General features: G+C 36.9%; 45 protein-coding genes, 1 pseudogene and 2 riboswitches. Of the genes and pseudogenes, 35 read left to right on the forward strand and 11 right to left on the reverse strand.

What is annotated here, in order from left to right; all coding sequences use genetic code 11:
- Positions 1-638: 638 nt before the first annotated feature.
- Entirely contained in the window at positions 639-1142 is a 504-nt protein-coding gene (locus ACFSUL_RS02740; protein WP_377932472.1) for a hypothetical protein, read from the reverse strand.
- Positions 1143-2226: 1084 nt separating this feature from the next.
- Between ACFSUL_RS02740 and ACFSUL_RS02745 the strand changes: the two genes are divergently transcribed.
- The 9 genes from ACFSUL_RS02745 (at position 2227) to ACFSUL_RS02785 (ending at position 13302) form a co-directional block, all read left to right on the forward strand.
- Positions 2227-2355 (forward strand): hypothetical protein, encoded by a 129-nt coding sequence (locus tag ACFSUL_RS02745; protein WP_377932474.1) that lies wholly within the window; start codon positions 2227-2229, stop codon positions 2353-2355.
- Positions 2356-2537: 182 nt separating this feature from the next.
- Positions 2538-3140, forward strand: coding sequence for a transporter (locus ACFSUL_RS02750; protein ID WP_377932476.1), 603 nt, complete (start codon positions 2538-2540; stop codon positions 3138-3140).
- 432 nt (positions 3141-3572) lie between these two features.
- A complete protein-coding gene (locus ACFSUL_RS02755) occupies positions 3573-4292 on the forward strand; it encodes a FadR/GntR family transcriptional regulator (RefSeq protein ID WP_377932478.1) in 720 nt (239 codons plus the stop codon).
- A gap of 200 nt (positions 4293-4492) precedes the next feature.
- Positions 4493-6277, forward strand: coding sequence for an L-lactate permease (locus tag ACFSUL_RS02760; RefSeq protein ID WP_377932480.1), 1785 nt, complete (start codon positions 4493-4495; stop codon positions 6275-6277).
- 323 nt (positions 6278-6600) lie between these two features.
- Positions 6601-7317 carry a (Fe-S)-binding protein gene (locus ACFSUL_RS02765; protein ID WP_377932482.1) on the forward strand — a complete coding sequence of 239 codons (717 nt, stop codon included), beginning with the start codon at positions 6601-6603 and terminating at the stop codon, positions 7315-7317.
- A gap of 21 nt (positions 7318-7338) precedes the next feature.
- Positions 7339-8769, forward strand: a complete 1431-nt coding sequence (locus tag ACFSUL_RS02770) for a LutB/LldF family L-lactate oxidation iron-sulfur protein (RefSeq protein ID WP_377932484.1) — start codon at positions 7339-7341, stop codon at positions 8767-8769.
- Positions 8766-9482, forward strand: a complete 717-nt coding sequence (locus ACFSUL_RS02775) for a LutC/YkgG family protein (RefSeq protein ID WP_377932486.1) — start codon at positions 8766-8768, stop codon at positions 9480-9482. Before ACFSUL_RS02770 ends, ACFSUL_RS02775 begins: the two co-directional genes overlap by 4 nt.
- A gap of 474 nt (positions 9483-9956) precedes the next feature.
- Positions 9957-10856, forward strand: coding sequence for a formyltetrahydrofolate deformylase (gene purU / locus ACFSUL_RS02780; RefSeq protein ID WP_377932488.1), 900 nt, complete (start codon positions 9957-9959; stop codon positions 10854-10856).
- A gap of 370 nt (positions 10857-11226) precedes the next feature.
- Positions 11227-13302 (forward strand): methyl-accepting chemotaxis protein, encoded by a 2076-nt coding sequence (locus ACFSUL_RS02785; RefSeq protein ID WP_377932490.1) that lies wholly within the window; start codon positions 11227-11229, stop codon positions 13300-13302.
- A gap of 155 nt (positions 13303-13457) precedes the next feature.
- Here the strand turns inward: ACFSUL_RS02785 and ACFSUL_RS02790 are convergent, their stop codons facing one another.
- Positions 13458-14150: a DUF421 domain-containing protein gene (locus ACFSUL_RS02790; protein WP_377932491.1), complete on the reverse strand. Its 693-nt coding sequence runs from the start codon at positions 14148-14150 to the stop codon at positions 13458-13460.
- Positions 14151-14957: 807 nt separating this feature from the next.
- Between ACFSUL_RS02790 and ACFSUL_RS21360 the strand changes: the two are divergent.
- Positions 14958-15530 (forward strand): annotated as a pseudogene (locus ACFSUL_RS21360) (methyl-accepting chemotaxis protein); the annotation flags it as partial.
- A gap of 380 nt (positions 15531-15910) precedes the next feature.
- On the opposite strand, the gene ACFSUL_RS02800 reads toward ACFSUL_RS21360, so the two are convergent.
- Complete coding sequence (locus tag ACFSUL_RS02800; RefSeq protein WP_377932494.1) at positions 15911-16354, reverse strand: hypothetical protein; 444 nt, start codon at positions 16352-16354, stop codon at positions 15911-15913.
- 12 nt (positions 16355-16366) lie between these two features.
- Complete coding sequence (locus tag ACFSUL_RS02805; protein ID WP_071414223.1) at positions 16367-16717, reverse strand: ASCH domain-containing protein; 351 nt, start codon at positions 16715-16717, stop codon at positions 16367-16369.
- A 350-nt stretch (positions 16718-17067) separates the two neighbouring features.
- Here ACFSUL_RS02805 and ACFSUL_RS02810 point away from each other — a divergent pair, with 350 nt between their 5' ends.
- From ACFSUL_RS02810 to ACFSUL_RS02865, 12 genes are all read left to right on the forward strand, one after another.
- Entirely contained in the window at positions 17068-17412 is a 345-nt protein-coding gene (locus ACFSUL_RS02810) for a YbaN family protein (protein WP_377932552.1), read from the forward strand.
- 53 nt (positions 17413-17465) lie between these two features.
- A complete protein-coding gene (locus ACFSUL_RS02815) occupies positions 17466-18110 on the forward strand; it encodes a LytTR family DNA-binding domain-containing protein (protein WP_377932496.1) in 645 nt (214 codons plus the stop codon).
- A 179-nt stretch (positions 18111-18289) separates the two neighbouring features.
- Entirely contained in the window at positions 18290-19804 is a 1515-nt protein-coding gene (locus ACFSUL_RS02820) for an acetyl-CoA hydrolase/transferase family protein (RefSeq protein WP_377932498.1), read from the forward strand.
- A gap of 583 nt (positions 19805-20387) precedes the next feature.
- Positions 20388-21680: an ABC transporter substrate-binding protein gene (locus ACFSUL_RS02825; protein ID WP_377932500.1), complete on the forward strand. Its 1293-nt coding sequence runs from the start codon at positions 20388-20390 to the stop codon at positions 21678-21680.
- Between the two features lie 158 nt (positions 21681-21838).
- Positions 21839-22699 (forward strand): carbohydrate ABC transporter permease, encoded by an 861-nt coding sequence (locus ACFSUL_RS02830; protein ID WP_377932502.1) that lies wholly within the window; start codon positions 21839-21841, stop codon positions 22697-22699.
- The gene (locus tag ACFSUL_RS02835) at positions 22699-23520 is read left to right on the forward strand and encodes a carbohydrate ABC transporter permease (RefSeq protein ID WP_071414229.1); all 822 of its coding nucleotides are present in this window, start codon (positions 22699-22701) and stop codon (positions 23518-23520) included. The genes ACFSUL_RS02830 and ACFSUL_RS02835 overlap by 1 nt, the downstream gene beginning before the upstream one ends.
- Positions 23521-23597: 77 nt before the next feature.
- Positions 23598-24632: a LacI family DNA-binding transcriptional regulator gene (locus ACFSUL_RS02840; protein ID WP_377932505.1), complete on the forward strand. Its 1035-nt coding sequence runs from the start codon at positions 23598-23600 to the stop codon at positions 24630-24632.
- A 79-nt stretch (positions 24633-24711) separates the two neighbouring features.
- A complete protein-coding gene (locus tag ACFSUL_RS02845; RefSeq protein ID WP_377932507.1) occupies positions 24712-25440 on the forward strand; it encodes a ThuA domain-containing protein in 729 nt (242 codons plus the stop codon).
- Between the two features lie 204 nt (positions 25441-25644).
- Positions 25645-26673, forward strand: a complete 1029-nt coding sequence (locus tag ACFSUL_RS02850) for a Gfo/Idh/MocA family protein (RefSeq protein ID WP_377932509.1) — start codon at positions 25645-25647, stop codon at positions 26671-26673.
- 9 nt (positions 26674-26682) lie between these two features.
- Positions 26683-27726: a Gfo/Idh/MocA family protein gene (locus ACFSUL_RS02855; protein ID WP_377932511.1), complete on the forward strand. Its 1044-nt coding sequence runs from the start codon at positions 26683-26685 to the stop codon at positions 27724-27726.
- A 17-nt stretch (positions 27727-27743) separates the two neighbouring features.
- On the forward strand, positions 27744-28712 hold the full coding sequence (locus ACFSUL_RS02860) for a sugar phosphate isomerase/epimerase family protein (protein ID WP_377932554.1): 969 nt from the start codon (positions 27744-27746) through the stop codon (positions 28710-28712).
- Between the two features lie 200 nt (positions 28713-28912).
- Positions 28913-29596: a YesL family protein gene (locus ACFSUL_RS02865; RefSeq protein WP_377932513.1), complete on the forward strand. Its 684-nt coding sequence runs from the start codon at positions 28913-28915 to the stop codon at positions 29594-29596.
- Positions 29597-29698: 102 nt separating this feature from the next.
- Here the strand turns inward: ACFSUL_RS02865 and ACFSUL_RS02870 are convergent, their stop codons facing one another.
- Positions 29699-30934, reverse strand: a complete 1236-nt coding sequence (locus ACFSUL_RS02870) for an MFS transporter (protein WP_377932515.1) — start codon at positions 30932-30934, stop codon at positions 29699-29701.
- A 228-nt stretch (positions 30935-31162) separates the two neighbouring features.
- Positions 31163-31247, forward strand: a riboswitch (cyclic di-GMP riboswitch).
- Between the two features lie 587 nt (positions 31248-31834).
- On the opposite strand from ACFSUL_RS02870, the gene ACFSUL_RS02875 reads away from it, so the two are divergent.
- The 5 genes from ACFSUL_RS02875 to ACFSUL_RS02895 all read left to right on the forward strand — a co-directional run bounded on the left by ACFSUL_RS02875 (position 31835) and on the right by ACFSUL_RS02895 (position 37125).
- Positions 31835-32893 carry a methyl-accepting chemotaxis protein gene (locus ACFSUL_RS02875; RefSeq protein WP_377932556.1) on the forward strand — a complete coding sequence of 353 codons (1059 nt, stop codon included), beginning with the start codon at positions 31835-31837 and terminating at the stop codon, positions 32891-32893.
- A 181-nt stretch (positions 32894-33074) separates the two neighbouring features.
- A complete protein-coding gene (locus ACFSUL_RS02880) occupies positions 33075-33350 on the forward strand; it encodes a GNAT family N-acetyltransferase (protein ID WP_377932517.1) in 276 nt (91 codons plus the stop codon).
- A gap of 200 nt (positions 33351-33550) precedes the next feature.
- Entirely contained in the window at positions 33551-34993 is a 1443-nt protein-coding gene (locus ACFSUL_RS02885) for a DEAD/DEAH box helicase (RefSeq protein ID WP_377932519.1), read from the forward strand.
- A 228-nt stretch (positions 34994-35221) separates the two neighbouring features.
- Complete coding sequence (adh, locus tag ACFSUL_RS02890) at positions 35222-36742, forward strand: aldehyde dehydrogenase (RefSeq protein ID WP_377932521.1); 1521 nt, start codon at positions 35222-35224, stop codon at positions 36740-36742.
- A 26-nt stretch (positions 36743-36768) separates the two neighbouring features.
- Entirely contained in the window at positions 36769-37125 is a 357-nt protein-coding gene (locus tag ACFSUL_RS02895) for a DUF779 domain-containing protein (protein WP_071414239.1), read from the forward strand.
- A gap of 375 nt (positions 37126-37500) precedes the next feature.
- Here the strand turns inward: ACFSUL_RS02895 and ACFSUL_RS02900 are convergent, their stop codons facing one another.
- Together ACFSUL_RS02900 and ACFSUL_RS02905 are read right to left on the reverse strand one after the other, a co-directional pair.
- Positions 37501-38877 (reverse strand): class II fumarate hydratase, encoded by a 1377-nt coding sequence (locus ACFSUL_RS02900; protein ID WP_377932524.1) that lies wholly within the window; start codon positions 38875-38877, stop codon positions 37501-37503.
- Positions 38878-39119: 242 nt separating this feature from the next.
- On the reverse strand, positions 39120-39254 hold the full coding sequence (locus tag ACFSUL_RS02905) for a hypothetical protein (RefSeq protein ID WP_377932526.1): 135 nt from the start codon (positions 39252-39254) through the stop codon (positions 39120-39122).
- 466 nt (positions 39255-39720) lie between these two features.
- Between ACFSUL_RS02905 and ACFSUL_RS02910 the strand changes: the two genes are divergently transcribed.
- From ACFSUL_RS02910 to thiT, 6 genes are all read left to right on the forward strand, one after another.
- Positions 39721-40749, forward strand: coding sequence for a fatty acid desaturase (locus ACFSUL_RS02910; protein ID WP_377932528.1), 1029 nt, complete (start codon positions 39721-39723; stop codon positions 40747-40749).
- 202 nt (positions 40750-40951) lie between these two features.
- Entirely contained in the window at positions 40952-42082 is a 1131-nt protein-coding gene (locus ACFSUL_RS02915) for a sensor histidine kinase (RefSeq protein WP_377932530.1), read from the forward strand.
- A gap of 2 nt (positions 42083-42084) precedes the next feature.
- Complete coding sequence (locus ACFSUL_RS02920; protein ID WP_377932532.1) at positions 42085-42684, forward strand: response regulator transcription factor; 600 nt, start codon at positions 42085-42087, stop codon at positions 42682-42684.
- A 405-nt stretch (positions 42685-43089) separates the two neighbouring features.
- The gene (locus tag ACFSUL_RS02925; RefSeq protein WP_377932534.1) at positions 43090-44208 is read left to right on the forward strand and encodes an NAD(P)/FAD-dependent oxidoreductase; all 1119 of its coding nucleotides are present in this window, start codon (positions 43090-43092) and stop codon (positions 44206-44208) included.
- 274 nt (positions 44209-44482) lie between these two features.
- A complete protein-coding gene (locus ACFSUL_RS02930; RefSeq protein WP_377932536.1) occupies positions 44483-45109 on the forward strand; it encodes a metal-dependent hydrolase in 627 nt (208 codons plus the stop codon).
- A 126-nt stretch (positions 45110-45235) separates the two neighbouring features.
- Positions 45236-45343, forward strand: a riboswitch (TPP riboswitch).
- A 62-nt stretch (positions 45344-45405) separates the two neighbouring features.
- Positions 45406-46002: an energy-coupled thiamine transporter ThiT gene (gene thiT, locus ACFSUL_RS02935; RefSeq protein WP_377932538.1), complete on the forward strand. Its 597-nt coding sequence runs from the start codon at positions 45406-45408 to the stop codon at positions 46000-46002.
- Between the two features lie 80 nt (positions 46003-46082).
- On the opposite strand, the gene ACFSUL_RS02940 is transcribed toward thiT, so the two are convergent.
- The gene (locus ACFSUL_RS02940; RefSeq protein ID WP_377932540.1) at positions 46083-46769 is read right to left on the reverse strand and encodes a LuxR C-terminal-related transcriptional regulator; all 687 of its coding nucleotides are present in this window, start codon (positions 46767-46769) and stop codon (positions 46083-46085) included.
- Positions 46770-46911: 142 nt separating this feature from the next.
- Between ACFSUL_RS02940 and ACFSUL_RS02945 the strand changes: the two genes are divergently transcribed.
- Positions 46912-48438 (forward strand): aldehyde dehydrogenase family protein, encoded by a 1527-nt coding sequence (locus ACFSUL_RS02945; protein WP_377932542.1) that lies wholly within the window; start codon positions 46912-46914, stop codon positions 48436-48438.
- Positions 48439-48597: 159 nt separating this feature from the next.
- Entirely contained in the window at positions 48598-49809 is a 1212-nt protein-coding gene (locus tag ACFSUL_RS02950; protein WP_377932544.1) for an iron-containing alcohol dehydrogenase, read from the forward strand.
- Positions 49810-49921: 112 nt separating this feature from the next.
- Here the strand turns inward: ACFSUL_RS02950 and ACFSUL_RS02955 are convergent, their stop codons facing one another.
- The 3 genes from ACFSUL_RS02955 to ACFSUL_RS02965 form a co-directional block, all read right to left on the reverse strand.
- The gene (locus ACFSUL_RS02955; RefSeq protein WP_377932546.1) at positions 49922-50149 is read right to left on the reverse strand and encodes a hypothetical protein; all 228 of its coding nucleotides are present in this window, start codon (positions 50147-50149) and stop codon (positions 49922-49924) included.
- A gap of 232 nt (positions 50150-50381) precedes the next feature.
- Positions 50382-52475 (reverse strand): hypothetical protein, encoded by a 2094-nt coding sequence (locus ACFSUL_RS02960; RefSeq protein WP_377932548.1) that lies wholly within the window; start codon positions 52473-52475, stop codon positions 50382-50384.
- Positions 52476-52781: 306 nt separating this feature from the next.
- Entirely contained in the window at positions 52782-53084 is a 303-nt protein-coding gene (locus ACFSUL_RS02965; RefSeq protein WP_377932550.1) for a DUF5634 family protein, read from the reverse strand.
- Between the last annotated feature and the right edge of the window lie 542 nt (positions 53085-53626).

Consider the following 53626-nt stretch of genomic DNA (forward strand, 5'->3'; position numbering starts at 1 on the left):
TCTATCTAACGAAAGAATCCATTCTGGAACTTCCTCTCTGTTCATTTTTACATCCACCTCCTACACAAATAATATTAAAACATTTTTTAATTTAATTCAAATAAAAATAAACTTTATTTAAAATAAATCAATTATTCCTTTGTTAGATGTTAACATTTAAAAAGATTACTCAATTTGAATTACTTATTTCCGCTATTTGTGAAACTAAAATAAGGCGTAACCTGAAAGGGATTACGCCTTTTATAAATCTCTTCTTATTCCATAAACCTGCCCGATTGCTTAATACCAATTATTTCAAAAGCAGACAACTAACTCAATCCTAAGTTTCATTAATAAAGGCGCTTTCCTTATTACGGAAAAGCGCCCTTTAACAGAAGACTTGATTTCAAGATAATTGTAAAAGACAATAATAACGATCTTCTGCTATTACCCACGTTTGTTTAACAAAAATCTTCTAAGTATTTTATTTTAATAGCCAATGCATCCGACTATTTCTCTTGTTCCAGCCATAAGGAGAAGAAAATGCCGATCGGCATATGTGCATAAGAATCATATGTTTCTAAACAAAAGGATGGAGGGATGCTTTCTAAATCTCTGTTAATATATAGGGAAAGATATCATTAATTGCTTTTCGTACTTCATAACTTACCTCCACTCGCGGAAGATATAATATCTTTAAATTCTTTTATATTATTGATTCTCTGGAATGTTTTCGGTTGTATTGAAATAACTTGATTGACATCTTTATTTCCAACATATAAGAAAGGAGTCTTTATGGCTGATTTAGCTGGTTCATTATCAAAATAAGCAATATCTATATCTGCAACTTTTACCTCCATGTTTTTTAAGTATAGTATTAATTGGACAATTTTTTCCTTGTCTTCTTTGGAATTGTATTCACCTTTTAAGAACAAAACGTAATTATGTTCAAGTTCTGGTTTTACTGAAAGAAGTTGATCTATACTAATACTTTCTGGGTCTGTTACTATCTCATCGAAAAATACAAGATTTCCGTAAAACGAGTGAAACTTATTTGGAAATAGACTATTTATCTTGGATTTGTCTCTTTCTTGGAATTCAAGTTCGATGAGGGATTTTAAATAGCTGTCTCTGAATTCACGTTCCCTTTCATATACAGACACACTAAATTTATGACTTAATTCATCCTTTGGGGATACATCGAATGTATATAATCCTGAACTTTCATTCTTTTCACTGTTATTAATAACAAATTCCTTGTTATATTTTTCTTTTAGATAATTTAACGCTTCTGTTTTAATAGCTGACTCTTCCTCATTGTCTGAGAATGCAAAGCAACCTGTTAGTAATAGTAGGGGTATGAATGAAAATAATATTTTGTTTATGAAACTCCACCTTCAATCTTTTTAATAGTATGTGTTTTTTCATTATATTACGACAAAGATAATAATTGGGTTTAATTATATATATTTACAAATATACCACATTTTTTGAAGGGCTTTTTCACTGATTAAATTCATTAAAAAAAAGAAAAACTGAAGTATATATATGGATAACAAACAATTGAAAGACGATTAAAAACTAACGAATATTATTATCAATTTGAAATGTACAGAATCTAATTAGCAAAAATTAGAATATAAGACTCCTTGCTGCTTTAAAATCAACAAAGTTTAAGAAGAAATATCCTGTAATAAACAATACCCCTAATAGAGGATAAAAATGAAAAAGGCTGACTCACCATCGCAATAGTCAATGTATGAGTCAGCCTCATTATTTTTATACCGGTTTATTTAATGTACTCATCTTGAACAACAGCGGTCTTCCACTAAATGGCCCTTTAACAGAACAATTGCTTTAATTACATACCAACATAAATTCCCATAAGAATTTCGTTTTAAAGGATATTAAAAAGAGCAGCAGGTGTTTCGGAACCCACTGCTCTTTTGTTATTTCCATTGGTGATACTATTGCTATTTTGACTCTAAATGGGACGACGAATAAGCATTTTCTATTCGAAAACCGAACCCGTTAGCATTTTTGCTGGCTTTTTTTATGTGTTATATAAGGAAGTATTCAAGTGCCTTCTAATACGGAAAGGACTTCTACTAGCTAACGTTTGGGGCTCTCTTTTATAAGTAGGTGTACTATAAATTATTATCTTTTTATAACCATTTTCACTGCGGTTAAGGGGATAAAAATTATAAGGCTGTATAAAATAATCATGTTCATAAGGAGGTGTGTTTTATGCCGAACTTAAACGATAACAAATTTAGAAAGATTCAATCGGAGAGCCAAAAGCAAGGAAAAACTCAAGAGGAATATGCTGAAGAGCTTGCAATGAATAAGGCCAAGAGTCAAAAGAAGAAAAAGTAATGAAAGAGAGGGTAGGCATTATTTAGCTTACCTTCTTTTTATATGCAGGAGTAACCTTTAATTTGAACAAACGTTTGATTAAAAGATTAATAGGACAGTCCTGTTTTTGTAAAAGCGAGGGGTAGGAATTCCTATAGGTTTCTTCATATAATAGGAATAGAGGTACAAAGAAGAGGGGAAGTATGATGCAACAAATAATGAAAACAGTGTACGAGGTAATCATGATTCTACTCGTCATGCTTACAATCATTACGCTTTGGACCGAGAACACCTATAATTCAGCCATTAATTGGATTGTGTGGGGTGTGTTTTTTATTGATTTTATCATCCGGTTCGTAATGTCTAAGGAAAAGTGGACGTTTATTAAACAAAATCCATTTCTTTTAATCGCGGTTATTCCGTTTGATCAGTTTTTTCAAGTTGCCAGAATTGTGCGGGTAATTTATTTATTTCGCATTAAGCAAATTACAAAATATTACATTACACCTTCTGTCGAGAAGTTAACCTATCAGTCTAGAACATTGATTGTATTGATACTCCTTTCCCTATTATTAGCTGAGTCCTTTGTTATCTGGAATCTCGAAAGTTCTGTTAGTACTTATTACGATGCATTGTACGTTATATTTGGGCATTTATTATTTTTTGGTCACCAAATATTTGTAATCGAGAACTCAGTTGCCATATGGGCTTTGACATGTACATCGATTGTAGGGATTATGATTCAAGGGTTAGCGTTGCAGTGGGTGTTTACGAAGGTAGAAACGTATTTTAAAAGTGTTAAATAAAAGCGCCTAATCCATAACAATTGAATGGATTAGGCCTATTTTGGTTGCCCGATTATTATAGTAATAATGTTTTTTTCTATTAGTATATCGTTAAAAAACTGCCTAGCACTTCATGATTGGGGCAGTTCTAGATGATGTAGAAATGTATGGTCGGCTCAAAGCTATTTACCTTCTTTGATTGCTTATATATTATTATAGATAAAGTAACAATACATAATGGAAGGCTCTTTTCCTAAAGGTTGTTGTTTTTAACGCAAAGCAAGTGCCCGTAGCGGAAATCAATGGGCAGAATATATAAGTAAAAAACAATCTACGAGAAAAGAGTCTAATTGATAGACACTGTCTTTTTACATCAAACATATTTGTTTAGTTATGGTGAAAGAGACCTGTTTTCGGTCAGAACAAGATAGATAAGTGATGAGGTGAAGCCTGTTGAATTATAAACGGATTAAAACGAGAAAAATATATGAAGAAGTAGCCGAGGCTTTAATTAGCATGATTAAATCGGGACAATTAAAGTCAGGAGACAAGCTTGATTCAGTTCAACAGCTTGCAGAAAATTTTCAAGTTGGTCGTTCAGCGGTTCGGGAGGCACTAAGTGCGTTACGGGCAATGGGGTTAGTGGAAATGCACCAGGGAGAAGGAACGTATATCCGAGAATTTGATTCCAAAATGCTTTCTTTACCTGTGTATATTGCCGCTTTAATGAAAAAGGACGATGTGAAAAATCTGTTGGAAGTTCGTAGAATATTAGAAGTTGGAGCCGTTGAGGCTGCAGCGTTAAGAAGGACGGATGAACAACTAATAGAAATCAAAGAAGCGTTAGTCCAAATGGAAGATGCGAGTGACGAAGAACTCGGAGAAGAGGCTGACCTTCGCTTCCATATGGCGATTGCTAAAGCATCACAAAATGAATTATTAATCGGCCTTATGAACAATGTTTCGGAAATGATGGTCACCACAATGAGGGAAACACGTCGACTTTGGCTTTATTCTAAAAAGTCTACTTTAGACCGTTTATTTCAAGAACATCAAAGTATTTATGAGGCAATAGAAGAGAAAGACGGACGGAAAGCACAGCAATTAACACTAAATCACCTCCGTAGCGTAGAAGAGGTGTTAATGAAATATTTTAGTGATATAGAAAAATAATCTTGGAAAGAGGGGCTAATTAATAAGTGATTAACGCTTATTAATTAGCCCCTTCTTTAATAAAATTTAGAAAATTCCGTTGTTATATGAAAACGTTTTAATTATAATATTGTATATACTATTAGTCATCTGATGACCTGTTAATATGATTAGTTTGATGGGAGAAAGGAATTTTTAATTATGAAGGGGGAAGTAACTAAATGAGCATTGGTGTATTAGCTTTACTAGCGGTAGTCCCAATTCTTTCAGTTTTCTTGTTTTTAGTCGTTTTAAGGTGGCCAGCCAAAAGGGCTATGCCTATATCGTTAGTCGTAACAGTATTAATGGCGATGTTTGTTTGGCAAGTACCAGGAAACCAAGTAGCTGCAGCTAGTGTAAAAGGTGTTGTTACGGCATTAGAAGTCGCCGTCATTGTTTTTGGGGCAATTCTTTTATTAAATACGTTAAAAGAAAGCGGTGCTGTTTTCACGATACGTAAAGGATTTACAAGTATCTCTCCAGACCGACGTGTTCAAACGATTATTGTTTGTTGGTTATTCGGTTCATTTCTTGAAGGAGCAGCAGGCTGGGGGGCACCTGCTACAATAGTTGGGCCACTTTTAGTTGCAATTGGTTTCCCTGCTATGGGAGCCGTTATGGTAGCACTTATATTACAATCCACACCAGTTTCATATGGTGCTGTCGGTACACCAATTTTAATCGGTGTTAATTCGGGGTTAAAGGATTCACCGTTAGTACAAAAGTATATAACGGAACAAGGAACTACAATGGAAGCATATATTAATGGAATTGGTGGACAAGTTGCCATTATTCATGGAATTATTGGCATTTTTATACCATTATTTATGGTGACGATGCTTACATTCTTCTTTGGTAAAAATAAATCTATTAAAGAGGGACTAGCTGTTTGGAAATTTGCTATTTTTGCAGGGTTATCGTTTACAGTCCCATATGCACTTGTAGCAAACCTTCTTGGACCAGAATTTCCATCTTTGATTGGCGGTTTAGTTGGTCTTGCGATTGTAGTCCCTGCTGCAAAAAAAGGACTATTTGTACCAAAGCGAACATGGGATTTTGATAAAGCATCTAATTGGGATCCTGCTTGGACTGGTTCACTTCAAGTTGACGAGTCGGAAAAGCCAAAGAGAAACATATCACCTCTTGTAGCATGGATGCCGTATTTGTTAGTAGCGGTACTATTAGTTGTTACCCGTTTAGAATATTTACCATTTGCATCATGGGTTCAATCATGGGTGTTATCACTGGAAAATGTCTTTGGTACGTCTATTTCCGTTGAAAGTAAACCACTAAACATACCAGGGACAATTTTTATCCTTGTTTCTCTCCTATCTATTTTCTTGTACAAAATGAATATGAAGGAGTATGGACGAGCTGTTAAAGATTCTTTTAAAACGATTGTAAGTGCAATGGCAGCACTTATCTTTGCTGTTCCAATGGTGCAAGTGTTTATTAACTCCGGAATTAATGCAGCGGAGTATGCGAGTATGCCACTTGCGTTGGCAGAAGGTATTTCCAATGTGTTTGGTAGCTATTGGCCGCTTGCGGCACCTACGATTGGAGCAATTGGAGCATTTGCAGCTGGAAGTAATACGATTAGTAACATGATGTTTTCCTTATTTCAATTCGGTGTAGCGGATAATATCCTTGCTGCTCCAGCAACAATTGTCGCTCTGCAAGCAGTTGGTGGTGCAGCTGGAAATATGATATGTGTCCACAATGTTGTAGCGGCTTCTGCTGCTGCAGGGTTAATAGGTAAAGAGGGGAATTTAATAAGGAAAACCTTAATTCCAATGACGTTTTATGTGATCTTTGCTGGTGGGATTGGATATGTAGCAATCAATGGGTTCGGCTTAAATATTGGGACATTTATCCTTGCAGCAGTAGCTGTATTTATTGTCACGTTCATTGTAAAAGGGCAAAGACAAAGTAGGGTGGATATAAAACAAATGAGAGAAACAGCATAAAGCAGTTTGGAATTTAGCAAGCTCTGTATGTCGGGGGAGCTTGCTCCATTTTTATTTTGAAAAGGTTGTTGTTTTTTTACGGAAAACTAAGTTTGACCCACTGAGTTGGTTGGAGCAGTGGACATTCCTCCCTGCACCGTATCGGAAATCAACGGGCAGAATTTATGAGAAAAGAGCCTTTTAAAAAAAGAAGTAATTAATTAGGCATGGAGTCTAAGGAAAAAATATAGTCATCTGATGACCTGTTGACTAGATAGGGAGATAGATTTACACTTTAATAAAAGTTAATTGATTTATTTTCTAGAAAGAAAAGGTGATAGTCTATGAAAGTATCATTATTTGTCACATGTTTAATAGATATTTTTCAGACCGATGTTGGGAAGGATACGGTTGAATTACTTGAAAGACTAGGGTGTGATGTTGATTTTCCAGAGAAGCAAACATGTTGTGGACAGCCGGCATATAACAGTGGATATGTAGATAAAGCCAAAGAATCAATGAAACATATGATGACAGTATTTGAGAAATCTGATTATGTTATTACACCATCTGGTTCTTGCGGAACAATGTTTAAAGAATATCCTCATATATTTAAAGATGATCCAAAATGGGAAAGGCGTGCTAAAGAATTAGCTAATAAAACATATGAACTTACACAATTTATTGTTGATGTTTTAGGAATTGAAAATGTTGGTGCAAAACTTAAAGGAAAAGCAACTTTTCATACGTCTTGTCATATGACTAGACTACTTGGTGTAAAGGAAGCACCAATGAAGCTATTAAATCATGTGGAGGGCTTGGAGATGAGCCCACTTCCGCATAATTATGATTGTTGCGGGTTTGGTGGAACATTCTCTGTTAAAATGACACCGATTTCTGAACAAATGGTAGATGAAAAAGTTCAGCACGTAGAGGAGACAGAGGCAGAAATTTTAATTGGTGCAGATTGCGGCTGTTTAATGAATATTGGGGGGCGAATTGAGCGCAAAGGAAAACCGATTAAAGTAATGCATATCGCTTCTGTATTAAATAGTAGATAGTGGGAAAAGGGGGATTGACATATGGCTATGAAAATAGGTAATAAACCCTTTAAAGAACGTGTGTCAAAAGGTATTGGTGACTCGTTCATGCGAGGGGCTGTTTCCTCTGCTCAAGGACGCTTTCGAAGTGGCCGTTTACAAGCTGGGGAGGAATTGGGAAATTGGGAAGAGTGGCGTAAGCTTGGGGAAGAAATACGAACACATACGATAGAAAACTTAGATTACTATTTAGAGCTTTTAAGTAAAAATGTAGAAAAACGCGGCGGACATGTCTTTTTTGCTGAAACTGCGGAAGAGGCAAATGACTACATTACAAATGTAGTAAAAAAGAAAAACGGCAAAAAGGTCGTTAAATCAAAATCGATGGTTACAGAAGAAATTAACATGAACGAAGCGTTAGAGCGTGCTGGCTGTGATGTAGTAGAGAGTGATTTAGGAGAATGGATTTTGCAAGTAGATGATCATGACCCACCGTCACATATTGTTACACCTGCTCTACATAAAAACAAAGAACAAATTCGTGACGTTTTTAAAAATAAACTTGGGTACGATAAGACAGAAAAACCTGAGGAATTGGCATTGTTTGCAAGAGAAAAATTGAGAGAAGAATTTTTACAGGCAGACATCGGAATAACTGGGTGTAATTTTGCTATTGCAGAATCTGGGACGATTTCCCTTGTAACAAACGAAGGAAATGCACGTATGGCTACAACGGTTCCAAAAACACAAATTACCGTTATGGGCATGGAGCGGATTGTTCCTACATGGGAGGAGATGGAAGTACTAGTAAGTCTTCTAACTCGTGCTGCAGTCGGCCAAAAGTTGACAAGTTATATTACAGCATTAACTGGCCCTAAACAAGAAGGGGAAGTTGATGGACCAGACGATTTTCATCTTGTCATAGTAGACAATGGTCGCTCAAAAATTTTAGGAACAGCTTTTCAATCGATTCTCCATTGCATTCGTTGTGCTGCATGTATTAATGTTTGCCCTGTTTATCGTCATGTTGGTGGTCATTCGTATGGATCCATTTATCCGGGGCCAGTAGGTGCTGTATTATCCCCACTTCTCGGTGGTTATGAAGAATATAAAGAACTTCCCTATGCATCAACACTATGTGGAGCTTGTACAGAAGCATGTCCCGTGAAAATTCCTTTGCATGAGCATTTACTCCGTCATCGTCAGGAAATTGTGGAAAAAGAGGGGAAAGCACCCGTTTTTGAAAATCTATCGATGAAGGCGTTTAGTATGGGAACCGCTTCACCAGTTATGTATAATATTGGCTCCAAGCTAGCACCTACATCATTAGCTGCTTTTACAAAGGATGATAAAATATCGAACGGACCTGGACCATTGAAAAACTGGACGGATATTCGTGAGTTCCCAGCACCCAAGAAGGAACGGTTTAGGGATTGGTATAAAAAGCGGAAGAAAGAAGGGGAAGGCCGATGACAACAGGAAAGGTTCATAATCGTGATCGTTTCTTAAATAACCTTGCCACTAATCTTGGTAGAGAGCGACGGTACAATGTTGATAAGCCTAAATGGAATCAAAATCCACAATGGGAAGTGTTCAAAGGCTATTCTCAAGACCAATTGGTAGAGGTGTTAAAAAAGCAATGTGAACACATTCATACAGATGTACATGAAACAGTTACTGCCGAATTACCTACTCTTATTACACATCTGATTAAAAGCTATGGTGGTAAATCTGTTGTTACATGGGATGATCCCCGGTTTCGTGATTATAGATTATCTAATCTTAGTAGAGACTTAAACGATGAAAATATTGATGTACATGTGTGGGATAGTAACGGTAATGAAGACAATCTAGCAATTTCAGCGACTGCAGATATTGGAATTACGTTTAGTGATGCAACACTGGCAGAATCTGGAACAGTGGTTTTGTTTAGTGATAAAGGAAAGGGGCGTGCTGTTAGCTTGCTCCCTGCTGTATACATTGCCATCATACCTAAAAGCACGATTGTTCCGAGAATGACTCAAGTAGCAAAAGACATCCACGAGAAAATAGAAAAAGGGGAGCTTGTTGCTTCCTGTGTAAATTTCATTTCAGGACCAAGTAATAGTGCTGATATTGAAATGAATTTAATTGTAGGTGTACATGGCCCAATTAAGGCTACCTATATTATTGTAGATGATAAATGAGGGAAGATTGCCTCATAATGCTTCGGCATTATGGGGCAATCTTTTTTAGTGGGGCCTTTTTATTTAGCGTGAATTTTACGAAATGTGTTAGGTACAAAGGCTCGAAAACTCATCAAGGAGATCATAATGGAGAGATAGCACTGAAATAAGTGTTAATTTTACAGAAAAAGGCAGTTTGTCCAGGAGACCAGGAAGATTGTCCATAAGAAGGCCAAAAGTGTCCGAAAAATGCATGGAATTGTCCTGAAAATAAGCGGAGTTGTCTAGAAAACCATAAGAATTGTCCAATAAATTTAGGAGAGGGTAAAAATTCCCTGTTTAGGAAGAGAAATTAGCTAAAAAAAGCCAGTCTATACTAGCTAACAGTACAATTTTTAACAGAAAAGAATAAAAGATAAATATTTAGTCCATTTTATTTGAATTATCAACGGTCTGCAGTATAATGTGTAGCATTATAGTGGAAGAGGGGTAGAAATGAAAAAACTTATTCAAGAACAAATACAATCATTTCAAGAGAGCAATGAGAATAAAGGGCGGTTATTAATAAGTTGTCCTGACCAACCTGGAATTGTTTCTCATGTTTCAGATTTTTTGTTTAAACATGGTGCGAATATAATTGAGTCAAGTCAATACTCTACTAATCCAGAGGGTGGAATGTTTTTTATTCGGATTGAATTTGACTGTCCAAAGTTACGGTCAAAAGAAGTAGAATTGAGAGAACAATTCCACATGATTGCAGAAAAATTCTCTATGGACTGGAAATTTACATTTGGATATGAAGTAAAGAAGACAGCGATCTTTGTATCGAAAGAGCTTTATTGTTTAAGAGAATTGTTATGGGAATGGCAAAATGGAGACCTAATGACAGATATCGCTTTAGTTGTTAGTAATCATGAGGATTCTAGAAATATCGTGGAGTCATTGGGGATTCCCTTCTACCATATTCCTGCAAGCAAAGAAAATCGTGCGGAAGTAGAAGAAAGACAATTGCAGCTTTTAAAAGAGTATAATGTAGATGTTATTGTGTTGGCTCGCTACATGCAAATATTGACACCTACGTTTGTGGAAGCACATCCATTCAAAATTATTAATATCCACCATTCATTCTTACCAGCATTTGTCGGTGCGAGACCATACGAACGTGCCTATGACCGTGGAGTAAAGTTAATTGGGGCTACATCTCATTATGTAACCAACGATTTAGACGAAGGACCAATCATTGAACAGGATATTATGCGCGTAGACCATCGTGATAATGTAAAGGATATGAAAAAAATCGGTCGCTCCGTTGAACGAAGTGTCTTAGCTCGTGCTGTCAAATGGCATTTAGAAGATCGGGTTATTGTCCATGAGAATAAGACGATTGTTTTTTAAAATTTAATTTGAACAAACGTTTGATTAAAAAGGTAGTTAAAGCTTCCCTTTTATAAAACCATTCTACACAGATAGAGCACTTTCATTGTGATTGTGCTCTTTATTTATGCCTCTCTTTTTTTCCTAAAAATGTACATAGGAAAGGAGAACATAAATTAATATAAATGGAAAGACCTAATGATGAAAAAGATTCATTCATAAATTAACGGAATAGTAGCAAAAAAGAGACATTCACTTTTGGGTTAAAGTCATCGTTTTTTATCCGATATAATTAGGTGAGGCTTTTTCTACATAATGGACTGTCTTGTTAACAGTTTGTGGGAATTTAATGAGACAAAACTAGCCTAGAAAATAGAAAGGGTGTTCGGATATGGGAAAGAAGAGTTTGAAGAGTAGGAAAGACAAAGGGCTTTCTATTGGAGTAAAGTGGGTACTCTTTATTTGTATATCGATGATGTTAGCGATTGGTGCTACTGTTCTCTTCAATCATTTTACAGTTAGTAAAATATTGAAAGAGGATAATGTTACATCAGGTAAAAATAATGCAAATAATGCTGCTAAACAAGTTACCCTTAGCCTTCAGAATTATGAAGATTCTATAGAGCAATTAGCTAGTTTAGTTTCTACAGATATTAAGGAGAAAGATTCTATTGCACGTATTGAAAAATCTGTTCAAGCAGTAGAAAAAGAAAGTGATAGATTACTTGCTGTATACTATATGGATTTTACTACAGGAAAAATACATATTTCTCCGCATGCTGAATTAGACATAGATGTTCGTGATACACGGACATATGACCAATTAAAAGAAAATACAGAAACACAATGGATGGATGTTTATCAAGATAAGCTTTCTGATAAAATTATGACATCCGTCGTGACTCCGATAGTATCCGACGGAAAAATGGTAGGTGCTTTAGGATATGATATTGATCTCTCTACTATTGGTGCTATGAGAGAAGCGATTGAAAAGGAAACAAACACGAATCTTGTCATTCTTGATGCCCAAGGATTTATCATTAGCTCTTTTATGAAAGACGCGGATGGTAAAAACATAAATCCAGCAAAAAGTGGATCTGTTGAGGGAGTAGAAGATCTAATAACAAATAAGAAAGATTTCAATTCTACATTTGATTGGATAGAAGAAATCTACACTAATTCGGAGGACGTCTCTCATGATTTAACATGGGAAGGAAAAGATTATTCCGGTCAAATTACCACTATCCCTGAGTTAAATTGGAAAGTGTTATCTTTCACACCGGATGAAATTTTCACAACAAAGATGGATCAATTCAAAACAACGGGTTGGTTATCTATTCTTCTCGGATTAGTGATAGGTATCCTTTGTGCTGTTTATCTTGCTAGAAAACTAAAAAAATTGATTGCAAAATTCCAAGAGGTTATTGGGAAAACAGCAGAAGGTGATTTAACTACCGAGTTGATCATTGATTCTAAAGATGAAATCGGAGAACTTGCGAATAGATATAATGAAATGCTTCAAAATATGAGAAGTTTAGTAGAGAAAGTACTTGGAAATGCCCATTCCATCAATCGATCTACAAGTGGATTAACAATTATTGCAAAAGAGAATAGTTCTGCAGTCTCTGAAGTTTCTCGTTCTATTGAAGAAATTGCGGTTGGTGCAAATAACCAATCGGAGGAGATTGAAAAAGGTTCCGAAGCTGCTCATGAGTTAAGTAGCGAAATAGAAAAGTTATTAATACAATCCACTGGAATTGAATCAGAAGTGGGAGAAGCTTCTGAGAAATTAAAAACTGGGAATCGTCAAGTAGAGAATTTAGAAGAATCTTATCTCAATTTAGAAAAGTCCTTTGAAAAAGTAACCGAAATGATTTCAAAGCTTGATGAAAAATCAAAGTCTGTTTCCGATGTAACGAACACCATTGCTCAAATAGCGGAACAAACCAATCTACTTTCTCTTAATGCTTCCATTGAAGCTGCTAGAGCTGGTGAGCATGGAAAAGGTTTTTCTGTTGTAGCAAATGAAGTAAGAAATTTAGCGGAAGAATCTAAACAGGCTACAAATGATATTCAACAAATTATCATTAGTGTGCTGAACGATACGAAAGAGTTAGTAAAAGTTATGGCAGAAACGAATCAAATTAGTGTTGAGCAAAAAGGAGCAGTTACAAAGGTTAGCTCTTCTATCGACCAGTTAAATGCTTCTTTAACAAAAATGATGTCATCATTAAAAGAGGAAACAACTAGTATCAATAGCGTTCAAAGGCAAAAGGATATTGTGGTAAAAATGATAGAAGAAATATCAGCAGTTTCCCAACAAACAACCGCTTCCTCTGAAGAAATTGCATCCGCAATGGAGGAGCAAGCAGCATCAACAAATGAAGTAGCGCAGCATACTACTCAATTATCGAATCTTATCGAGGATCTTAATAAAGCAATCGAGAAATTTCAGATTAATAAATAATGACTGATGGAAGTAGTAAAGCTTCGATAGGTAGTGATTTCCATTAATAGTATGTAAAACGGGCGTTATCCGGTGATCGGATAACGCCCGTTTTTTAGGGAATAACCATTGGATTGTCTACAAGGGAGATTATTCATTACAATGAAGTAGCGTGTTTATCCTGATTGACTTTCATACTCCATTGTAAATAGTGGTTGATTTTCCATCCACTCTGCATAAAGGACTTCTTTATAATCTGTAATCCCCTTTGTTGATAATTGCTCCTTCAGCCACTGTTCATTTAAGCCAATTTCCTCCAAATTATCATGTACAACCTCACCATCAAGGATTAAAGTTACCGGTAAATTTACACTTTTGTTTGGTAATTGTAAATCACTCATTTTTGGAGTATCATATTGAGATTTCGGTAAAACACTGACGACTCCATTTGTTTCTAGTATGGCAAACTCGATTTCCTGAATGGAAAAATAACCTTGTTGTCTAATAAGGCTTTTTAATTGGTTTATATCTAATTTACTTTTCTTTAAAGCATCAAATTTAATTATACCGTTATGAATGACGATGTTAGGTTCGCCTTCTAGATGCTTCCTTGATCCGTTGAATTTTTGCGTTATTTGTTCTAAAACATACATAAGGACTCCCCAAATGAACGTAGTAAATAGGATTTCTATTATCCTCACTTCATGATCATAGATGGCGTTCCCAACCAATTCCCCTAAAATTAATGCGGATATAAAATCAAACGGCGTAATCTGAGAGAATTGTGTCTTTCCTAATGATTTCGTAATAACAAATAAAAAAAACATCCCAATAACTAACTCTGTTGCTATAGTTACATAATGATTCATAATAGGACAGCACCTTCTACTTTGATTTCTCTATCCATTATGACTTTTTAAACATTTTAATATACGTGAAGAGCTTTTTATATGAAATTTTATAGGGGGAGACGAGGGATAAGGAATTAGGATGACAAGCAATTTTCATAGTGATAAAGTAATAGATAGTGTTGCCTAATAAATTAATAAGGTAAAGAAATTTAAACTATTGAACTATTACCTTTTGTACATGTAGATACCGGTATGTTAAAAATTCTTAAAATTCAATTTACAAAACAGTGAAAGTCATCAAACGTTTTTTAAGGATATTCTCACTAGGATATAGGAAAGAGCAACCAATTAAAGCAAAAAGTGTTAAGTATAGAAATTTAGTAAGTGGAGGGGTTATTTGTGTTTACTAAAAAAAGAGGTACTTCAAAGCTACAAGAGGAAAATGTGGAATTAAAAAGTCGTTTGCGAAACAATCTTGCGGAATCTCAGCAAAAAGAAGAATATATTAATGAGTTTGTTGATAAGTTTTACAACGAACTGGTTACAACGATGGAGCAGCATGAAATGGTAAATGATCAACACGAAATTCTCGGTGGTTTAGTTCGGAAAATAAAAGAGCGGTTTGATAATGTAAATACACTTAGTGAGGAGTCTTATAATAAATCAATAGGCCTGCATGAGAAAGGACAACTATTAATTGAATCAACAGAAGAGATGGTTACAAACTCTGTTGAGGGAAGAGAGTTAGTTAGTAAAGTGGAGGCACTTATAAGTCGCCTTGGGGAACAATTGGCTGAAACATCTAAAAAGATGAATCAGTTAAATGAGAGATCACAAGAGATAGAAATGATTGTAAAGGTGATAAAAGAAATAGCGGATCAAACCAATTTACTAGCATTAAACGCCTCTATAGAAGCAGCTAGAGCAGGAGAACACGGAAAGGGTTTTGCGGTAGTGGCGGATGAGGTACGCAAACTGGCAGAGAATACAGCTGAAAGCACGAATAATATTAGTGTGTTAACTAAAAATATTCAACAAGACATTTCTGATTCCTTGCAATCAACTAAAATGAGTACTGGTTTAATAGAGGATGGAATGCAATTAAGTACAGGCACTTCTAATAAATTAGACGATATTTTAACAATTATCAACAATGTAAAATCAGAAGTAAATACCGTTATTAATACTATTAAGGAACAAAAGGACTCTTCTAGTAATGTAATGAGTGAAATAAGCAGTACCAAATCAATTTTTGATGAGGCGAATGAATTGATTTTAAAACATATCGGTGATGCAAGTATCGTCGATGAAAAATTAGAAGAGGGAATAAGACGCATTGCGGAATTAAATAGTAGAGGAAAAGAAGCGAGAAGTGAAGCAGCGGGTGCTAAAGAATAATGATGGAATCAAAAAAATGCCTAACACTACCCACTTGTGGTGGTGCTAGGCATTTTTTATTAGTGTTTGCTGACTATCGTGCGGTGTCAGTCCCCTGCTGTTGTGATTACTTTGTTTGAAGAAAATGTACATCATTCCTTTTAGGAATAGGTCGGGGGACAGACCCCCTTGCCTCTTCAAAGAGTAAGTAAATCGGGGCTAATCAAGCCCCTTCCGCTTTTCTTTGTCTAGCTCCAGTGGCTAGCCCCTTTCGCTTTTCTCTGTCTAGCTTCAGCGGCTAGCTCGCTGTGAAAAAGATGATTATCCTCTAAAGGCAAAAGGCGCCTTTTGAGGATAATCCCTATTTTCTTCACGAGCTGATCAAGCCCCTTTCGCTTTTCTTACCATAGCGTCGGTTTAACGACCATAAACCAAAGCATTGCCAGTAGTAGTGCGATGTAGATCCAAATGGTTCGTTTTAGCTTGGCTATTAGTTCATCTTTGTTATGGCCTTCTTCCTTAAATTTCCGGAGTGTTGGTGAAAATGCACGGGCAAGAAAGAATAGGGAGCAAAACATGATGAAGAGGGTCATTAAAAGCCATGGTGTACTCCATGTCCATGGACCAGAAAAAACGAGTACTATCCCGGAAAAAACAAGCACGTGACCTGCATGCTTCGTTAATCGGACGGTAAAACGAAATGTGCCTAAGTAGGCATCCAATTCGGTATCTTGTGCCGCATGCAATTTTTTTACAAGTGGCAAGAGAATAAAGAAAGGGCCTATTGATACGATGGCACTAAGAGCATGGATATAAATTATTGTTCGATAAACTAAATAATCCATTTCGTTTACCTATTACTCACTAACTGGACGGAACTCATGCACCCATACGCGCATTTGTGGAAGCCATGGCATGTTCGGGTGATACGATAGAATGGATTGTTTATAATCTTCTACCGTTTCAAAGCCTTCTTGGCGAGCATGTTCATCTGTTAGCTCACCTAGTGATTGTGAGTATACTCGTTCAACTACAAATTTTTTATCTTTTAATTCCATGATTTCTCCTACGTCAGCATATCTTCCGTTTCGACGTGTTGCCGTTTTTTTGCCTTCGATTACTTTGTCGATATCGGCAGGCATTGTTACAAGTTGCTCAATGGATCCATTTTTTTCTGGTAGTTCATTTTGTGATTCATGGTTAGTCATTGAAAAAAACTCCCTTCATCTCTAATATCCTATCTACTGTACCATATTTCGAATAAGACTAGTAGCTATAACAGGAAAGTGTGTGTGTGAGAAAAATGGTATGATGAGTATAGTAGATTTTAGGTTAGTGTTAGTACTATTAGGCTCTTTTCTCATAGATTGTTGTTTTTACTTATAAATTCAGCTCGTTGGTCAAACTTAGTTTGTAGTTGAAAAGCAACAAGCTTTACGAAAACAGCTTACTATTAGAATCATATCTTGAGAGAACCTCCTATTTCTGTTTATCTACTAATAATTAACGTTTTCGCAAGGAGTGTAGAACTATAAATAGCGTAAAGAAATTCATTTATATATTCTTTGGGTTTATCTTTATGGGGCTAGGGATTTTGGGAGTTATTTTACCGTTATTACCCACGACCCCTTTATTGCTGTTAGCTTCTGTATGTTTTGTCAGAGGATCGAAGAAATTTGAAATTTGGTTCAAAGGTACAAAACTATATAAGCGACATTTAGAGGAATTTGTAAAAAATAGAGCAATGACGTTAAAACAGAAGATTACGATCCTGCTAACTGCTGATTGTATGATTGCCATTCCATTTATCCTATTAGACAACTTAATTATTAGGTTAGTCTTGATTTGCATCGTAGGATATAAATATTATTATTTTATCTATAAAATAAAAACGATAAGATAGGTGTCTGTCCTCGATACTTTAGGGACAGGCACCTTTTAGAGAGGTGTATACAGATGGAAAGATTGACAGTTGTTTCGCTATTAGATGTCATTGGTGAATTGTTTTCGGATGAGGTATCAATTGCGGTATCGAATACGAATGAGTATATCTATTATCGTCCAAGTAAACGAATTGACTTAAAGATAAGTCCAGGAGATTTGGTAACGGAAGGAACGATTGCACATAAGGCGCTAATCACGAAACAAAAAGTATCCGAATTTAATAATCGTAATGTGTTTGGTGTCCCTTATCATGGAATGGCTGTTCCGTTTTTGCATAAAGGAAAGCTTGAAGGCTGTGTTACAGCGATTTATCCTGCTTTTACAGATGGAAAATCAGTTGTAACCGTAAAAACACAAGACGGTTGGATTCCGATTCCCTTTGCTGATGTGAAGTATTTAGAAGTAAAAGACCGAAAGACAAATGTCGTTACAGAGGGATTTTCTGGCACACATAAAAACTCACTCCAAGAATTTGAATATATTTTGCCGCGAGAGTCTTTCATCCGTTGTCACAGATCTTTTATCGTAAATGTACATCATATAAAAGAAATCTATCCTGATACCCATTCAACATTTGTTTTGGCAATGGATAATGGCATAAAGATTCCTGTAAGCCAATCGTATTCAAGTTATTTTCGAAAGCTACTTGGTTTTTAAAATATCTAATCTGTGTTGCGTTAACACATTTGAGTAACAAGTTGGCAGTGCTGAAAATTTCTGTTTCAAACACTGAATTTTCTGTCTTGTACGATAATTCTCTATCCTCCTCTAAATATCTCCATTTTCATAGTGAATAAGTTAAAATTATTCTAAAAGTTAGGAAAGAGGGATGAACGATGGAAAATCATTACGACAGAATAAAGGCCCCTCAAATGCAGAATTATGTAGTTTCACCAGAGGAGGCTGCATCGTGGATTCAAGACGGTATGACATTGGGGTTAAGTGGATTTACTCGTGCAGGTGATGTGAAAGCGGTACCATTTGCGTTGGTAAAACGTGCAGAAAAAGAATCGTTTAAGGTAAATGTTTTCACGGGTGCCTCTTTAGGGTCAGATATTGATAAAATGTTTGCAGAAGCCGGGATTATTAATAAACGTCTACCATTCCAAGCAGATGCTACAATGCGAAAAAAGATAAATAAGGGGGATCACTTATTTGTCGATCATCATTTATCTCACACAGCTGAGTTAGTGAGGGCTAATGTAATAGAGCCTATTGATTATGCAATTTTGGAAGCGGTTTCTATAACGGAAGACGGTATGGTTATTCCGACTACATCGATTGGAAACTCCTATACATTTGCTAAGCATGCGAAGTCTATTATTATCGAGATTAACATGGCGCAGTCACCGCTATTAGAAGGTTTGCATGATTTATATGATCCTGGAAAACAGGGGGAGAGATCGCCGATTCCGTTAACGAAAGCGGATGATCGAATTGGTACAGTTGGCATTCCAGTTGATATGGAGAAAGTAAAAGGAGTTGTCTTTACAAACCAGCTCGATTCTCCGTCAACGATTGTGCAGCCTGATGAAGAAACAGAAGTGATGGCAGGACATTTAATGTCCTTCTTACGTACAGAAATTGAAGCAGGTAGACTAACCAAAAAGCTTGCTCCGTTACAATCGGGAATTGGGTCTGTTGCGAATGCGGTTCTTCATGGAATGATTGATTCTGAATTTGAAGATTTAGAAGTATATTCAGAAGTATTGCAGGATGCGGTGTTTGATTTAATTGATGCAGGAAAAGTTAAATTTGCTTCCTGCTGTTCCATCACGTTATCAGAAGAGAAAATGAATCAGGTCTTTAATAATTTTGAAAAATACCGTGATAATTTGATTATGAGACCACAGGAAATTTCCAACCATCCAGAAATCATTCGCCGTCTCGGCTTGATTTCCATTAACACAGCATTAGAATTTGATATTTATGGAAATGTCAATTCTACTCATGTTTCTGGTACGAAAATGATGAACGGAATCGGTGGCTCTGGTGATTTTGCTCGTAATGCTCGATTAGCTATTTTCGTAACAAAGTCAATTGCCAAGGATGGAAAAATATCCAGTATCGTTCCATTTGCTTCCCATATTGACCATACAGAACATGACGTTGATGTCGTTGTAACCGAACAAGGATATGCAGACCTACGTGGATTGGCCCCAAGAGAACGCGTCGAGTTAATCATTGAACGCTGTGCTCATCCAATGTATCGTAAGCAACTATGGGAATATTATCAAGAAGCTCTTACAAGAGGTGGACAGACGCCACATGTATTAGAAAAAGCGTTATCCTGGCACAGTAATTTTGCCAAGAAGGGTACGATGCTAGAACAAGTTGAACTGCATGTTTGAGGAAAATCTCTCTCCTGTTACAGTGAGTCGTTAATGCAAGAAGGCTCAGAACGGCAGTGAAAGTAGTATTGAAACATAATTTGTAACTGAATGAAAGCGCTAGGGTTTTTTTAGTATAAAGCCCTAGCGTTTTCTTATGTTTGTAGCCACTGTTTTTTCATCTTACCTACGATTGTAGCTAACTTTTGGTTTAATAGATTTTTTACAAGGCTGTTTTTAAGGTTATTTGGACAAATCATCAGCACAAACCTTATTGTGCAGTTTTCTAGATTCAAAGATCTAGCTTTTCCCAATCAGCTCAACCGTTTATATTCAATGGGAAAAATTAGTCTATCAATATAAAGGTAGGAAACTATAAAAATATATTGTTCTTCTCGTAATGCTGTGATAATATAAAAACAACAACATAATGCAAACGTTTTCTTAAGGGGTTTTAAAGTAATTTCATAGTGATTTTTCTTTAAAAACCTTATTTTCATAATTATATTGAAAGCGTTTACCTATGTAGATTTTTACATGAATTTATGCAAACGAATTCATTGTGAAAATAAGTAAAAAACACTTAATATGGGGAGTGAAAGAAATGAAGGGTAAAAAGTTTTATACAGGGGTTCTTTCAGCTTTATTAGCATCTAGTGTTGCATTAGCAGGATGTGGAAACTCTGGTGAGGAAGAAGGAGCATCAGGAGATAAAGTAACGGTTGATGTTTTCCAATTTAAAGTAGAGTTTAAAGAGCAGTTTGAAAGTCTTGTAGAACAGTATGAAAAAGAAAACCCAGATGTAGACATAAATGTTAAAACAGTCGGCGGTGGAAATGACTATGGTGCTTCAGTAAAATCAGCATTCTCTTCAGGTGAGGAACCAGACATTTTTAATGTCGGCGGACCGTCTGATGTAGAAGATTACAGAGATTATTTAGTTGATTTGTCTGATACAGAAGCAGCAGGTAAAGCGCTTGAAGGCACGCTTACAAGTGTTAAAGATGGAGAAGAAGTACTAGGGCTTCCATTTAACCAAGAAGGCTACGGCTATATCTATAACAAAAGCGTTTTTAAAGAAGCAGGCGTAAACGCTGATGAAATCAAAACATATGAAGATTTAGAAAAAGCTGTTAAAAAAATAGACAAGCAGAAAAAAGATCTAGGAATTGAAGCAGTATTCGCCCTTGCTGCGAAAGAAACATGGGTTATCGGTAACCATTTAGCAAATGCATTTATTGCGCCAGAATTTGACCATGATGTTTTAAAAGCATACAACGCAGACACAATTCCATTTGAAAAAGGCGACGAATTGAAGAGAATGCTAGACCTACAAAACAAGTATTCTGTTCAACCAGTACTAAGCCTTGATTATTCTCAACAAGTTGAACAATTATTCTCATTAGGGAAAGTTGCAATTATTAAACAAGGTAACTGGGTATACAACACAATCCATTCAATGGATCCGGAATTTGCTGAAAACAATATTGGAATTATCCCGATTCCTGTTGAAGGATATGAAGGAAAACTTCCTGTAGGTGTTCCAATGTATTGGGCTGTAAATAAAAACGGTGGTGAAGAGGTTGTACAAGCTTCCAAGGACTTCTTAGACTGGATGTACACTTCAGAAGCTGGTAAAGAAGCGGTAATCAATGACTTCAAATTTATCCCTGCATACGAAGGATATGAAGATGCGGAAATTGCAGATCCTCTTTCACAAGAAATTTACAATTATGCTTCCGAAGGTAATACTTTAGGTTGGGTATTCTTAGGATCTCCAATTGGTTGGCAAGAAGAAGTTTTAGCAGTGAATATGCAACAGTATTTAAGTGGTGACATTTCTTGGGACGAAGCATTAGAAAATGCACGTGCGTCATGGGAAAAGTCAAGAAAATAAACGAGTAACAGTTTAACAAAGGTAGCTAACGAAACAATGCAATATGTTTCGTTAGCTATTTTAGAAAAATGATCTTTCAGGTGCGTTACAGAATAGATCAGACTTTATTATAAATTTTCGGCAGTTTTTGTCGGAAAATGTATTGGGGGGAGTTTCTAATGAGAAATAAAGATGTTTCATTTTGGTTGTTTTTAACACCGGTTCTTTTAGGGTTAGGTCTTGTCGTCATTATTCCGTTACTCTATGGCTTTATTTATTCCTTTACAAACTGGAATGGTCTTGCTGCTACAGAGTTTCTCGGTCTTACTAACTATATTGATTTGTTCAAGGAAGCTGAGTTTAGGGATTCCATATGGTTTACGATTAAATTCTCCGTCGTTTCAGTTATCATCATCAACTTCCTAGGTTTAGGGTTGGCCATACTTGTAACAAGAGGCATGAAAACGAGTAACTTTTTAAGAACCATTTTCTTTATGCCTAACTTAATTGGAGGACTTATTCTAGGTTTCATTTGGCAGTTCATTTTTGTAAGCGCTTTTGATGGTATTGGGAACTTGCTAGGAATTGAAGCCTTACAAGGTTGGTTATCGACAACTGAAACTGGTTTCTGGGGACTTGTTATTTTAACATCTTGGCAATGGGCTGGATATATTATGATCATCTATATTGCCTATTTAGAGAATATTCCAAAAGACTTGCTAGAAGCAGCGGAAATTGATGGAGCAAGTAGCTTCCAACGTTTCAAAAATATCATTTTCCCACTTGTTGCACCGGCATTTACGGTTAGTATGTTCTTGACAATTTCTCACTGTTTTAAAATTTACGATCAAAACTTGTCATTAACAGCTGGTGGACCATTTAACTCTACACAAATGGTAGCAATGGAAATTTATAAAACAGCCTTTAATGAAAACCAAATGGCTTTAGCACAATCAAAGGGGATTATTTTCCTAGCTCTGGTAGCGATTATCTCCTTAACAAATGTTTATTACAATAAAAAACGGGAGGTCGACATGTAATGGAAAAAAAGAAAAAGAATAAGTTATTACTTGAAATTTTCGGCCTTATCCTTGCGTTAGTATGGCTATCCCCGTTTTATTTAATGATTGTCAATGCCTTTAAAACAAAGAGAGGGATCTTCTCGGATGTCCTCGGGTTACCAGAAGAAATGACGTTTGATAACTTTACAGAAGCGTTTATTGAGTTAGACTTTTTACAATCACTTTTTAACTCCTTGCTGATTTCGATTCTAAGTGTAGGGGTCATCATCCTATTTTCTTCGATGGCCGGTTATGCGTTAGCTCGAAATAAAAGTAAGCTAAGTGGATTTGTGTTTTTCCTCTTTGTTGGTGCGATGTTAATTCCGTTCCAATCTGTTATGATTCCACTCGTTTCGCTTTTCGGGAACTTTGAAATGTTGAATCGTGTAGGACTAGTCTTTATGTACTTAGGGTTTGGAAGCAGTCTTTCCATCTTCTTATACCATGGTGCGATGACTGGAATTTCAAAATCACTAGATGAAGCGGCGATTATCGATGGTGCAAATAAGTTCCAAGTATTCTGGCATATTATTTTCCCGCTGTTAAAGCCAATTTCTGTTACAGTTGGGATTCTAAATGTTATTTGGATTTGGAATGACTTCCTATTACCTTCCCTTGTATTAGGAGACGAAAGCGCTGCGACAATTCCATTGAAAATGTTCTTTTTCTTTGGACAGTTTACAAAGCAATGGCATTTAGCATTAGCTGGATTAACGATCGCTATTATTCCGGTAATTATCGCTTACTTCTTTGCTCAAAAGCAAATTATTAAAGGGGTTTCGGAAGGTGCTGTTAAATAATACGATTAACTGAGAATTAGAGGGAAAAGAAAGAAAATGGGAACCCCTAATTTCATTGAATAAGGAAGAGGATGCGAATGGCAATCACAATTAAAGATGTTGCAAAACAGGCAGGTGTAGCTCCTTCTACGGTTTCCCGTGTCATATCGGATAGTCCACATATAAGTGAAAAAACGAAGCGGAAAGTTCGTAAAATCATGGAGGACATGGGCTACCATCTTAATCTGAATGCTCGAACCCTTGTCCAGCAGTCGACGCAGACAATTGGAATTGTCATGAAAAACTCGACAAGCCAATCGATGCTTAATCCTTTTTTTCCTGAAGTATTAAGTGGAATTAGTGCCTTATGCCATAAACAAGATTACAGCATTTGTCTGACAACGGGAGAAACAGAGGAAGAGATTTTTCAAGATACAGTAAAAATGGTACAAGGAAAAAAAGTGGATGGCATTATTGTTATGTACTCTAAAAAAGATGATAAAGTCGTTCCATTCTTGCAAAAGCAGGGAATTCCTTTTGTCGTAATCGGCAAACCGGTATTCGAATCAAATAAAATGATGTATGTAGATAATGATAATTTTCAAGCAGCAAAAGAAGCGACTGATTATATTATAAATCTAGGTCATCAAAAAATTGGATTTATCGGTGGAGATCCAAGGTTCGAAGTTACCCAAGCACGATTAAGCGGTTTTCATCAATCGGTAAGAGAAAATGACTTACTCGTGACAGATGATTATATAAAGCATTTTCAATTTGATAGGGAGCAAGGCGAACGAGTGGTTAGCGAACTATTGACTACACTAGAACGCCCAACGGCACTGGTCGTTACAGATGATTACAATGCATTTATTGTGCTGTCAGCTTTAAAAGAGAGGAACATTCATGTTCCAGAAGATATCAGTATTATTACTTTTAATAACACGGTGATGTCTAGGTTGTCGACGCCACCATTAACATCGGTTAATATCCAAAGTTTTCAGTTGGGATATGAATCAGCTCAATGTGTAATAGAGTTCATCAAAGATCCGAGTATGATGAAAAAAAGTGTCATCATTCCAACGATTATTGAAGAAAGAGATTCTTGTTCTGAGGCAGATAAAACGAGTGTTTAATAGAAAATGGGGAAATATTTTTTTAAATGTTTGTGCAAACGTTTTCGTTAAATTAAAACAATAAAAGGAGAATATCAAAATGAATGTACTAGTATGGAATGAAAACCGTCATGAAAAAACAAATCCAGTGGTAGCAGAAAATTATCCAAAAGGGATTCATGGAGCAATTGCAGAATTTTTACAAGAAGATGAAATTAATGTGAAAACAGCAACATTAGATGAGGCAGACCATGGTTTAACAGACGAAGTTTTAGCAGAAACAGATGTATTAGTTTGGTGGGGACATAAAGCACACGGTGAAGTGAGAGATGAAATCGTTGAAAAGGTACAAAAACGTGTTCTAGAAGGTATGGGATTAGTTGTCTTGCATTCAGGACATTTCTCTAAAATTTTCAAAAAGTTAATGGGTACAACATGCGATTTAAAATGGCGTGAAGCGGATGAAAAAGAACGTCTTTGGGTGGTAGATCCAACGCATCCGATTGCAGAAGGACTTGGACAGTATATTGAATTAGAGAAGGAAGAAATGTATGGGGAACATTTTGATATTCCAACACCAGACGAACTAATTTTCATTAGTTGGTTCGAAGGTGGGGAAGTATTCCGCAGTGGTTGTACGTACAAACGTGGGAAAGGGAAAATTTTCTACTTCCGACCAGGACATGAAACGTATAAAACGTATTACAACCCAGAAATCCAACGTGTTATTAAAAATGGTGTGAACTGGGCAAAACCTACGAACAGTGCAACACCTGTATATGGGAATGCACAACCATTAGAAAAAATCTCAGAAAAAGCGAATGTTTAAAGATAAAGGCTGTTCTCTAGAAGAGTATTGTTTTTAACAATAAAAATATAGAGTGGATTGGAGCGGAGTCTAGTGCCCGCAGCGGAAAGGAACGACCCGTCCATTTACCACAACAACAAACTTTACGAAAATAGCCAAGATAAATGATAAAAGAGGGGGCGCGTTACCCTCTCTTTACCCTACTTATAAAAGGAGAGATAAATTATGTCAACATTAAAAGTAGCTGTTATTGGGTGCGGAAGCATTGCAAGGCACCGTCATTTGGTAGAATATAATGCTCATGCTGGAGTCGAAATTACAGCAGTATGTGATATTGTCGGCGAACGTGCTAATGAAATGGCCGAAAAATACAATTCAAGAAGCTATACAAGTTATGAAGAATTATTAGCAAATGAAAGTGTAGATGCTGTAAGTGTTTGTCTTCCTAATGCACTTCACGCACCAGTTTCAATTGCTGCATTAAATGCTGGGTGTCATGTACTATGTGAAAAGCCAATGGCAACGTCAAGAGAAGAAGCGAAAGAAATGATTGAAGCAGCAGAGAAAAATAACAAGAAATTAATGATTGCGCACAATCAACGATTCGTTTCTTCACATGTTAAAGCGAGAAAGCTAATTGAGTCTGGAGAGGTCGGGAAGATTTATAGCTTTAGAACAGCATTTGGACACGGTGGACCAGAGGGTTGGAGTGTTGATGGAAAAGAAAGCTGGTTCTTTAAAAAAGATGAAGCGTTTATTGGTGCAATGGGGGATTTAGGCGTACATAAAGCCGATCTGCTTCGTTATTTATTAGGCGAGGAATTTGTGGAAGTTGCTGGCTTTGTGGAAACAAGCGCAAAAGAAGGCACAGATGTTGATGATAATGCTGTTTGTGTATTAAAAACGGAAAGTGGCACAATTGGCACATTAGCTGCTAGCTGGTCTTACACAGCAAAAGAGGACAATTCAACGATTATTTATGGAGAAAATGCAATCTTACGCTTAGAAGATGATCCTGATTATTCTTTAGTTGTTCAATATAAAAATGGTGAAATCGTGAAATATGAATTAGGACAAATCCAGTCTAATGATGATGGGGGACAAAAAAATACACATGTCATTGAAAACTTTGTTCAATCGATTGTTGATGATACAGTGCCTCCTATTAGTGGGGAAGAAGGAAAGAAATCATTAGAAGTTATTTTAGCGGCATTAGAATCTAGTGAATCGAAACAAATTACATCAGTGAAGTAAGGTGATTTCATGAGTAAATTACGAATGGGAATTATCGGGGTAGGTGGGATTGCTCAAGGTAGACATATCCCAGTATTTTTAGAACTAAAAGACAAAGTAACGATTAACGCGGTTAGTGATTTGAATCAAGAACGAGCGCAAGAAGTAGCGGAAAAGTATGAAATTAAACATGTTTTTTCTGACTATAAACATATGTTTAAGGAAGTCGATGCTGTTACCATTTGTACGCCAAACAAGTTTCATACGGAAATAGCTGTTGCTGCGTTAGAAGCTGGTGTTCACGTTTTATGTGAAAAGCCAATGGCAATTACAACCGAAGAATGTGAAGCAATGATTGCAGCATCTAAAAAGGCAAATAAAGTTTTATCGATTGCTTATCATTATCGTCATATGAAACAATCTCGAGCGGCGAAGCAAGCAATATTAGATGGAGAAGTAGGCGATCCGTTAGTAACAAGAGTACAAGCGCTAAGACGTCGGAAAGTTCCTGGTTGGGGTGTATTCACAAACAAAGAACTGCAAGGTGGGGGCAGTTTAATTGATTATGGATGCCACCTACTTGACTTATCACTATGGTTATTAGGTGACCCAGAGCCTGTAGAGGTCGTTGGGAAGGCGTATAATCGTTTGAGCAAAATCCCAAATCAGGTAAATGAATGGGGATCTTTTGATCATGAGTCGTTCGAGGTAGATGATCATGTAACAAGCTATATTACGTTTGATAATGGTGTATCTCTTTTATTCGAATGCTCTTGGTCTGCTAATATAAAAGAAGATAAAGAACATTTAAGTATTTCTGGAGTAAACGGAGGAATTAATGTATTTCCTTTTGAACTTTACCAAGCAAAGAATGGAATGCTTCTGAATACAGACGCTCCATCTATTGTAGGAGAAGACAATCCAGGAATTCCGCAAGCGGAGAACTTTATTAATGCTTGTCTTGGTAAGGATGAATTAGTCGTAAAACCAGAGGAAGCATTAAAAGTTACTAAAATTATAGAGGCAATTTACAAAAGTAGCGAATCAGGAAAGAAAGTGCAGTTAACAAATTAGGATGGAGGGCGATGACTTTGAAACTAGGAGTATTTACTGTTTTATTTTCAGGAAAAACATTGGAAGAGATGCTTGATCACGTACAAGCTTCTGGATTGAAAGCAGTGGAAATTGGTACAGGAGGATATCCTGGTAATGCCCACTGTAATGTAGATGAATTACTAGAGAGCGAAGAAAAGCGAAAAGAGTTTATGAAAAAAGTAGATTCCCGTGGTTTAACGATTAGTGCGTTCAGTTGCCATGGAAACCCACTTTCACCTGACGAACAATTCGCGAAAGAGTCTCATGATATCTTTGTGAAAACAGTGAAGCTTGCTGGACTACTAGATGTACCGGTAGTGAATACTTTTTCCGGAATTCCTGGTGACCAGGAAGGAGCGAAATATCCTAACTGGCCTGTAACACCTTGGCCAAATGAGTATTCCGACCTTGTAAAATGGCAATGGGAAGAAAAACTTATCCCTTATTGGAAAGAACAAGGACAATTAGCGAAGGATCATGGCGTGAAAATAGGGCTAGAACTTCATGCAGGTTTCCTTGTTCATACTCCGTATACGATGCTCAAGTTACGCGAAGCGACTTGTGATGCAATTGGTGCTAATCTTGACCCTAGTCACTTGTGGTGGCAAGGAATTGACCCTGTTGCAGCTATTAAAATTCTAGGTAAGGAAAATGCAATTCATCATTTCCATGCAAAAGATACGTATATCGATCAAGAAAATGTTAATATGTATGGCCTAACAGATATGCAGCCATATTCTAATGTACAAACTCGTGCTTGGACATTCCGTTCTGTAGGGTACGGTCATGGTGTTCAAGAATGGTCGAATATCGTTAGTGCTTTGCGAACATATGGATACGATCATGTAATAAGCATTGAACATGAAGATCCAATTATGTCGATTGACGAAGGTTTCAGTCGTGCCGTTAAAAACTTACAAAGTGTGATTATCGAAGAAGCTCCATCTGATATGTGGTGGGCGTAAGTAACGATGTAAAAGTAATAATTCCCCTTCAGGCAACTTGTGTTAAAGTGATTAGACACATATACTTGAAGGGGTTTTCTATTATTAAAATGTTCTATTCCTATCTATAGATAAAAACAAAGGAAGGAAAAACTTTTTAAAACGATTAGAACTACAATGAAGAAAGAGTTCCTTGTACTAGTTTAAAGGAGGAGAATAGCTTGAAAGGAAAGACCGATATGATGGGTGGCTTGTATCGCATATGCGAATGGATTATGAGGTTTTCAGTAATCAATTTATTATGGTTTGCCTTCAATATTCCAATTGCCTACATCGTGCTTAATATATTTTTTATAAACGAAATAGAAAACATGGTCCTTTTCCTTATTCCGCTCACCATTTTGCTACCAGTGCTGTTTTTCCCTGCAACGACTGCTATGTTTGCTTCTGCAAGGGATTGGGTGATGAAGGAAGAGAACACTTCTATTAGGGAATATTGGAAGTATTATAAAGAAAACTACAAAAAGAGCCTCTTTGGTGGACTGATCTTAACAGGGATATGGGCAATTTGGGCAGTAGACTACTATTATTTTAGTAGAGAAAATATCATCATTATGTTTGCGTTTCTTATAATGGGAATTATTTTATTTGTTTTTACAATCAACTTCTTTTCTGTTATATCTCATTATCACTTAAAACTACTAGCTGCATTAAAAAATACGCTCATTATTACCATCGGAAGCCCTGTATTATTTTTTACAATCCTCATAAGTAGTGGAATAATTCTATACATGACCTTAAACGTATTTCCACTTTTATTTCCATTTTTCACCGGATCACTTGTAGCCTATTTATCATTCTCTGCGTTTTATCGCTTCTATTTAAAGCTAACTGCAAGTTCCTGACTTTGCATACGTTAACACGTTAGAGTGATGAGGGACGGACCTCTAAAAAAGACGAAAGCATGTAGAACACCATGCTTTCGTCTTTTTTATTAACCAATTAATTCACAACGCATTTTCCGAACTTTTAAATGATTGTGGAGCTCGTTCTGGATGACGGTGCATCGATATATACAATACAATTCCACTGATAAGTAATAAACCGCTAGTAACATAAAATACGGAAGAAAATCCGTAGTATCCGGCTACCATACCACCCATTACCGGCCCAATGATATTTCCTAAAAATCGTAGACTAGTATTGTATCCAAGTACTTCTCCTTGTATGGAAACAGGTGCTTCCTGGCGAATATACGCGATTCTGACTGGGATAATTCCACCGATAGAAATCCCAAGAAGGAAGCGGATAATAACAAGCTGCCAAATATTTGTTACAAACGCACCAGGGAGGTAGACGATTGCAGCCATAAATAAAAGAAACACAAGAATCTTTACATAACCGAAGCGATCGGCAATTTTTCCCCATTGCCTTGCCATTAGTAAATTCCCAAGACCTGCAGCAGAAAAAGCAACTCCAGAGAAAAAGGCAAGACTTTCAGCACCGTGTAGTTCACTAACATATAAAGACAAAATCGGCTGAATGCTAAAGTGTGCCATCTGAATAAGTGTGGAAATAAGAAGTACTGTAAGTAGCACTGGATTTCGAACAATAAGTTTTATCACATCCATACTGGAATAGTTTGTATTCTCATCCTTTTTTGTATCCACTTTGTATTCTTTCGTTGCAATAACGAGTAAAGCAGAAATGAGAATAGCAATGGAAGTCCATTTAAAGGTGGTTGAATAACCTAGAGAATCTGCTAAAAGTCCCCCAAGTAACGGTCCCATTAGTGAACCAGTGATACTACCTGTTTGCAACGTTCCAAGGACGCGTCCAGCTATCTCCTTTGGTGTTTGTGTCGAAATAAATGCTTGAGACATAGAAATAAACCCTGTAAAAACTCCCATAAATAATCTCAGCATAAATAATTCCCAAACAGAGTGAACAACACCCATTAAGAAAATGGAAACACCCAAACCGATTCCGGAAAAAATAAGAATTTTCTTCCTACCGATTCGGTCCCCAATTCTTCCCCAAATAGGAGAGAAAAGGAAAGCTGTTACAAAGGTAATGGCAAATGTCCATCCTGACCATTGCTGTACATATTGCTCTGAAAAATTCCCCAATGTTTCAATGTATAAAGAAATAAACGGAAGTACCATTGTCATGCTTCCGCCAACGAAGAAGTTGGCAAACCACATAATAACTAAGTTGCGCTTCGCGACTTGTTGCTGATTCATAAATAAAACACTTCTTTCTCCGAAAAAGTATTTCGGTTCCCTAAATAAGAGTATAGCGAATTTTTTAAGGGATATGAACTAAAATTAATTTATTTAGGAAAAAAGAGGTGTTATGTATTTGAAGTAAGTTTTTTAAAGAGGAATGCATTCCTGATTTAACACTAGTATTAGTAAACTCACAATTTACTAACACTTCGTAAAATGGTAAAATAATCCTAGTGAAATTGATGAAGATAAAGGCAAACCCGGTCGAAAGTTGGGGACGCAAAGCCATGGGTCTAAGGTCGACGACTAGGACAGCCAGGCTACCGAAAAAATACTGGTTAGTTCTTCGGCTACGCTTTTTTAAGTGTGGCCTTTTCTGCTTTAAAGTGAAAAGGAGGAATTCAAAATTATATAAAATTTAAATAAGGGGTGACGGTAATGATTAATAGAAAAAACAAATTAATGCTTGTAACTTCATTAGGAGTAGTCATTTTATCAATTGTTTTTCATGTATTAGGTCGGGTATTTCACTTGTTTGACCGCGATGGACATATGGAGGGGATGGTGACATCGAAGCAAATAGAAATGGAATTTGGTATTTGGTTAAATCTACTATTATTGATACCAATTGTTCTACTTTTAGTAAGTTCTTTTATTTACAGAAAAAAACAAGATCATCCAATCATACCATTGTTACTTACGTTGGTTCTAACGTTCGGAAGTATTTCGCTTATTTCAGGTGGAAGTGGACGTATTGCACTTCATTTTTCAATTTTTATGGTGGTAGCGGCCCTTGCCTATTATGAAAATAGGAAATTAGTATACGTTATGGCTAGTATTTTTGCTGTCCAGCATTTGGTAGGATTCTTTTGGTTACCAGAAATAGTCTATGGTGCCGAAAGTATCGCACTAAGTATGTTAATCATTCACGCTCTTTTTCTTGTTCTGACTTCAGCGGCCACTAGCTGGCAAATTCATTCCAGCCAAAAAATTAAAGCAGCATTAGAAGCTACCAAGTTGGAGCAGAGAAAAACAATAATAGAAGATATTACATATAAAATTTCCGATATTTCTAGTCAAATAATTAATACAGTACAATTGATTAACGATAAGGCAAATGACACTTCAAAACTAAACAATCAGCTTGACGTGACCTTTAAGCAAGTGGCTGCAGGTGCTGAAACGCAATTGAAAAGTGTGGAAAGTAATGCACAGGTTATCCAAGAAATTTCAAAAGGTATTGAAGCTTCGACAAAGGCATCTTTTGATGTTTCGACAGAATCGGAAAAGTCAGCCCGTAACGCAGAAAAAGGGAATGAATATGTTAATAAACTGTTGAAGAACATGGAAGAAGTGAATGGAACAGCGGAAGAATCTCATCAAACAGTAAAACTTCTACAAAAACAAAGTCAGGAAATAACAAAAATTTTAGAGGTCATTACCAATATTTCTGATCAAACAAATCTGTTAGCTCTTAATGCGGCTATTGAAGCTGCTCGTGCAGGGGAGCATGGAAAAGGGTTCGCAGTAGTTGCGGATGAGGTACGAAATTTAGCGGAACAATCTTCTGAATCAGCGAAACAAATTAGGGAAATCATAGACCAAATTTTAGATAACACAACGAATTCGGTAGTAAGTATGGAACAGGTTAGAGATGGCGTTGGAACGGGACTCAATATCGCAAAAGAAACAAGCGAGATTTTCAGCCGAATTAAGGAACAGGCAAACGTGTCAGCTAGACAAATTTCCGAAATATCAGTATCTAACAAACAATTGTCTTCAAGTTTCCTAAAAGTAAATGAATCGGTAAATGAGGTGGAAAAAATTGCGAATGAATCTGTTGGAAGCATTAATCAGATGAACCAGTCTTCCGAAAAACAACTTGATGCTGTGTTAGAAATAAAAGAGGTTGCAGAATTACTAGAAAAATCTGCAGGGGAACTGGAGAGTATTATGAAGGTGATGGTGGAGTAGCGTCTTTCTCTTGAATAGTATATTTATTTTGATGGAAGAGGTAAAAATCTTCTAATATGAACGTTTTGAATAAAGGACTGAAAATTCATAACATATATTGTTATAATAAAATTACATATAGTATTACTGTAGCGAACTTACAGCAAGCATTAATATTTTATAATAGGAGAGGAGAAAAGAAATGGTGGAAATAAAAAAAGGCAACGACAAGTTTTACGTAGGCGATAACCAAGAGAATCCACTGGCTGAAATTCATTTTATAAAAAACGGAGAGACATTAACGGTAGACCACACATTTGTTTCAGACGAACTTCGTGGTCAAGGGGTTGCAGGGAAGTTGGTAAAAAGAATTGCCGATTTTGCTCGTGAAGAAAACATGAAAATCAATCCTGAGTGTACATATGCTAAGAAGAAGCTAGAAGGCAGTGAGGACTATCAAGATATTCTTTCTAAATAGTAATTTGTGGCAGTAGGACTTCTCTTTTGGAGAGGTCCTTTTTTAGGCTTTATTACATTTATTGAAGTAGATTCTAAGGTGAAAAAGTACAAGCATTGAAATCTGTTAATAAGGATTCAAGACTTTTCGACGTATAATGTAGAAGGTATATTGGAAAAACAGTATTGAGCAAGGCAAATAAAAACAAAAGAGGGAACAAAATGAGTGAAAATAGTTTCAGTGATTATAGATTAAGTAAAGAAATTGTAAGAGCATTGGAGATTCTCGAGTATAAAAATCCTACGAAGGTACAGCAGGAAGTCATACCAGTGGCATTGGAAAAAAAGGACATAGTAGTAAAATCTCAGACGGGAAGCGGAAAAACGGCAGCATTTGCTATCCCAATTTGTGAAAGTATTGAATGGGAAGAAAATAAACCACAAGCGTTAGTATTAACACCAACACGCGAGCTTGCAGTTCAAGTGAAAGAAGACTTTACAAATATTGGAAGGTTCAAGCGGATAAAAGCAACAGCTATTTACGGAAAATCACCTTTTGCCAGACAAAAGGCGGAATTAAAGCAAAAGAGCCACGTAGTTGTCGGAACACCTGGACGCGTGTTAGATCATATGGAAAAAGGGACATTCCGTTTAGAACGGTTAGAGTATCTTATTATTGACGAAGCGGATGAGATGTTAAATATGGGGTTTATCGAACAAGTTGAGGCAATTATTAAGCATCTCCCAACAGATCGGGTTACAATGCTATTTTCAGCTACCTTACCTAAAGATATCAAGAATCTTAGTGGCAACTATATGAAGAATCCCGTAAATCTTGAGATTAAAGCTGCTGGAATTACAACGGATAGAATTCAGCATGCTCTAATAGAAGTGCAAGAGGGCAATAAATTTTCTCTATTGAAAGATGTTTTGGTCGTAGAGAATCCAGATAGTTGCATTATTTTTTGCCGAACACAAGAGAATGTCAACGAGGTCCTCGATAAATTAGATGACCTTGATTATCCTTGTGACAAAATTCATGGTGGCATGGTACAAGAGGATCGCTTTGAGGTTATGGATGATTTTAGAAGAGGAGAATTCCGTTATCTAGTTGCGACAGATGTTGCGGCAAGAGGAATTGACATTGAGAATATTACTCATGTTATCAATTATGATCTTCCGCTTGAAAAAGAGAGCTATGTTCATCGTACGGGAAGAACAGGAAGAGCCGGAAATAGTGGCAAGGCTATCACGTTTATCTCTCCATATGAAAAGAAATACTTAACGGACATTGAAGAGTATCTAGGCTTTGAAATCCCACAAATCGATGCCCCTTCACAAGAGGAAGTATCAAAGGGGAGAGCTGAGTTTGAAGAAAAAGTTAACGAGCAACCACGCTTAAAAAAAGATAAGAGTGAACACTTGAACAAGGATATTATGAAGTTGTATTTTAATGGCGGTAAGAAAAAGAAAATTCGAGCGGTTGATTTTGTCGGAACGATTGCCAAAATTGATGGGGTAACAGCTGGTGATATTGGGATCATTACAATACAAGAAAATGTATCATATGTAGAAATACTAAACGGCAAAGGTCCACTCGTTTTACAGGTAATGAAAAATACAACGATAAAAGGAAAGCAATTGAAGGTTCATAAAGCGAAATAATTTTAAGTACTTGTTCCCTATCGTATTAATTTTTTAATGTGATAGGGACAGGCACTTAAATATTTTGACTTTTTTAATTTATTTGATAATATTAATCTATAAGACAATCATGAAGTTTTATGCATATTTAGCAAAATGAAAACGTATACATGTTATGTAGTCCTCATGGCTTTAGACATCATAAGAAATCTATTTTTTATATCTAATGAATAAGAGGAGGAATTTGGAGTGGCATACGCATTTCCGAACACAGAAGGATCAAAGGTACAATTTAAGGAGCGTTATGAGAATTTTATCAATGGGGAGTGGACAGCACCTGTTAAGGGTGAGTATTTTGATAATGTAACGCCTGTAACAGGGAAACCTTTCTGCCAGGTTGCACGTTCTACGAAGGAAGATATTGAACTTGCACTTGATGCTGCACATGCAGCGAAAGCTTCGTGGGGGAAAACATCCGTTACAGAGCGCGCAAATATTTTAAATAAAATTGCCGATCGTATTGAAGAAAACTTAGAGATGCTTGCTGTTGCCGAAACATGGGAAAATGGGAAGGCAGTTCGGGAAACGTTAAATGCGGATTTACCGCTTGCTATCGATCATTTCCGCTATTTTGCTGGAGCGATTCGTGCCCAAGAAGGTTCTATCGGACAAATTGATAACGATACCGTTGCCTATCATTTTCATGAGCCGATCGGAGTTGTTGGTCAAATTATTCCATGGAACTTCCCAATTTTAATGGGGGTATGGAAGTTAGCACCAGCTCTTGCAGCAGGAAACTGTGTTGTATTAAAACCAGCAGAACAAACACCCGCGAGTATTCTCGTTTTGGTAGAATTGATCCAAGATTTATTGCCAAAAGGTGTTCTGAATGTTGTAAATGGATTTGGAGTAGAAGCAGGAAAACCACTTGCATCTAATCCACGAGTAAATAAAGTGGCATTTACAGGGGAGACAACAACAGGGCGTCTTATCATGCAATATGCTTCACAAAATCTCATTCCAGTAACACTAGAATTAGGTGGAAAATCACCAAATATTTTCTTTGAAGATGTAATGGATGAAGACGATGAATTTTTAGATAAAGCAATTGAAGGTTTTGTTATGTTTGCTCTTAACCAAGGGGAAGTATGTACATGTCCGTCAAGAGCTCTCGTTCACGAATCGATTTACGACCGCTTCATTGAAAAAGCAATCGAGCGAATTAAAGCAATTAAAGTAGGTAATCCATTAGATCCAAACGTGATGATGGGGGCACAAGCATCTAATGAGCAAATGGAAAAAATTCTTTCCTATCTTGATATTGGAAAACAAGAAGGGGCAGAATGCCTAGTTGGAGGAGCACGTAATACACTTGAAGGTGAGTTAGCAGGTGGTTACTATGTCCAACCAACTGTCTTCAAGGGAGATAACAAAATGCGTATTTTCCAAGAAGAGATTTTCGGACCTGTTCTATCCGTTACAACGTTTAAAACAGAAGAAGAAGCGCTTGAAATTGCTAATGATACGCTATACGGATTAGGTGCTGGTGTGTGGTCTCGTAATATGAACACAGCGTATCGCTTCGGACGTGAAATTGAAGCAGGACGTGTCTGGACAAATTGTTATCACCAATATCCTGCACACGCAGCATTTGGAGGCTACAAAATGTCTGGTGTCGGACGTGAGAACCATAAAATGATGCTTGATCATTATCAGCAGACAAAGAATTTGCTTGTAAGCTACAGTCCTCAAAAATTAGGATTCTTTTAAAATTATAGTAGAAAGGTAGATGTAAAATGGTAGAACGCGTCACAGCGACAGAAGCGACATTATCGATGATTGAGTTTTTAAAAGACAAACATGGTCCCATCATGTTTCATCAATCAGGTGGCTGCTGTGATGGCAGTTCACCAATGTGCTACGAAGATGGTGACTTACTGATTGGTGATCAAGATGTATTGCTTGGAGAGATTGGTGGATGTCCTTTCTATATACACCAAAAACAGTATGACTACTGGAAGCATACACAACTGATCATTGACGTTGTAGAAGGACGAGGCGGAATGTTTTCATTAGAAGGTGTAGAAGGAAAAAGATTTCTCACTCGTTCCCGTGCTTTTACAGAAGCGGAAAGAAAAGAGTTGCAGCAATAAAGTGAAACTTTAATCAGTGGAGGTTTTTTCATCTCCACTGATTATTAGTTGAACCAATTGTGCTTTTACGGGCACCTACTCTTTTTCGGTTCTCTCAAATCCTTAAGGTGGAAGACAGTCCATTAACGAGGGGTACAATGAATAATTTATTAATGGCTGCTCTCTATTGCTAGGTACTTAGAGCAGCCCACTTTTGTTCGCGAAAATTTAGAAGTACGCCCTTATCATTTGCCTTAAGCTTATAAAGGCTTATTCAATGAGTAAACTAACTTCAGGTTGGTCACAAGCCTTCTTGTAATCCGGTCTTCCGCAAACGAGCAACATCTGTGGAAGGGTTAGTGCTTGTTTTTAACATGGAGAGATGATCAATAATAGTTAAACCATTCCTCTCGGGTCAATGGCTTTATTAATTTCTTCTGTTAGTAACCCTTTTTCTAGAAGTACTTGCTTTAAGGTTTTATTTTCTTCATCTGCTTTCATCCCGATCTGTGAAGCAATGTCGTACCCCATTTTTGAACTTAAACCGGTAACTAAAGAGAGACTCTCTTCCATCCACTTTTTGCATATTTCATCATTTGATTGAATCCCACTAATACACTTTGTTACAAGAGTTTGAATCGCATTTGTCAGCAAGTCAATAGAATGAAGAAATGTATGAGCAATTACTGGCATCATCACATTAATTTCTAATTGACTCGCCATCCCGGCAGTCGCGATTGCTGTTTCATAGCCGATAATTTGGCAGCAGACCATATGCGTCATTTCTAAAATAGCGGGATTTACCTTCCCAGGCATAATCGTCGAACCAGGTTGAACAGAGGGAAGCGTGATTTCCGCTAACCCTGTTCTCGGACCAGAGCTAAGTAGACGCAAATCACTAGTGATTTTGATTAGGTGAATTGCAAGTTCTTTTAGTGTTAGCATACAGCGTATGGGCTCACTCATATTTTGCATAAACGCAAAGATATTCCCAGGCTGACGAAAAGGTAAGTTTGTACGGTTACAAACCTCTTGAATGACTTTTGGTGTATAGTCAGGTTGTAAATCGACTTTCGTTCCGATTGCATTTCCCCCTAAACCGATTTCATACAATGCATCTAGTTTCGCTTCCATTTGCTGATAGACAGTATGGATAGTTTCAGCAAAACCTGAAAATTCTTGTCCCAACCGAATCGGAACGGCGTCGTGTAAATGAGTACGTCCTGATTTTAATACAGGCATAAACTGATCTGCTTTTTTTTGAAGCTCTTGTTGTAATTGTGATAGGGCGGGAAGTAGCCTTTGACTAATAGTTTCTACAGCGGCAATATTTAGAGCTGACGGAAATGTATCATTTGTTGATTGTGACATGTTTACATGATCATTCGGATGGATTCGCTGAGAACCACCTATTATTTCTGAAGCACGATTCGCAATAACCTCATTGGCATTCATATTTTGTGATGTACCGGCTCCTGCTTGGTATACATCAACAACAAAATGCTCATCCCAAATTCCTTCCGTTACTTCTTCAGACGCTTTTATGATAGCCTTTCCCATTTCAGGGGAAAGTGTACCTAATTCCATATTCGCAGTTGCGGCTGAGGCTTTAATAATCCCTTGGGCTTTAATAAACGACCGGGGTAGTCGTATTCCACTTATTTGAAAATTTTCCACAGCCCGTTGAGTTTGAGAACCGTAATAGGCTGATGAAGGAATCATTATGTTACCTAACGGGTCATTTTCCATTCGATAGTTGTTGGAAGAATTCATTTTTCTCTCCTTCTAATTAGTGACGTAGATCTATGTATGAAATCCTGTTTGCTAGTGTTTCCATTGTGGCTTGTAATAAACAAGGTTTAGATAGTAAGAGTGGTTTAGATACATAGAGGGGAAAAGGATATATACCAAAATGGAACTTAATTATGAGATAATCCTGTTTTTATAATGGATAGATAGTGAGGATATACAAAAATTCGAGCAAGCTAACACCACTCTTGCTCGAATTAATAATATTATTTCTCGCTACCTTCCTGTGCCATGGATTTTATGGTGTTATTTTGAGAAATAATAACGCTACTAAAAACGGTAGTAATAATAATATTAAGAATGGAAAAGAAAATAAGTGAAGCAAAAGTTTCTGGACGCATATGAGACCTCCCATCAATTGTTAAGTATAGTATTTGATGGATAAAAAAGTTTATTCAATAAAAGTTTTAATGGTTCGGTAGGACGTTCTTTCTAAAAGCAACGTTATATTTTAATATTCTGGACCATTAAAATCATCTTTTTTATAAGGTTTCCTTATGAAATTGCCTCATAGTAAACAACTAGTAACGTGAACTTCTAATTGAAAAAGTTTAAATAAAATTGCCTATTCTTAATATAAATTCGCAAATAAGAGAATAATAAAAGAGTCAATATTGCATAAATACCTGTGCAATATTGACTCTTTTATTATTGTAGATAGAGTTATTTGATTATAAGCTCTTACTCTTTGCGGAAACATGATATTTATCATGTTTTGTACATGACATGTATGTCTGCAAGGATTAATTCTTCTTTTTTATAATTAGTGTAACAGATAGATATACGAGGAAAGGATATGGATAATAAATGACTAAGCAAAAGCAAAATACACTGAGAAAGCAAATTTCCCCCTATGAAAAATCTAATACACGAGATAGTATCATTCAGCTAATCACTACTTTTGTGCCTTTTATTATATCGTGGGTTCTTGCTTACCAAAGCCTTTCGATTTCGTATTTGCTTACATTAGCATTTACGATTGTAGGAGCGGGACTTTTAACAAGGATATTCATTATATTCCATGATTGCTGCCATTATTCTTTCTTTAAAAATCGCAAAGCGAATAAAATTCTTGGAACCATTACAGGAATATTAACGTTATTCCCTTATAATCAATGGCAGTATAGCCATTCTGTCCATCACGCAACTAGTAGTAACTTGGATAAGCGTGGTACAGGAGATATATGGATGATGACAGTACGGGAATACATGGAGGCATCATTTTGGTTGCGATTATCCTATCGACTATACCGAAATCCTTTTGTAATGCTTGTTTTAGGCCCAATCTACGCGTTTCTTATTATGAATCGTTTTAATAGGAAAGGTGCTAAAAAGAAAGAACGTATTAATACATATATTACGAATATATCGATAGCTGGTTTGGTAACGTTACTTTGTTATACGATTGGATGGGAAGCATTTCTTTTAGTACAAGGTCCAATTTTTCTAATTTCAGGCTCTGTTGGTGTATGGTTATTTTACGTGCAACATACATTTGAGGATTCTTACTTTGAGGAAAATAAAGACTGGGAATATGTGAAGGCTGCGGTAGAGGGAAGCTCCTTCTATAAGCTGCCAAAACTCCTTCAATGGTTTACAGGAAACATCGGTTTTCACCACGTACACCATTTAAGCCCAAGAGTACCTAACTACAAATTAGAGGAAGCCCATAATCAAACTGATCCATTGCAACATGTACCAACTATCACATTAGCAACAAGCTTACGTTCACTAAAGTTCCGCCTTTGGGATGAAAAAGGAAAAAAATTTGTAGGGTTTAACCATATTCGATCATTATCTAAAACAAAGAATGTTACCGCCGAGACAAAATTTTAATTTGCATTTGCCTCTCCTACTTGCCAATTTAAAACTAATTTAGTTTCTGGTAAGTAAGAGGGGAATAAAAATGATACTATAATAATAAGAATTTTGATAAGGTGAAACGTCAATCAGTGGGGGCTTCCATCCCCCGTTAATGCGCGATAAAATGAAAGCATTCTTTATATTAACTATTTCAGGTGAAAAAGAGGTTCTTTTTATGTTAAAAAGGTACATGGAATTTCAAAGGAATACGGGAATCTCTCCATATATTTGGATAATTCTTTACATCCTTCCGTTTTATTTTATTTTCAAGTCTTCCTCTATGGTTGTCATTATAGTTGGAATACTCCTTACAATCCTCTTTTTTGTTTTCTATCAAATTGCCTTTATTTCTAAGGGGTGGCCAGTTTACTTATGGACCTTCATACTGATAGGCATTTCTATTACATCTACAAGTCTTTTTAGCTATGTTTATTTTGCGTTTTTTCTAGCCCACTTTATAGGTAATATACGAGATAGAAAGACTTTTCTTATACTATACTTTGTTCATTTAATAAGTACTTCTATATCCATTAATATTACGATTGTCCTACAGGAAGCGTTTTTCTTAAAGCAGTTTCCATTTGTCATTATAGTTTGGATTAGTGTTATCCTTCTTCCATTCAACATTCATAACCGAAATGAGAGAGGGCAGCTAGAAGAGAAGTTAGAAGATGCGAATAAGAGAATTTCAGAGCTTAGTAAACTAGAAGAACGCCAAAGGATTGCTCGTGATCTTCATGATACGCTTGGACAAAAGCTATCTCTTATTGGTCTAAAGAGTGATTTAGCAAGGAAATTAATAAATAAAAACCCCGAGCAAGCAAGGGATGAATTGAAGGATGTGCAACAAACAGCAAGAACGGCATTAAATGAAGTGCGAAAGATGGTATCTTCGATGCGAGGTATTCGCTTGGAAGATGAAATTGTTCTTGTGACGAAAATTTTAAAGGCGGCACAAATTAATTTCACGGGAACCAAAGAGTTCAAGTTAGTAAATGTTTCTCTATTAACAGAGAATATTCTAAGTATGTGTTTGAAAGAAGCTGTGACCAATATTGTAAAGCATAGTGGAGCTTCAACTTGTTTCTTTTCTATTGAACAAACGTGGAAGGAAACAATTATGAAAATACAAGATGATGGCAAGTTCAAAATCCCTGAAGAACACGAGAAAAAAGGGCACGGGCTTATGGGAATGAGAGAACGCCTAGAGTTTATAAATGGAAATCTGGAGGTCGTAACAGAAAAAGGGACAACATTGATTATACGAGTCCCTAATGATGTAAAACAGACGGGGAAGGAGGAATAATTATGATTAAAATAGTTATTGCAGAAGACCAACAACTGCTGTTAGGAGCCTTTGGGTCACTTCTTAATCTGGAAGAAGATATGGAAGTAGTCGGTAAGGCATCTAATGGAGAAGAAGCGGTAGCTCTTGCTCATAAATTTCAGCCGGATGTTTGTGTTATGGATATTGAAATGCCAGGTAAGACAGGACTTGAAGCAGCAGAAGAGCTAAAGGACCAAGATTGCAAAGTTATTATTTTGACGACCTTTGCCAGAACCGGTTATTTTCAGCGCGCGTTAAAAGCTGGTGTAGATGGATATTTATTAAAAGACAGTCCCAGTGAAGATCTTGCAAATTCGATAAGAAGTGTAATTGCAGGCAAGCGAATTTATGCCCCCGAACTTATGGAAGATGCCTATGGTGAAGGGAATCCCCTTACAGATCGGGAACTAGAAGTACTAGGACTTGTAGCCGAGGGGAATAACACGAAAGAAATTGCAGATAAACTCAGTATAAAAACAGGTACAGTCCGTAATTATATTTCTGCTATATTAGATAAGCTGGAAGTGAAAAATAGAATAGAAGCTATAACTCAATCGAAGGAGAAGGGCTGGTTTAAATAATAATCACCTTGAATAATCTTAGATAGGTGTGTGCGTTATTCTATTTCGAGGCAGACAAAGACTAAAAAGAAATATCTAAACAAAGAAGCTCCCTGTAAAATGCAGACGGTGCCTGCCCCCTTTTCTACTTGAAAAGCAAATGACTTACTTTCCCTGCAAAGAGAATTCTTTATATGTGGGGACTGGCACCGCAAGGAAGCTAGCAGATACTAAGTTGAATAGGTTTGTTGTCTTCATCAAAGTAACCGTCCATTACTCTTCGGTGTCAGTCCCCTTCTTATATAGCCCCTTTTTGGAAGAGTGAGTATATCAAGAGACAGGGGGACAGACTCCGTTGTGCCTTGTACTAAGTCTCCAATTTCTTGTAAAATAACAAGAAAGACGTAAATGAAAAAGGTGTTTTTTATGAAAAGGTATATTGTCGTTGGCGCAGGAATTCTTGGAGCATCAACAGCTTATCATCTTGCAAAAGCAGGCGAAAATGTTACACTGGTTGATCGCCATGATCCTGGCCAGGCTACGGATGCTGCAGCAGGAATTATTTGCCCATGGCTTTCGCAGCGCCGTAACAAAGCGTGGTACAGGTTGGCAAAAGGAGGAGCGAGATACTACTCTGAGCTAATTACGAAACTAGAAGCAGATGGCGAAACAGAAACAGGCTACGAACGAGTAGGAGCAATTAGTTTACATACAGATGAAAAGAAATTAGATAAGATGGTAGAACGTGCACTAAAGCGACGGGAAGATGCACCAGAAATCGGTGAAGTTACTCGTCTCTCTCCGGAAAAAACAAAGGCGTTGTTCCCACCTCTATCAGAAGAATTTGGTTCTGTTTATGTAAGCGGAGCTGCAAGAGTGAACGGGAGAGCCTTACGTAATGCGTTGGTTCGTGCTGCCGAACGTAATGGGGCAACATTTCTTCAAAGGGATGCAAAGCTTCTGTCTAAAGACAGGCGTGTAATAGGGATCACAACGGGAGAAGAAACATTACTAGCTGACAAAGTAATCGTGACAGCAGGAGCTTGGTCAAAAGAATTATTAGAGCCTTTGGGTCTTCATTTTTTAGTATCGTCACAGAAGGCACAAATCGTTCACCTTCACATACAAGGTATAGATACAAGTCAGTGGCCTGTTGTTATGCCCCCTAATGACCAATACCTTCTCACATTTGAAGATGGGAGAGTTGTGGTAGGCGCAACTCATGAGAATGAAGTAGGTCTCGACAATCGAGTGACAGCAGGGGGGCTCCATGAGATTTTTGATAAGGCATTGACAGTTGCACCCGGTTTAGCAGATAGCACGATGCTCGAAGCGAGAGTAGGATTCCGTCCGTTCACACCTGGGTTTCTTCCTGTTTTTGGTGTAGTTCCTGGCATTTCTGGTGTACTTATTGCGAATGGTCTTGGTGCTTCGGGGCTCACAGTCGGTCCTTATTTGGGATCGGAGCTTGCCAAACTTTCTATGGGAAGACAAACAGAAATTGATCCTAGTGATTATGATGTTGCTGGAGCATTAGAAAAATGATGACTTGTAAAAGCTGATTCCATGGATGAATCAGCTTTTTGCTAACTTTATTAGCTAAAAATACGGGGGAGAAAACCATCTAGGTTGTCATCGATAGATGATTAATCACAATCCATGGTGTAACAGAAACGATGCAGAAATAAGAAAAGTGATCGGGAACTCATCGTTAATCCGGTGATAAAAATGAATACTATTACATATTGGAAATAGGAAAATAGTATTTTAATATAGCATTAACAGTGTTAAATAAATAATAGAATTAGGTGGAAAAACATTGAACGGAACAGTACATATGGCATTAGGTGCAGCAACAGGATTTGTTGTTGCCAATAACTTTCAAACTGATCCTGCTGCAACGTTATCATTAGTTGCATTGGGGGGAGTATCAGGATTGGTACCTGACCTCGATGTGAATGGAAAGTTAAGCAATAAGATTACGTCTTCTCACAAATTTATTAAAAAGCTAGCCCAGTTCATCGGATTGCTCGTGATACTTTATAGTTTTCTAGAAGGGATGGGGTCGGAAAAATGGTTAGGCATCGGTGCCGGGACAGGAATACTTATTATTGCTTCTTTTATTACGAGGAGGCATATGTTGACAATGACAGGTGTAGGAGTCTTTGCAGGAGGATTATCACTAGCTGAAAATTGGTTGTTATTATTTGGCGTTTATATAATAATAGCATCGTTAATTTCTCATCGAAGTTATACACATTCTATTCTTGGTGTTGTCTTTTTCGCAGTAATTGCTTATCAATTTGAGCTATCAGCAGGGATTGAAGGGATTTTTATTACCTGTGTCGCCGGATACATTACGCACTTGATTGCTGACTTGAAGGTGTTGCCTTCGAATAAGCGAGGTGTGAAATTATTATTACCATTTTCTTCAAAGGAGTTTTAGGGAGTAGAGAGGCTATTACTCTTTAGAATTAATAACGTATAGTATGGTTATTCCAAAACCTTTTCGTAATTACTTTCTAATACTAACCAAGTCATGTATAATAATTATTGTATACAATTACATAAAACGAGCCACAAGGGGAGCTTTTTAGCTGAGAGTGAACAGGTGTGAATCTGTTCTGACCCTTTGAACCTGTTAGTTAATACTAGCGTAGGAATGTGGAGGATAGGCTATTTTAGTCTATCTCTGTTTAATACTCCCTTCTGGTTTCGTTTTGGAAAAAGGGGGATTTTTTTATGAAAAAAATAGGGCTTGTGGGATTAATTGAAGCTGCTTTGATGGCGGCATTTGCCGTTATTCTCGATCTCCTTCCTTCAATTAATCTTTCGCCAAGTATTTCGATTTCGGTTTCAATGGTACCAATCTTCCTACTTGCTTTTAGGCATGGAGTAAAAGCAAGTATCGTTTCTGGATTTGTATGGGGGCTGCTGCAGATTGCGTTAGGGGATGCTTGGATTGCTCATCCTGTTCAAATGATTATGGAGTATTTTCTTGCATTTGCATTTATTGGGTTTGCAGGGTTGTTTTTTCGAATTATTCAAGGCTCATTACGAAATAATCGGAAAACAAAAGCACTTGTATGGAGTGTTGTTGCAGTATTTGTAGGAAGTCTTGCGAGGTACTTCTGGCATTTTATTGCAGGATTTATCTTCTTTGCTGAGTACGCACCTAAGGGGACGAACCCGGTCCTATTTTCTTTCCTTGCAAATGGAGCAACAATGTTAGGCACAGCCATACTATGTTCAATCGTATTAGTGTTGCTTATTTCAACAGCACCAAGGTTAATTCAACGAAGAGATGGTAGTAATGATCAGATAAATAAAGCGTCTTAGAATAACTTTCTATGGAATTATATAAATAAGAGGAACTAGATAATTCATCTAGTTCCTCTTATAGTTTTATAGGGACCCCGCTAACGAATCAGCCCCTTCCGCATGGCTACTCCAACTGCTTCTGCTCGATGTCTCGTACCAAGTTTCCGGTTTACAGAAGTTAAATAGTCTCTTACTGTATACTCGCTGATCCCCATTTTATCGGCCATTTCTTTTAAACTGTATCCATAGGATAGCCTTTGCAATACTTCACGTTCCCGTCTACTTAAGATTTTTTGCGGACTTGAAGCGGGATAAAGCGCTTCTGCTGCTACTTGAAAATAGTGATAGAGCATCGTAGAGTCATATTTTTCGAGTGATTCATTTTCATTATAATGGTCTATTAAAACAGAACCGATTACTGATTTTTTATAGCTAATAGGAACAATCAACAAGGAGGATAATTGAAACTTTTGTATATACCTTAGAGGGAAGTTTTGACCATTTGGATCGACTTTGATGAGATGAGGCTGGTTGTTTTTCAAGGAAAAGTAAATAGGCGGTATTTTCCGTACATCTTCTCTTATGTAACTCATTGAGGTGACACGTCCGTGATCAATTTGCATGATTCCTTCCCCATAGTAATTTAATGGCGAATAAGCAAAGATTGAGGCGCGTTTAAAAGGAAAAAATTCAATACATCCTTTTAAAATTTTTTCAAGCTTTTCTAATGGATTATTGATTGCTTGCAGTGAATCGATATAATCATAGATTTTCGTATCAAGCATTCGACAAATCTCTCCCCTACATTTTCAGCGGTATGAATATGGAAGCTACTAGAATAGACTTATATGTAAGCAGTTTCATTCTACCTTTTTATTTCGGAATTTTCAATCATTAGGAATGATATTTTTACGAGGGGGATAAGGTATGACAACAAATGTAGATGTGAAGTCTTTTCCATTATTTATTAATGGGGAATGGAAACAAGCAGAAAGTGGACAAACATTTGACGTTACTAACCCAGCAACAGGTGAAGTGATTGCAACAGCAGCAAAGGGAAGTAAGGAGGACGTCGATAAGGCAGTAAAAGCTGCAAGAGAGGCATTTGAAAATGAGGAATGGCGGGAAATGAAGCCGAAAGATAGAGCAGTTATTTTAAATGCAATTGCACAAAAAATAACCGTTCACGCAGAAGAACTTGTCTACTTGGAGGTAATAAGCTCTGGTGGGACTGTTCGTCGCGTGTCATCCAATGACATTTTGCAAATGGCTGACTTGTTTCAGCAAATGGCGAAATTTGTTTTAGACTACCCGTTTTCCGAAACACTTCCAGTTCCTCCATTTCCAGGACCCTCCCATAACTTCGTTTGGCGCGAACCAATAGGTGTTTGTGCAGCAATTACTCCATGGAATATGCCAATGTTAATCGCCTCATGGAAGATTGCACCTGCTTTAGCGATGGGAAATACAGTAGTTATTAAGCCAGCAAGCTATACACCGTTATCAACATTAAAGCTTGCAGAGATTATTTCTACAGTTGTTCCTCCTGGAGTAATAAATGTTGTGACAGGGTCAGGGAAAGAAGTAGGGGAATACTTAACGACACACCCTGAAGTAGACAAGGTGGCTTTTACAGGATCTACTGAGGTAGGTAAAAAAATTATGAGCTTAGCATCTGAAACGATTAAAAATACGACACTAGAACTTGGTGGCAAATCTCCTAGTATCTTTCTTGAAGATGCGGATTTAGAGGTAGCCATTCCTGGTAGTTTATTTGGAGTGTTTTTGCATTCAGGCCAGCTTTGCGAATCAGGAACACGTCTTTTTGTTCCAGATTCTATTTACGATAAAGTCGTGAAAGGTCTAGTTCAGTGGTCGAAGAGGTTAAAACTTGGCAACCCGCTGGATGCTACAACGGAAATCGGACCTGTTATATCCAAACAACAGCGAGATACAATCCTTTCTTATATTGAGTCTGGAAAAAAAGAAGGGGCTACAATTGCATGTGGTGGAAAGGAAATAACAGTAGACGGTTGTGAAGGTGGTTCTTTTATAGAGCCTACGATTTTCACTAATGTCACGAATGATATGAAAATTGCCCAAGAGGAAATCTTTGGACCGGTATTATCCGTTATCCGTTACTCCGATGTAAACGAGGCAATAAAGCAAGCTAATGATACGATTTATGGACTGGCAGCAGGAGTGTGGACAAAGGATGTTAATAAGGCATACGACGTGACGAGAAAGTTGAAAGCAGGCGTTGTTTGGATTAATGATTGGCATATGTTAAGGAATGACGCACCCTTTGGAGGATATAAACAGAGCGGTATTGGTCGTGAAATGGGCAAGCATTCATTAGATGCCTACACACAGCTTAAGCATGTTCATACATCCATGGTCCCACAACTTGAAAAGCGAAATTGGTATCAGATTTTATTTTCTCAGTCTGAATAACAAATGCAAAAACGTGGTTCCTGCCATTTGAGAATGATTGGCTTATGAACTTAAAACGGGGTAGGCGCTGGAGATATCTATAAATTATTCCGATAGAAAAGCTATCCATATGCAAATGTTTTATCATTTCCTAGATAAAAACTAATAAGAGGTGATTTCATGTTAACAACGACTTTGTCCCAATTTATGTTGCGAACAGGAATATACAGCGGCTCAAATAGTAGAGCGATGATTCCAGATCTTTTTAGAGGGCTAGGTGCGAAACGTGTTGTACTTTTTAGTGATAGAGGATTAGAGAAGGCTGGAATTGTGGACAAAATATCGGGGATTTTTAATTTAACTCCCCACGGGGTTGGACCAGAACTTGTCGGGACGTTTTTAGAAATAACACAAGATGCGGAAAGTAGTACAGTGAATGCAGCAACACGTTATGCGAGAGAAAAAGGGGCAGATGCCGTTCTTGCTGTTGGTGGAGGAAGTGTTTTAGATACGGTAAAAGGGGTTAAGTATTCCCTTCATCATGGATTATCTGACATTAACGAGGCTATTCCAGGAGGATTTAAGTATGAGTCATTTCCGGAAGCTAATTATATACCGATTCCCCATATATCGGTTCCAACAACTGCGGGAACAGGTTCGGAAGTTTCTCCTATCGCCGTTATTTTTAATGAAGAAATTCAGCTGAAAACGAATCTGATTAATCCGTTTCTTGCAAGTGATATGGCAGTTTTAGACCCGGACTTAACGGTATCCCTGCCACCTGCGATTACTGCCTTTACGGGCTTTGATGCTTTGACACATGCTATTGAAGCACTAGCTTCCCCCACAGCAACATCGATAACAGATGCGCATGCTCTTCAAGCAATTCGGATTGTCGAACAAAATTTAGTTTCTGTTGTTGAGGATGGGGTGAATGTGGAAGCAAGGATGGAGATGTTACAGGGTAGCTTGATGGGGATTACAGCGTTTAGCTTTGCATTAAATGCAATTCCGGTTCATAACTTCGCCCATGCGTATGGTGCATTATTCCGCATCCCTCACGGCTTAGCGAACGCAGTTTTCCTACCTATTGTGATGGAACATATCCCTAATCTTTATTTACCAAAGGTCAACCAACTTGCACAAGCACTAGCGGTGGAGACAAGCGGAGATAAAGAAACTGTTTTAGCGAGGGTAATAGAGAAAATCCGGATTTTGCAGTATAAAGTAGGGCTTCCAAGTAATTTTGAAAAATATAATATTTCAGCGGGTGATCTTGATAAAACGATTGCAGCTGTTGCTTCGGATCCGGCTGCGGTAGCATTCCCAATGCCACCAGAACTGATACGAGCAGTGGGAGAAAAAGCGGTTGCTTTAAAAGTGGGGAGTTAAGCATAAAAGAATGTTGCTAGAATAGTAAATTTGTAGTCACACTCCTTATTGTCAAAAGGAGTGTGACTACAGTGTTAAGAAAAACGGTAAGGGTTATAGAGATAAGGCTTATTCACACCTCCATAAGCATATATTGTTCCACAAATTGGGCAACTTTACGGTCATCGATATCTTTCCTTTTTTGAAGCGACTCAGCGGCGATGATATGAGGATAAATTCGTTTCATCTGCTTGGCTTCTTTCAGAAATAGGTCCCCATTAAGGAGTTTGATTGCGACATCTTTCACTTCTTCATCATCACATTGATACAGCAGGTACGATAAACAACTCATTCGGTCCATTTTCATTCCTCCTAATCAAACGTACGTTCTTAGGAGTATTTCGATAGCAACGGGAAATTATCCTGCCTATTTTAAAACTAATTTGAATATTTAAATAATGGTTATAGATAAGGTGTAATAATGTTTATACTTTTCGCTTTATGATGGATTTTAGCGACGCCTTTTTATAGAGAAAGTAGTTTAAGTGTAAAGATATCGTCCTTACTGTACCAATAAATATAGAAAATAGACTTTATAACTTTTCTCTCCATGAATAGTCCGAGGTTTCATTAGTTGTTAACAACCTATTTTGCACCTCGTCTCTTGAATACTGAAATAACCCTAAATTGTTATCTGTTTCAATAATAGAATTGTCATTTATGTGAAGGTATCGAATGTCCTCTTTCCAAACATAATCTTGGGGTATACGAGTTTTGTCTTCTTCTTTTATCAGCTTGAAATCGTTATTGCAATAACGATAAATTGTACGATTTATTCTTTTTCGAACGTTGAAGCCAATGAGAAATTTCATAAAACCGCCCCAAAGCCCGGTATAGCTTTTATTTTTAATAGGACTGCTAGTAAATTGATGAAGAGTTAATTCATTGCCTTCCGAAAAGGTGACAGTAGACTTTACAGCTGAAGCAGAGTGGACATCTCCAGATAGGATAAAACAATGACTAGGATTCCATCTAGCTACTTGGTGGATAAATTCACTAAAGGCTTTTTCATTATATTTCCATGCCTCTAAATCAAACATGCTTTGAACGGGAATTCCAATTGCTTTCAATGGAAGAATGTATTTTTGTAAAAAATTTTCAATAAGTCCAATTCCATAAAGTGGTGTTGGGGAAACAATGATTAGTGGTTCCCTATGTTCCCGGTCTACATTTTCTAATAAAGAAGAAAGTCGATTCCATTCTTGTTCGTTAATAAGCTTTGGTGTAGGACGATATTCCTCTGCTATTCCTAAAAACTGAACGGATTTTAATTCATCCTCATAGCCTCTTTGTGTTCTTGTATTAAGAAATATTGTTTTAGGTGAAGAAGGGGAAAGAAAGCTCCAAGCATCAAAATTCCATAGCTGCTCTATCCATTTTTGGTGTTCCGCGGTGTTCACTAGTGAAGAATCAAAATACTCTTGCATTGTTCTTACAAAGTCGTCATCAAATTGTTTTGGATTATTTCCCCATCCTTGAAAAAGCCAATAAGCGGTCAATCCATTACTAATTACATGCCTCCCTAATGGAGCATTCCAGACATTTGTTTTCCATTCCCTTGTAATATTCCAATCATCGGTAATATCGTGGTCGTCAAACATCATATAGACAGGAGTGTTCGCAAGTAGTCTTCTAGCAGAATATAACGATTCTTCAAAATGTGCGATATTATTCCAGTGGTTTTGGTATCGTTCTTGTAGCTCTTGAAATTCAGTATTTCGTTTTTTGTCATCATCCTCAAAAGTAAAATAAATTTCTTTCTTTTTCACGGCGTCTACAAAGGGTAATAACAACCCTTCATTGTGAGCAGTTCTCCATAATTCAGGACTCCACGCAAGCAAATACATGGAAGCATAATCCCCCAATGTTAATAGGTGATTAGCAGCTTTTCTAGAGGTGAATTGACAGAAGTTTTCTGTTATATATTGTCGTCCGTTTATTTTCGTTATACTTTGCTGAAAAGGGCTTTCATTAAGACGTTGTTCTATTGACCCTAAATCTTCTTTATTCCCAGTTAATGCGTTTCCCAAATGAGAAATCATAGGAGAAAGAGGGTCTGCCACATCGTCTGCGTAAATTTGGTCTCCCATTAAATAAAGGGAGGACGGTCGCTTTGTAATATCATCGAATGTATTTGCTAACAATTTATCTGCATGGAGCAGTAAATCATTTCCTTCTCCATGAGGCTTACGACAGGAGCCGTATAAAATATTAGAATTTTCATCGTCCGCTATATAAAAAGTTGGGTAAACAAGGTCACCATAAACAATTGATCCTTTGTATTGAGAAGAAAGTAAATGAAAGCTTCCTAAATCAAGTTTCTCTGTTTCATCTTCAAATGTAAGGTTATAGCCGACTAAAGTATTGAGGGGGAATTGTTCCTGCTTAGGGGTTATTTTAATTAATGATATATATAGCTGATTGCCTGCTTGAACTGTTCGTGTTTCTGCGAAGGTATCTAGCTGTTCATATTCCACACTTTTTCCTTCACCGTAATGATTCACCTTATACAATTTGGCATCCAATCGAAAAGGTTTACTCAAAGCAATCCAAATGAAGGCTTGAGATGGTTCAACTCTCCGTACAATAGGTCCGGCCAATATCGTTGGTAGTTTCATTAGGGACATAACACTCATCTCCTTGCTGCACTATACTATTCTTTTCCTGAGCACGATGTGTGTGATGTACAAATTTAATGAAACCATTCTTCCCTCCGAGTGAACTTCTACCTAAAAATAAAGGAAAGTCCCTATTCCATTTTCACTTTCTCACCTAATAAAAAAGAAAGCCCCCGCCCTTAGTGAAGTGATGTGACTAATACTAAGGCAGGAGCTCGCTATTGGAAAATGATCAAAGTTCATTTAGAAGTTATCATTTCCCCATCTAGTTGCAATACTTGAATTTGTTATTATCTTTTGTTTTGGGTTAAGTTACTAAATTTCCTTCAAAGCATCTTCTAATCTTTTATATCCATTTATATCTACATCATTAGGTCTATCTGATTCAACTGTCCATTTACTTTCCATAGGAGAGAGTGTGTTATTTTCCCTTTTTGTATAGGGTTGGTGAACCATATAGGCTTTTCCATCTTTTTTGATTGTATATCCTACGTAATATTGATTACCTTGACCCTCTTCTTCAAATACTCCTATATGATCTAGATTATATTCCTGAGTTAGCGGCTGAAATGATTGTTGAAGGTTATGGATAAGTTGTTCACGAGAGATATTTTCCATTTTCTAAACTCCTTTTTTAAAAAACGTTTATTCTTAATATGCTTCTTTTTACAATAATTAAACGTTGTCTAAGTAAGGGAGTAGTAACTACTAATCTATTTTTGGTGTTCTTTAGGGTTTTTAGTAGATTAGTACGGATGACTAATTAAATTAAAGAAGTTATTTAAAAACAAAAGGTTACTTTCGTAAATTTTGTGGGCAATGAACTGTTTCTTTTCGCAGGAGTCAAGTTCTTTCCGTTCCGTTCCAATCCACTCTGAGTTTTCAACTGTTCTTAAAGACAATAATATTTGGAAACCTGTCAAACAAAAAATAAATAAAAAACTATTGCATGTAATTCAATATGGTGGTATATTATTATTTGTCGCCGCGAGATGAGGCAGTGAACAACAAAAACTTATTTTAAAAAATTGTTGACACCGAAACTTATTGGTGATATGATAATAAAGTCGCTTAAAACAAGTGATGAACACATTGAACTTTGAAAACTGAACAAAGCAAAACGTCAACGTTAATTCAAGTTTTATTTTAAAAGAGCTAAT

This window comes from Bacillus seohaeanensis (assembly GCF_042684945.1).
Lineage (GTDB): Bacteria > Bacillota > Bacilli > Bacillales > Bacillaceae_B > Rossellomorea > Rossellomorea seohaeanensis.

What these genes read in the sequence shown, in the direction of transcription:
- ACFSUL_RS02745 (WP_377932474.1), top strand. Translation starts at nt 2,227, where the DNA reads ATGCCGAACTTAAACGATAACAAATTTAGAAAGATTCAATCGGAGAGC.
- ACFSUL_RS02750 (WP_377932476.1), top strand. Translation starts at nt 2,538, where the DNA reads ATGATGCAACAAATAATGAAAACAGTGTACGAGGTAATCATGATTCTA.
- ACFSUL_RS02760 (WP_377932480.1), top strand. Translation starts at nt 4,493, where the DNA reads ATGAGCATTGGTGTATTAGCTTTACTAGCGGTAGTCCCAATTCTTTCA.
- ACFSUL_RS02765 (WP_377932482.1), top strand. Translation starts at nt 6,601, where the DNA reads ATGAAAGTATCATTATTTGTCACATGTTTAATAGATATTTTTCAGACC.
- ACFSUL_RS02770 (WP_377932484.1), top strand. Translation starts at nt 7,339, where the DNA reads ATGGCTATGAAAATAGGTAATAAACCCTTTAAAGAACGTGTGTCAAAA.
- ACFSUL_RS02775 (WP_377932486.1), top strand. Translation starts at nt 8,766, where the DNA reads ATGACAACAGGAAAGGTTCATAATCGTGATCGTTTCTTAAATAACCTT.
- purU (WP_377932488.1), top strand. Translation starts at nt 9,957, where the DNA reads ATGAAAAAACTTATTCAAGAACAAATACAATCATTTCAAGAGAGCAAT.
- ACFSUL_RS02785 (WP_377932490.1), top strand. Translation starts at nt 11,227, where the DNA reads ATGGGAAAGAAGAGTTTGAAGAGTAGGAAAGACAAAGGGCTTTCTATT.
- ACFSUL_RS02790 (WP_377932491.1), bottom strand. Translation starts at nt 14,150, where the DNA reads ATGAATCATTATGTAACTATAGCAACAGAGTTAGTTATTGGGATGTTT.
- ACFSUL_RS02800 (WP_377932494.1), bottom strand. Translation starts at nt 16,354, where the DNA reads ATGGATTATTTAGTTTATCGAACAATAATTTATATCCATGCTCTTAGT.
- ACFSUL_RS02805 (WP_071414223.1), bottom strand. Translation starts at nt 16,717, where the DNA reads ATGACTAACCATGAATCACAAAATGAACTACCAGAAAAAAATGGATCC.
- ACFSUL_RS02815 (WP_377932496.1), top strand. Translation starts at nt 17,466, where the DNA reads ATGGAAAGATTGACAGTTGTTTCGCTATTAGATGTCATTGGTGAATTG.
- ACFSUL_RS02820 (WP_377932498.1), top strand. Translation starts at nt 18,290, where the DNA reads ATGGAAAATCATTACGACAGAATAAAGGCCCCTCAAATGCAGAATTAT.
- ACFSUL_RS02825 (WP_377932500.1), top strand. Translation starts at nt 20,388, where the DNA reads ATGAAGGGTAAAAAGTTTTATACAGGGGTTCTTTCAGCTTTATTAGCA.
- ACFSUL_RS02830 (WP_377932502.1), top strand. Translation starts at nt 21,839, where the DNA reads ATGAGAAATAAAGATGTTTCATTTTGGTTGTTTTTAACACCGGTTCTT.
- ACFSUL_RS02835 (WP_071414229.1), top strand. Translation starts at nt 22,699, where the DNA reads ATGGAAAAAAAGAAAAAGAATAAGTTATTACTTGAAATTTTCGGCCTT.
- ACFSUL_RS02840 (WP_377932505.1), top strand. Translation starts at nt 23,598, where the DNA reads ATGGCAATCACAATTAAAGATGTTGCAAAACAGGCAGGTGTAGCTCCT.
- ACFSUL_RS02845 (WP_377932507.1), top strand. Translation starts at nt 24,712, where the DNA reads ATGAATGTACTAGTATGGAATGAAAACCGTCATGAAAAAACAAATCCA.
- ACFSUL_RS02850 (WP_377932509.1), top strand. Translation starts at nt 25,645, where the DNA reads ATGTCAACATTAAAAGTAGCTGTTATTGGGTGCGGAAGCATTGCAAGG.
- ACFSUL_RS02855 (WP_377932511.1), top strand. Translation starts at nt 26,683, where the DNA reads ATGAGTAAATTACGAATGGGAATTATCGGGGTAGGTGGGATTGCTCAA.
- ACFSUL_RS02870 (WP_377932515.1), bottom strand. Translation starts at nt 30,934, where the DNA reads ATGAATCAGCAACAAGTCGCGAAGCGCAACTTAGTTATTATGTGGTTT.
- ACFSUL_RS02875 (WP_377932556.1), top strand. Translation starts at nt 31,835, where the DNA reads ATGTTAATCATTCACGCTCTTTTTCTTGTTCTGACTTCAGCGGCCACT.
- ACFSUL_RS02880 (WP_377932517.1), top strand. Translation starts at nt 33,075, where the DNA reads ATGGTGGAAATAAAAAAAGGCAACGACAAGTTTTACGTAGGCGATAAC.
- ACFSUL_RS02885 (WP_377932519.1), top strand. Translation starts at nt 33,551, where the DNA reads ATGAGTGAAAATAGTTTCAGTGATTATAGATTAAGTAAAGAAATTGTA.
- ACFSUL_RS02895 (WP_071414239.1), top strand. Translation starts at nt 36,769, where the DNA reads ATGGTAGAACGCGTCACAGCGACAGAAGCGACATTATCGATGATTGAG.
- ACFSUL_RS02900 (WP_377932524.1), bottom strand. Translation starts at nt 38,877, where the DNA reads ATGAATTCTTCCAACAACTATCGAATGGAAAATGACCCGTTAGGTAAC.
- ACFSUL_RS02905 (WP_377932526.1), bottom strand. Translation starts at nt 39,254, where the DNA reads ATGCGTCCAGAAACTTTTGCTTCACTTATTTTCTTTTCCATTCTTAAT.
- ACFSUL_RS02910 (WP_377932528.1), top strand. Translation starts at nt 39,721, where the DNA reads ATGACTAAGCAAAAGCAAAATACACTGAGAAAGCAAATTTCCCCCTAT.
- ACFSUL_RS02915 (WP_377932530.1), top strand. Translation starts at nt 40,952, where the DNA reads ATGTTAAAAAGGTACATGGAATTTCAAAGGAATACGGGAATCTCTCCA.
- ACFSUL_RS02920 (WP_377932532.1), top strand. Translation starts at nt 42,085, where the DNA reads ATGATTAAAATAGTTATTGCAGAAGACCAACAACTGCTGTTAGGAGCC.
- ACFSUL_RS02925 (WP_377932534.1), top strand. Translation starts at nt 43,090, where the DNA reads ATGAAAAGGTATATTGTCGTTGGCGCAGGAATTCTTGGAGCATCAACA.
- thiT (WP_377932538.1), top strand. Translation starts at nt 45,406, where the DNA reads ATGAAAAAAATAGGGCTTGTGGGATTAATTGAAGCTGCTTTGATGGCG.
- ACFSUL_RS02940 (WP_377932540.1), bottom strand. Translation starts at nt 46,769, where the DNA reads ATGCTTGATACGAAAATCTATGATTATATCGATTCACTGCAAGCAATC.
- ACFSUL_RS02945 (WP_377932542.1), top strand. Translation starts at nt 46,912, where the DNA reads ATGACAACAAATGTAGATGTGAAGTCTTTTCCATTATTTATTAATGGG.
- ACFSUL_RS02950 (WP_377932544.1), top strand. Translation starts at nt 48,598, where the DNA reads ATGTTAACAACGACTTTGTCCCAATTTATGTTGCGAACAGGAATATAC.
- ACFSUL_RS02955 (WP_377932546.1), bottom strand. Translation starts at nt 50,149, where the DNA reads ATGGACCGAATGAGTTGTTTATCGTACCTGCTGTATCAATGTGATGAT.
- ACFSUL_RS02960 (WP_377932548.1), bottom strand. Translation starts at nt 52,475, where the DNA reads ATGTCCCTAATGAAACTACCAACGATATTGGCCGGACCTATTGTACGG.
- ACFSUL_RS02965 (WP_377932550.1), bottom strand. Translation starts at nt 53,084, where the DNA reads ATGGAAAATATCTCTCGTGAACAACTTATCCATAACCTTCAACAATCA.